52 protein-coding genes (2 of these 52 running past the window's edge) are annotated in these 56,801 nt (G+C 72.7%); 17 read left to right on the top strand and 35 right to left on the bottom strand.

Annotation, left to right across the window (positions count from 1 at the left end; genetic code table 11):
• On the top strand, positions 1–731 hold the end of the coding sequence (locus HEK131_RS09100; RefSeq protein ID WP_244334331.1) for a lipopolysaccharide biosynthesis protein. The gene continues 2,863 nt to the left of window position 1, outside the view; only the last 731 of its 3,594 coding nucleotides appear in the window; its start codon lies beyond the left edge, outside the window; the stop codon is at positions 729–731.
• Between the two features lie 13 nt (positions 732–744).
• On the opposite strand, the gene HEK131_RS09095 is transcribed toward HEK131_RS09100, so the two are convergent.
• Entirely contained in the window at positions 745–2,160 is a 1,416-nt protein-coding gene (locus HEK131_RS09095; protein ID WP_244334330.1) for a GH39 family glycosyl hydrolase, read from the bottom strand.
• A 110-nt stretch (positions 2,161–2,270) separates the two neighbouring features.
• On the opposite strand from HEK131_RS09095, the gene HEK131_RS09090 reads away from it, so the two are divergent.
• On the top strand, positions 2,271–3,380 hold the full coding sequence (locus HEK131_RS09090; protein WP_244334329.1) for a DUF5925 domain-containing protein: 1,110 nt from the start codon (positions 2,271–2,273) through the stop codon (positions 3,378–3,380).
• An 89-nt stretch (positions 3,381–3,469) separates the two neighbouring features.
• The gene (locus tag HEK131_RS09085; protein ID WP_244334328.1) at positions 3,470–4,240 is read left to right on the top strand and encodes a DUF72 domain-containing protein; all 771 of its coding nucleotides are present in this window, start codon (positions 3,470–3,472) and stop codon (positions 4,238–4,240) included.
• Positions 4,241–4,247: 7 nt separating this feature from the next.
• Here the strand turns inward: HEK131_RS09085 and HEK131_RS09080 are convergent, their stop codons facing one another.
• Positions 4,248–4,619, bottom strand: a complete 372-nt coding sequence (locus tag HEK131_RS09080; protein ID WP_244334327.1) for a GntR family transcriptional regulator — start codon at positions 4,617–4,619, stop codon at positions 4,248–4,250.
• 71 nt (positions 4,620–4,690) lie between these two features.
• Between HEK131_RS09080 and HEK131_RS09075 the strand changes: the two genes are divergently transcribed.
• Together HEK131_RS09075 and HEK131_RS09070 are read left to right on the top strand one after the other, a co-directional pair.
• Positions 4,691–5,620 carry a GNAT family N-acetyltransferase gene (locus HEK131_RS09075; protein WP_244334326.1) on the top strand — a complete coding sequence of 310 codons (930 nt, stop codon included), beginning with the start codon at positions 4,691–4,693 and terminating at the stop codon, positions 5,618–5,620.
• The gene (locus HEK131_RS09070) at positions 5,601–6,098 is read left to right on the top strand and encodes a DUF402 domain-containing protein (RefSeq protein WP_244334325.1); all 498 of its coding nucleotides are present in this window, start codon (positions 5,601–5,603) and stop codon (positions 6,096–6,098) included. The genes HEK131_RS09075 and HEK131_RS09070 overlap by 20 nt, the downstream gene beginning before the upstream one ends.
• Positions 6,099–6,101: 3 nt before the next feature.
• Here HEK131_RS09070 and HEK131_RS09065 read toward each other — a convergent pair whose 3' ends face one another.
• Entirely contained in the window at positions 6,102–6,722 is a 621-nt protein-coding gene (locus HEK131_RS09065) for a class I SAM-dependent methyltransferase (protein ID WP_244334324.1), read from the bottom strand.
• Positions 6,723–6,762: 40 nt separating this feature from the next.
• Positions 6,763–7,224, bottom strand: a complete 462-nt coding sequence (locus tag HEK131_RS09060; RefSeq protein WP_244334323.1) for a GNAT family N-acetyltransferase — start codon at positions 7,222–7,224, stop codon at positions 6,763–6,765.
• Positions 7,225–7,441: 217 nt separating this feature from the next.
• Here HEK131_RS09060 and HEK131_RS09055 point away from each other — a divergent pair, with 217 nt between their 5' ends.
• Complete coding sequence (locus HEK131_RS09055) at positions 7,442–8,473, top strand: lytic polysaccharide monooxygenase auxiliary activity family 9 protein (protein WP_244451972.1); 1,032 nt, start codon at positions 7,442–7,444, stop codon at positions 8,471–8,473.
• A 61-nt stretch (positions 8,474–8,534) separates the two neighbouring features.
• On the opposite strand, the gene HEK131_RS09050 is transcribed toward HEK131_RS09055, so the two are convergent.
• The 5 genes from HEK131_RS09050 to HEK131_RS09030 form a co-directional block, all read right to left on the bottom strand.
• The gene (locus HEK131_RS09050) at positions 8,535–9,389 is read right to left on the bottom strand and encodes an esterase/lipase family protein (protein WP_244334322.1); all 855 of its coding nucleotides are present in this window, start codon (positions 9,387–9,389) and stop codon (positions 8,535–8,537) included.
• A gap of 248 nt (positions 9,390–9,637) precedes the next feature.
• Positions 9,638–10,615: a DNA polymerase Y family protein gene (locus HEK131_RS09045; RefSeq protein ID WP_217465446.1), complete on the bottom strand. Its 978-nt coding sequence runs from the start codon at positions 10,613–10,615 to the stop codon at positions 9,638–9,640.
• Positions 10,612–14,046 (bottom strand): DNA polymerase III subunit alpha, encoded by a 3,435-nt coding sequence (locus tag HEK131_RS09040; protein WP_244334321.1) that lies wholly within the window; start codon positions 14,044–14,046, stop codon positions 10,612–10,614. Before HEK131_RS09040 ends, HEK131_RS09045 begins: the two co-directional genes overlap by 4 nt.
• 584 nt (positions 14,047–14,630) lie before the next feature.
• Entirely contained in the window at positions 14,631–15,713 is a 1,083-nt protein-coding gene (locus tag HEK131_RS09035) for a S1 family peptidase (RefSeq protein WP_244334320.1), read from the bottom strand.
• Between the two features lie 382 nt (positions 15,714–16,095).
• On the bottom strand, positions 16,096–16,989 hold the full coding sequence (locus HEK131_RS09030) for a S1 family peptidase (protein ID WP_217465443.1): 894 nt from the start codon (positions 16,987–16,989) through the stop codon (positions 16,096–16,098).
• Between the two features lie 489 nt (positions 16,990–17,478).
• On the opposite strand from HEK131_RS09030, the gene HEK131_RS09025 reads away from it, so the two are divergent.
• Positions 17,479–17,916, top strand: a complete 438-nt coding sequence (locus HEK131_RS09025) for a cell division protein SepF (RefSeq protein WP_161148315.1) — start codon at positions 17,479–17,481, stop codon at positions 17,914–17,916.
• A 36-nt stretch (positions 17,917–17,952) separates the two neighbouring features.
• On the opposite strand, the gene HEK131_RS09020 is transcribed toward HEK131_RS09025, so the two are convergent.
• Complete coding sequence (locus tag HEK131_RS09020) at positions 17,953–19,143, bottom strand: acyl-CoA dehydrogenase family protein (RefSeq protein ID WP_217465442.1); 1,191 nt, start codon at positions 19,141–19,143, stop codon at positions 17,953–17,955.
• Positions 19,144–19,254: 111 nt separating this feature from the next.
• A complete protein-coding gene (locus tag HEK131_RS09015; protein WP_217465441.1) occupies positions 19,255–20,904 on the bottom strand; it encodes an MFS transporter in 1,650 nt (549 codons plus the stop codon).
• Positions 20,905–21,161: 257 nt separating this feature from the next.
• Here HEK131_RS09015 and HEK131_RS09010 point away from each other — a divergent pair, with 257 nt between their 5' ends.
• Both HEK131_RS09010 and HEK131_RS09005 read left to right on the top strand, forming a co-directional pair.
• Positions 21,162–22,328, top strand: a complete 1,167-nt coding sequence (locus tag HEK131_RS09010; RefSeq protein ID WP_244334319.1) for a glycosyltransferase family 39 protein — start codon at positions 21,162–21,164, stop codon at positions 22,326–22,328.
• Between the two features lie 236 nt (positions 22,329–22,564).
• Positions 22,565–23,581, top strand: a complete 1,017-nt coding sequence (locus tag HEK131_RS09005) for a phosphatase PAP2 family protein (RefSeq protein ID WP_244334318.1) — start codon at positions 22,565–22,567, stop codon at positions 23,579–23,581.
• An 8-nt stretch (positions 23,582–23,589) separates the two neighbouring features.
• Here the strand turns inward: HEK131_RS09005 and HEK131_RS09000 are convergent, their stop codons facing one another.
• On the bottom strand, positions 23,590–23,805 hold the full coding sequence (locus HEK131_RS09000; RefSeq protein WP_244334317.1) for an I78 family peptidase inhibitor: 216 nt from the start codon (positions 23,803–23,805) through the stop codon (positions 23,590–23,592).
• A gap of 417 nt (positions 23,806–24,222) precedes the next feature.
• Positions 24,223–24,921 carry a transglycosylase family protein gene (locus HEK131_RS08995; protein WP_244334316.1) on the bottom strand — a complete coding sequence of 233 codons (699 nt, stop codon included), beginning with the start codon at positions 24,919–24,921 and terminating at the stop codon, positions 24,223–24,225.
• 537 nt (positions 24,922–25,458) lie between these two features.
• On the opposite strand from HEK131_RS08995, the gene HEK131_RS08990 reads away from it, so the two are divergent.
• Positions 25,459–26,244, top strand: coding sequence for a hypothetical protein (locus HEK131_RS08990; protein ID WP_217465468.1), 786 nt, complete (start codon positions 25,459–25,461; stop codon positions 26,242–26,244).
• Between the two features lie 137 nt (positions 26,245–26,381).
• Positions 26,382–26,777, top strand: coding sequence for a hypothetical protein (locus tag HEK131_RS08985; protein WP_161149847.1), 396 nt, complete (start codon positions 26,382–26,384; stop codon positions 26,775–26,777).
• Between the two features lie 75 nt (positions 26,778–26,852).
• Here HEK131_RS08985 and der read toward each other — a convergent pair whose 3' ends face one another.
• The 5 genes from der to aroH all read right to left on the bottom strand — a co-directional run bounded on the left by der (position 26,853) and on the right by aroH (position 31,340).
• The gene (gene der, locus HEK131_RS08980; protein WP_244334315.1) at positions 26,853–28,334 is read right to left on the bottom strand and encodes a ribosome biogenesis GTPase Der; all 1,482 of its coding nucleotides are present in this window, start codon (positions 28,332–28,334) and stop codon (positions 26,853–26,855) included.
• A 63-nt stretch (positions 28,335–28,397) separates the two neighbouring features.
• The gene (locus tag HEK131_RS08975) at positions 28,398–29,000 is read right to left on the bottom strand and encodes a lysophospholipid acyltransferase family protein (RefSeq protein ID WP_051720498.1); all 603 of its coding nucleotides are present in this window, start codon (positions 28,998–29,000) and stop codon (positions 28,398–28,400) included.
• A 62-nt stretch (positions 29,001–29,062) separates the two neighbouring features.
• On the bottom strand, positions 29,063–29,758 hold the full coding sequence (gene cmk / locus HEK131_RS08970) for a (d)CMP kinase (protein ID WP_217465435.1): 696 nt from the start codon (positions 29,756–29,758) through the stop codon (positions 29,063–29,065).
• Positions 29,759–29,886: 128 nt separating this feature from the next.
• Positions 29,887–30,981 carry a prephenate dehydrogenase gene (locus tag HEK131_RS08965; protein ID WP_217465434.1) on the bottom strand — a complete coding sequence of 365 codons (1,095 nt, stop codon included), beginning with the start codon at positions 30,979–30,981 and terminating at the stop codon, positions 29,887–29,889.
• Positions 30,978–31,340 (bottom strand): chorismate mutase, encoded by a 363-nt coding sequence (aroH, locus tag HEK131_RS08960; protein ID WP_244334314.1) that lies wholly within the window; start codon positions 31,338–31,340, stop codon positions 30,978–30,980. Before aroH ends, HEK131_RS08965 begins: the two co-directional genes overlap by 4 nt.
• 237 nt (positions 31,341–31,577) lie before the next feature.
• Here aroH and HEK131_RS08955 point away from each other — a divergent pair, with 237 nt between their 5' ends.
• Positions 31,578–32,021: a Rieske (2Fe-2S) protein gene (locus HEK131_RS08955; RefSeq protein WP_217465432.1), complete on the top strand. Its 444-nt coding sequence runs from the start codon at positions 31,578–31,580 to the stop codon at positions 32,019–32,021.
• Positions 32,022–32,043: 22 nt separating this feature from the next.
• On the top strand, positions 32,044–32,730 hold the full coding sequence (locus HEK131_RS08950; RefSeq protein ID WP_244334313.1) for a nucleotidyltransferase domain-containing protein: 687 nt from the start codon (positions 32,044–32,046) through the stop codon (positions 32,728–32,730).
• On the opposite strand, the gene HEK131_RS08945 is transcribed toward HEK131_RS08950, so the two are convergent.
• From HEK131_RS08945 to HEK131_RS08900, 10 genes are all read right to left on the bottom strand, one after another.
• Positions 32,727–33,749 carry an ADP-ribosylglycohydrolase family protein gene (locus tag HEK131_RS08945; protein WP_244334312.1) on the bottom strand — a complete coding sequence of 341 codons (1,023 nt, stop codon included), beginning with the start codon at positions 33,747–33,749 and terminating at the stop codon, positions 32,727–32,729. The two genes, HEK131_RS08950 and HEK131_RS08945, sit on opposite strands and share 4 nt — an antisense overlap.
• 131 nt (positions 33,750–33,880) lie before the next feature.
• Entirely contained in the window at positions 33,881–34,948 is a 1,068-nt protein-coding gene (locus tag HEK131_RS08940) for a pseudouridine synthase (protein WP_217465429.1), read from the bottom strand.
• Between the two features lie 13 nt (positions 34,949–34,961).
• Complete coding sequence (gene scpB, locus HEK131_RS08935) at positions 34,962–35,597, bottom strand: SMC-Scp complex subunit ScpB (protein WP_217465428.1); 636 nt, start codon at positions 35,595–35,597, stop codon at positions 34,962–34,964.
• Positions 35,594–36,520, bottom strand: a complete 927-nt coding sequence (locus HEK131_RS08930) for a segregation and condensation protein A (protein ID WP_244334311.1) — start codon at positions 36,518–36,520, stop codon at positions 35,594–35,596. The genes scpB and HEK131_RS08930 overlap by 4 nt, the downstream gene beginning before the upstream one ends.
• A gap of 39 nt (positions 36,521–36,559) precedes the next feature.
• The gene (locus tag HEK131_RS08925) at positions 36,560–37,105 is read right to left on the bottom strand and encodes a hypothetical protein (protein ID WP_244334310.1); all 546 of its coding nucleotides are present in this window, start codon (positions 37,103–37,105) and stop codon (positions 36,560–36,562) included.
• A complete protein-coding gene (locus HEK131_RS08920) occupies positions 37,090–38,082 on the bottom strand; it encodes a ParA family protein (RefSeq protein ID WP_381072978.1) in 993 nt (330 codons plus the stop codon). The genes HEK131_RS08925 and HEK131_RS08920 overlap by 16 nt, the downstream gene beginning before the upstream one ends.
• 555 nt (positions 38,083–38,637) lie before the next feature.
• Positions 38,638–39,753, bottom strand: coding sequence for an alanine dehydrogenase (gene ald, locus HEK131_RS08915; protein WP_217465467.1), 1,116 nt, complete (start codon positions 39,751–39,753; stop codon positions 38,638–38,640).
• 148 nt (positions 39,754–39,901) lie between these two features.
• Entirely contained in the window at positions 39,902–41,971 is a 2,070-nt protein-coding gene (locus HEK131_RS08910; RefSeq protein WP_244334308.1) for a tetratricopeptide repeat protein, read from the bottom strand.
• A gap of 175 nt (positions 41,972–42,146) precedes the next feature.
• Entirely contained in the window at positions 42,147–42,773 is a 627-nt protein-coding gene (locus tag HEK131_RS08905) for an NUDIX domain-containing protein (protein ID WP_244334307.1), read from the bottom strand.
• Positions 42,774–42,857: 84 nt separating this feature from the next.
• Entirely contained in the window at positions 42,858–44,525 is a 1,668-nt protein-coding gene (locus HEK131_RS08900; RefSeq protein WP_217465466.1) for a CTP synthase, read from the bottom strand.
• 539 nt (positions 44,526–45,064) lie between these two features.
• Between HEK131_RS08900 and HEK131_RS08895 the strand changes: the two genes are divergently transcribed.
• From HEK131_RS08895 to HEK131_RS08885, 3 genes are read left to right on the top strand one after another with little or no spacing between them, the layout of a single operon-like run.
• On the top strand, positions 45,065–46,867 hold the full coding sequence (locus HEK131_RS08895; RefSeq protein ID WP_244451970.1) for a glycoside hydrolase family 15 protein: 1,803 nt from the start codon (positions 45,065–45,067) through the stop codon (positions 46,865–46,867).
• Positions 46,868–46,918: 51 nt separating this feature from the next.
• On the top strand, positions 46,919–48,301 hold the full coding sequence (locus tag HEK131_RS08890; RefSeq protein WP_244334306.1) for an FAD-binding oxidoreductase: 1,383 nt from the start codon (positions 46,919–46,921) through the stop codon (positions 48,299–48,301).
• A gap of 51 nt (positions 48,302–48,352) precedes the next feature.
• A complete protein-coding gene (locus tag HEK131_RS08885; RefSeq protein ID WP_244334305.1) occupies positions 48,353–49,972 on the top strand; it encodes a PucR family transcriptional regulator in 1,620 nt (539 codons plus the stop codon).
• Here HEK131_RS08885 and HEK131_RS08880 read toward each other — a convergent pair.
• The 6 genes from HEK131_RS08880 to HEK131_RS08855 form a co-directional block, all read right to left on the bottom strand.
• Positions 49,969–51,105, bottom strand: a complete 1,137-nt coding sequence (locus HEK131_RS08880) for a glycosyltransferase family 4 protein (RefSeq protein ID WP_244334304.1) — start codon at positions 51,103–51,105, stop codon at positions 49,969–49,971. The genes HEK131_RS08885 and HEK131_RS08880 overlap by 4 nt on opposite strands.
• Positions 51,106–51,389: 284 nt before the next feature.
• Positions 51,390–52,145: a hypothetical protein gene (locus tag HEK131_RS08875; protein WP_244334303.1), complete on the bottom strand. Its 756-nt coding sequence runs from the start codon at positions 52,143–52,145 to the stop codon at positions 51,390–51,392.
• Between the two features lie 9 nt (positions 52,146–52,154).
• Positions 52,155–53,888, bottom strand: coding sequence for a DNA repair protein RecN (gene recN / locus HEK131_RS08870; protein ID WP_244451969.1), 1,734 nt, complete (start codon positions 53,886–53,888; stop codon positions 52,155–52,157).
• A gap of 63 nt (positions 53,889–53,951) precedes the next feature.
• Positions 53,952–54,878: an NAD kinase gene (locus tag HEK131_RS08865; RefSeq protein WP_244334302.1), complete on the bottom strand. Its 927-nt coding sequence runs from the start codon at positions 54,876–54,878 to the stop codon at positions 53,952–53,954.
• Positions 54,875–55,690: a TlyA family RNA methyltransferase gene (locus HEK131_RS08860; RefSeq protein ID WP_244334301.1), complete on the bottom strand. Its 816-nt coding sequence runs from the start codon at positions 55,688–55,690 to the stop codon at positions 54,875–54,877. The genes HEK131_RS08865 and HEK131_RS08860 overlap by 4 nt, the downstream gene beginning before the upstream one ends.
• A 54-nt stretch (positions 55,691–55,744) precedes the next feature.
• Positions 55,745–56,008 carry a hypothetical protein gene (locus HEK131_RS08855; RefSeq protein ID WP_244334300.1) on the bottom strand — a complete coding sequence of 88 codons (264 nt, stop codon included), beginning with the start codon at positions 56,006–56,008 and terminating at the stop codon, positions 55,745–55,747.
• A 42-nt stretch (positions 56,009–56,050) separates the two neighbouring features.
• On the opposite strand from HEK131_RS08855, the gene HEK131_RS08850 reads away from it, so the two are divergent.
• The gene (locus HEK131_RS08850; protein WP_217465417.1) at positions 56,051–56,398 is read left to right on the top strand and encodes a sterol-binding protein; all 348 of its coding nucleotides are present in this window, start codon (positions 56,051–56,053) and stop codon (positions 56,396–56,398) included.
• Here HEK131_RS08850 and HEK131_RS08845 read toward each other — a convergent pair.
• On the bottom strand, positions 56,382–56,801 hold the end of the coding sequence (locus HEK131_RS08845; protein WP_244334299.1) for an ABC transporter ATP-binding protein. It continues 447 nt past the right edge of the window; 420 of the gene's 867 nt are visible here — the last part of the coding sequence; its start codon lies off the right edge, out of view; the stop codon is at positions 56,382–56,384. The genes HEK131_RS08850 and HEK131_RS08845 overlap by 17 nt on opposite strands.

Raw genomic sequence — 56,801 nt, 5'->3', positions numbered from 1 at the left:
GGGTGAGCCTGGCCGCTCCGGCCGCGCTGCTCGCGGGGCTGCTGCTGATCGGCGGTTTCCTGGTGGCCCGCTGGGGCAACGAACCGTTCGAGCGGACCCGGACCGGCGAGGTCGCGGCGATGGACTGGGTGTACGCCCACGACGAGCCGACCGTACGGCTGCTGTGGCTGACCACGGACACGGTGAACGACGTGACTCCGGCCCTGCCCTGGGGGGCGCGGGACATGGAGCGGGTGACCTATGTGCCGACGCTCGCACCGACCGACCCGGTGCTGGTGTCCGGGCTGGTCAAGGCGCTCAAGGACGCGGGCCCGAACTCGTATCTGATCGTCAACGAGAGTCAGGTCCGCTATCTGGAGCTGGACGCGGGCTATCCGGCGGTGTGGGAGTCCCGGCTGACCCGCACGCTGGACACCCGTGCGGAGCTGTCCAAGGTCCTGGTGAACGACGACGCGACCGTGTACGCGCTGCGCGGGGGCACGTCGGCGCCGGTTCCGGCGCCGGACCCCGGTCCGATCGGGCCGCGGATCACCTGGACGCCCTGGTCGGTGGTGGGCGCGCTGGCCGCGGGTGTGCTGATCCTGCTGCTGGCCGCGCGCGAGGTGGTGCGGGTGGCGGTCCGGCCGAGTGTCGGGGGGCTGCGCCGACTGCAGGGCGGTTTCTGGTTCGCACTGCCGCTGCTCGCGGTGGTGCTGGCCTCGCTGGTGCAGCGGTTCCTGACGATGAGCTGAGGGGCGGGGCGGCTCAGCGGTCGAGCCACTTCACCTCGTAGCCGCGCAAGGAGAACCGCCGGCCGTCGACACGTGTGCTGACCTGCCGGTCCCGGGTGTTCACCACCAGCACGGTGTCGCGGCTCGCCAGGACACGGAGGTCGGGCCGGTCGTCGGCGGCGACGGACACCTTCTCGTACCGGGTGCCGGGCGGGAACGCCTTGCCGAAGCGGGAGACGAGGCCGTACATGGGCAGCTCCCGCCCGCCGTCCGTGTCGCCGGTCGGGGTCCACAGGCAGCCGGGGCAGCCGGGGCCGCTCTTCTTCTCCGGGTTCCAGTAGAAGCCGGACTCGGCGCCGCCCTCGGCCATGGCGATCAGTCCGGTGGCGTGCACGGCGATCCGGCGTTCCTCGGACCAGCCCTGGCGGCGGTCCTGGGCGTCGGCGGGCTCCACGTAGTACTCGGCCCACCACAGCGGGAGGCCACCGGTGCGGCTGCGCACCCACTCGCCGACGGCCGTGAACTTGGCGGTGGCGGCGAACGCGTCCGGCAGCAGTTCGTCGTCGTTGGTGTAGCTGGAGCCGTCGACCACCACGAAGTCGGCGCCGGCCTTGTGGGCGTTCCAGTAGTCGAAGGAGTCCAGCACCCGCTGGTCCATGGCGCCCCAGGGGCCGCGGACCCGGTCGGAGGCGTCGGAGGCGCGCGGGTCGACACTGTCCATGGGCAGGTAGGGCCCGCCGACGAGGTTGTCCGGGTCGGCCTTCTTCAGCGCCCGGTACACGAGGTTGTACAGCTCGGTGTAGCCCTCGTGGTCCCAGCGGCCCTTCGACTCGTTCCAGAAGCCCTTGAACTCGTTCCACACGACGAAGTGGCGCACGTCCGGGTAGCGGCGGGCGACGGTGCCGGCCAGGTCGGCGAAGTCCTGGTAGTGCTCCGGGTCGGGCGCCCGCTCCAGCGAGTCCTGGCTCCAGTCGGTGGTGTTGACGCCCTCCCGGCCGCCCTTCATCCAGTCCGGGGCGCAGCACAGGGTGATGACAGGGGTGCCGCCGGAGGCGCGGATGAAGTCGATACGGCGGTCCAGGGCGCCGAAGTCGTAGCGCCCCTTCACCGGTTCGGGGTTGTCTGCGCCCCAGCCCATGACGGCCTGGTCCTGCGGGAGCCCGCCGTCGCCCTTCAGCCGCCGTGCGACCCGGTCGCTTCCGGTGCCCTGGTCGGCGCTGTACTGGGTGTGGGTGAAGCCCCAGCCGACGGAGGGGCGGAGGGGGCCGGACGGAGCGGCGGGCGTGCCGTGCACCTTGTCGCCCTCGCGGGAGGTGCCGTGTATGTCGGCGCCGCGTCCGGGGAGTGTGTTCAGCAGGGTCACCAGCAGGGCGAGGGCGGTCGCGCCCACGCCGAGCAGGGCGGTGATCCGCCACCTCCGGGCCCCCGTGTACCACCGATGACGTCCCATCAGCTCCACAGTAACGGCGGAATCCCGGCGTCGGGCGCGAGTTGGGAACACCTGGGGACAAGCGGCGGAATTGCCGTGCGCGCGGTGCGCCGGTGCCCGATCATGGCGGCATGTCCCTGAACCCGCACGACGCTCTGCCGATCCGGTTGAACGTCGACGACTCCGACTCGCCCTCCGACGTCGTCGACGCGCTGTTCCTGGGCCGTTTCGCCACGGGTGAGCAGCCGTTCGCGCAGGCGGCCAACATCGACCGGGTCCGCTCCGAGGCGACCCTGCTGCCCGAGGGTGCCCGCGTGCTGCGGGTGGCCCGTGACGAGGACCGCAGCGCCACGCTCGCGGAGGGCGACGGCTGGACCCTGCTGGTCTCCCGCTGGAACCGGGGCGCGGACGTCACGGTGACGGCGACCACGGCCGAGCTCGCCGAGGAGGTCCTCGGCCGGGCCACCGACGGCGCGGCCGACGAGCCCGCCCCGCAGCCGGACGACGTCACGATGGGGTTCTGGTACGTCTCGCCCCGGCGTGGCCCGCACCGCACCACCCGCCAGATCGCGGCCGGCACCTGGGAGGAGGTGCGGGCCAACTACACGGGGCCGGTGGCCCAGGCGATGGACCGCCTGATGAAGACGACGCCGGAGGACATCGCGGGCCGGCTCCTGCTGCTGCACGGCCCGCCGGGCACCGGCAAGACCTCCGCGCTGCGCACGCTGGCCCGGTCCTGGCGCGAGTGGTGCCAGGTGGACTGCGTGCTGGACCCGGAGCGGCTCTTCTCCGACGTGGGCTATCTGATGGACATCGCCATCGGCGAGGAGGACGGCACGGGCAAGGGCCGCTGGCGGCTGCTCCTGCTGGAGGACTGCGACGAGCTGATCAGGGGCGAGGCCCGGCACACCGCGGGCCAGGCGCTGTCCCGGCTGCTGAATCTGACCGACGGGCTGCTCGGCCAGGGCCGCAACGTCCTGGTGGGCGTCACCACCAACGAGGACCTGGAGCGGCTGCACCCGGCCGTGGTCCGGCCCGGCCGCTGCCTGGCGCGGATCGAGGTGGGCCCGCTGACCCGGCCGGAGGCGGTGACCTGGCTCGGCGACCAGGCCGCGGAGCACGGGAGCGAGCTGGGCCGGGAGGGGGCGACGCTGGCCGAGCTGTACGCGCTGCGCCGGGGCACGGCCCCCACCTCGGTGCCGGGCGCGCGGGACGGCACGGACGCGGGGCTCTACCTCTAGCGGCGCGGGCCCGCACGCCGGGAAGGGCCGTTCCGGTGGGCGCGGCCCGCCCGCCTGTCCGGCCCGCGCCCGGATGCTTTCATGGATGTATGACCCTGTTCGTCGGTACGTCGGGGTGGCAGTACAAGAGCTGGCGGGGCGTGCTGTACCCGGCGGGGGTGCCGGTGCGGCTGTGGCTGGAGGAGTACGCGAAGCAGTTCGCCACGGTGGAGCTGAACAACGCCTTCTACCGGCTCCCGTCCCGCGAGAACTTCGAGGCGTGGCGGGACCGGCTGCCGGAGGGCTTCGTGGTCGCGGTGAAGGCGAGCCGCTATCTGACCCACATCAAGCGGCTGCGGGACCCGGAGGAACCGGTGCACCGGCTGATGAGCCACGCCGAGGGTCTGGGCGCCGATCTGGGCCCGGTCCTGCTCCAGCTCCCGCCGACCCTGCGCGCGGACCCCCCGCTGCTGGACGCCTGCCTGGCCTGCTTCCCGGCGGAGACCCGGGTCGCGGTCGAACCGCGCCACGACTCCTGGTGGACGCCGCGGACCCGCGAGGTGCTCCAGGCCCGCGCGGCCGCCCTGTGCTGGGCGGACGAGCTGGGCCGCCCGGCCGGCCCGCTGTGGCGGACCGCCGACTGGGGATACGTCCGCTTCCACCGGGGCCGGGCCAAACCCTGGCCGCGCTACGGCACACAGGCGCTGGAGTCCTGGCTGGAGCGCATCACCTCGGCCTGGCCCGAGGGGCAGGACGTGTACGCGTACTTCAACAACGACCCGAGGGGCGCGGCGGTGAAGGACGCGGCGGAGTTCGGGAGCCTGGCCCGGCGGGCCGGGGTCGAGGTGACGCGGACGCCGGAGCCGTGGGCGCGGCGGTGAGTGCCGCTCAGTCGGTGCCGTAGGCCGCCCGCAGCGCGTCGCGGACGGTGGCCAGGGCTTCGTCGTGGTCGAGGCCGAGCCGCCGGGCCCGCTCGGCGTACGCCTGGGCGGCCGTGCTCGCCTCGCGGGTGGCGGCGGGTCCGGCGGCGGCCACGTAGGTGCCGTTGCGGCCTCTGGTCTCGATCACCCCGTCCGCCTCCAGCGCCCGGTACGCCTTGGCGACGGTGTTCACGGCGAGGCCGAGCGACTCGGCGAGGCCGCGCACGGTGGGCAGCCGGTACCCGGCCGGGAGCACGCCCGCCCGCGCCTGCTCGGAGATATGCGCCCGGACCTGCTCGTACGGCGGCGCGCTGTCATCGATGTGGATCTTCAGGCTCACAGGGCCGATTCTCCCGTACGCGGCGGAAAATGAGAGGCACTCCGGCGGGCCCGCCCGTACGGTGCGTGCACATGACCGTACTCGTGCGCGATCTGCGCCCCGAAGTACCGGCCGACACCGAGGGCTTCGCCCTGGTACGACGGCTGGCGCTGCCCTACATCCTGTTCACCCCCGCTTCGGTGCGTCACGTCCTCACCCGCAGCCACCCGGACGCCCGGTTCCGCTCGCTGGTCGCGGAGGAGGACGGCGAGGTGATCGGGACGGCGCAGGTCGCGCTGGCGCACGACAGCACGGAGCCGGGGCAGGCGTACGTCAATGTCCATGTCCGCCCGGACCGCACCGGGCGGGGTGCGGGGCGGCTGCTGGTCGCCGCCGCCGAGGAGTATCTCGGCTCGCTGGGTGCCACGCGGCTGTACTCCTGGGTCGTGGACGAGCCCGCGAACGTGCGGTTCGCCGAACGGCACGGCTACCGGCCCGGCCGCCCGGCCCGCTTCCTCCGTCTCGACATGGCGGGCGGCACCCTCCCGCCGCTGCCGGACACCCCGCCCGGCGTGGAGCTGCGCACGGCCGCCGACTTCGCGGCCGACCCGCGTCCGCTGTTCGAGCTGGACGCGGAGACGGTGGCGGACGAGCCCGGCGAGGTCACGCTCGCCTACTCGGACTACGAGGCGTGGCTGGAGGAGACCTGGGAGCATCCGCTGCTGGACCTCGGACTGACCGTCGTGGCGGTCACCGACGGCCGCCCGGTCGCGTTCAGCGTGGCCTACACCGACGGCGGCTCCCGCTACTTCACCGCCATGACGGGTACCTCCCGCGCCTACCGGGGCCGGGGCCTGGCCAAGCTCGCCAAGCTCCATGCGCTGCACCGGGCCCGCGCGGCCGGCCACACCGAGGCGTTCACCGGGAACGACGCGGGCAACGGCCCGATGATCGCCATCAACAAGTGGCTCGGCTACGAGTTCTGCGCCACGGAGGTGCGGTATGTCCGCGAACTCGGCTGACACGATGGACGAGTTGGAGATCGTTCTCGTCAAGGCGGGCCGTACGAAGATCCGTTACCCGGCGGCCCTGCTCGCGGACGACGGCACCCGTGTGTCGGTGCGCGCCCCCTGGGCGGGCGCGGGCGTGCGCGACTTCGGGTTCGTGCGCTTCGAGCCGGGCGACGTGTTCACCGAGCACTACTGGCGGGACCGCTGGTACGCGGTGAAGGAGGTCCGCGCCCAGGACGGCACCCTGAAGGGCTGGTACTGCGACATCACCCGCCCCGCCGTCCGCTCCGGCGCCGAACTCCTGGTGGAGGACCTCGACCTGGACCTGTGGGTCTCGGGCGACGGCCGGGACGTACTGCGCCTGGACGAGGACGAGTTCGCCGCGAGCGGTCTGACGGAGCGAGACCCCGGGGCAGCGGCCGCCGCCCGGTCCGCCCTGGACGAACTGGAGGCGCTGGCCCGCGCGGACGGTCTCACGGCCCTGCTTTGAGCCTCACACCTCGGCCAGCACCGCGTACCGCTCGTCGGTGACGGGCCTGCCCCACAGCAGCGGATCGTCGGACAGCGGCTCCACGCGTATGCGCCGGGCGAGCGGCGCCAGCAGCCCGGTGACCTTGTCGACGGGCATGCCGACCGGGGAGAGGCTCCCCCAGACACCCTCGACCAGCACGAACCGCCCGCCGGGGCGCAGCAGGGTGCGCCAGTGCCGCAGCACCTCGGCGGGTCCGGGCAGCGTCCACAGCACATGCCGGACGAGGATCACGTCGTACCCGCCCTCCGGCACCGGCGGCACGGCCGCGTCCCCGCACAGCACCCGCGCGTCCCGTCCGGCGAGCTTGGCGCGGGCCCGCTCGACCATGGACGGGGAGGCGTCGACACCCGTCACCCGGTGCCCCTGTTCGGCGGCGAGGAGGGCCAGGCTGCCGGTGCCGCAGCCCAGGTCGAGCAGGTCCGAGGGCTGTTCGGGCAGCCAGCCGCGAAGCCGCTCACCCCACGCCGCCCGGATTTCGGGCGCCCGCAGCCCGTGATCCGGCTCGTCGTCGAAGACGGCGGCCTGGGCGTCCCAGTCCACGTCCGTCCCGGCGGTCCACTCGCCCGTGCTCGCGTCGTCCATGACCACAAGCGTGCCATCCGCCACCGACAATGACCTTCCGTCAGCTACTCAGCGTCTTGCGGTAGTGGAGCCGGTCGTAGGGGCCGTCGACGCGGCGTCCCACCAGCTCGTAGCCGTAGCGGGGGTAGATCTCCTGGTTCTCCCACATCAGCGCGTTGGTGTGGAGCCGGATCTCGGGGAGGCCGAGGGCGCGGGCGTGCGCCTCCACGAAGTGCAGCAGCCGGCGCCCGACGCCCCGGCCGTGGGCGTCGGGGTGGACGGCGATGCTGTCGAGGAAGAGGTGGTCGGGGAAGGCGCTGACCACCACGAGTCCGGCGACCGGCTCCCCGGTGACGAACACGCGGCCCGCCGCGATGTCGGCCATGTGGTCCGCCTCCATGGGCTGGGGCACCACACCGATGCGCGCGATGTAGGGGTGGTAGGCGGCGTCGGTGACCGCGCGCACGGCTGCCAGGTCGGCGGCCGTGGCCGCGCGGACCGCGGGTTCGAGGTGATCGTCCATGCCGGGCACGGTAGCGACCTGAGCCCAGCCTGAGCACCGCCTTAAGCCGACCATAAAGATCGGCTCCAGCGGCTCGGAGCGGGCGGATCCACCGGTCGACGGGGCTAGTTTCTGAGCGTCCCCCCACGGGAGCAGCCCCTTCCGGCAGTCGGCCGGCCGTACGTTCCGAGGAGTTCCGATGCTTTTCGCCACGCCCTCGACACCGCGCGGGCAGCGGATGCCGCGGCTCCGGGCCGCCGCCACCGCGGCCGCGCTCGGCCTGGCCCCGGTCACCCTGGCCGCGCTCGCCGCCGCACCCGCGGCGGCGCACGGTTCGATGGGCGATCCGGTCAGCCGGGTCGCTCAGTGCTTCGCGGAGGGCCCGGAGTCCCCGAGGTCGGCGGCCTGCCAGGCGGCCGTGGCGGCGGGCGGCACCCAGGCGCTGTACGACTGGAACGGCATCCGGATCGGCGACGCGGGCGGCCGCCATCAGCAGCTCATCCCCGACGGCGAACTGTGCAGCGCCGGGAACGAGGAGTTCAAGGGGCTCGACCTGGCCCGCGCCGACTGGCCGGCCACGAAGGCGCACAGCGGCTCGTACACCTTCAAGTACCGGGTGACCGCCCCGCACAAGGGCACCTTCGAGGTCTACGCGACCAAGCCCGGCTACGACCCGGCGAAGCCCCTGGCCTGGTCCGACCTGGACCTGGAGCACCCGGTGGCGAAGGCCACCGACCCGGTCGCCACGGACGGCTTCTACACGTTCTCCGGCACGCTCCCCGACCGTACGGGCAGGCAGCTCCTGTACGCGGTGTGGCAGCGCTCGGACAGCCCGGAGGCGTTCTACTCCTGCTCGGACGTGGACTTCGGCGGGACGACGGCCGGCACGGTCAAGTCCGCGCCCGCCCCCTCGCCGCGCCCCTCCGTCACCTCCGCCGTCTCCCCCGTCTCCCCCGGTTCCGCCGCCCCCGCGCCCTCCGCCTCCGCGCCCTCGGACCGGCAGATCGCGGCCGGCGCCGACCGTTCGACGGTGGAGCACCACGGCCACGGCGACGACGACCCGAGCACCTCGGCGGAGCCGGCCCCCACCGCCACCGAGCCCAACGCATTGCGGCCGGAGGGGACTTCGGTCCCACTGGCGGAGACCGGCGCCCCCGCCGGCACCTCGTACGCGGCCATCGGCGGCGCGGCCGCCCTGGCCCTCGGTTCGGCCGCGCTGTTCCTCTCGGTGCGCCAGCGCGCGACGGGCCGGAACCGCGCCGCACGCTGAACACCCCTCCGATCGCGGGGCCCTGCCGGGCGGCTCAGGCCGGGCAGGGCCCCGAGTCACGTCAGCTGAAGGCCGACGCGCAACTGGTCGCGGTGGCGCGGGACGGGTCGAGCGCGTTGGCCACCTCGTGGTAGGCGATGCGGTCGAAGATGCCGATCGCCACGTGTTCGGACAGGTCGAGCGGGCACAGGTCCTGCAGGAGGACGTTGCGGACGTCGGAGCCGGTCAGGTACTGGGTGCGCCAGGGGGTGACGACCTCGTCGTACTTGGTGGCGATGACGGTGTAGTGCACTCCGGGGACGGTGTCGCCGCCCGCGTTGAGCTTGGTCAGGAAGGCCGAGCCCGTGATCTGGTCGGCGAGGGCGGGCGTGCTGGCCTTGATCAGGTTCTCGGCGCCGGGGAAGTACGGGAGCAGGTTGGTGAGGCCGTTCAGGTCGGTGCCGTGGTTGCTGGGGGCGATCCCGACGAGCGCGTTCACCTTGGCGGCTCCGCCGAGGAACTTCAGGTAGTACCGGGGCATCATGCCGCCCTGGGAGTGGCCGACCAGGTCGGCCTTGGCGGCTCCGGTGGCGGTGAGCACCTTGTCGACGAAGGCGGACAACTGCTCGGCCGACTTGTCGATGGGGCCGAGGCCGTAGAAGACGGGGACGCCGGACAGTTGCCCGTAGTCGAGGGAGAAGACGCAGTAGCCGCGCTCCTTGAGGTACGGCGCGAGCGACACCCAGTTGGTGACGGAGTTGCCGAGGGTGCCGTGGACGAGGACGACGGGACGCGGGTGGGCGGCGGAGGGCTTGCAGGAGTAGTCGTTCCAGCCGCTGCTGGGGGCGGCGTGGGCGGTGGCGGCGGGGACGGTGGCGAGCCCGGCGGCCAGGAGCAGCGCGGCGAGCGGTCTGAGCACTTGTTTCCAGGGCAGCATCGTGTGATCTCCTTGCGGCTCAAGGGAGGTGCACGGCCTAACCCTGTGATCCGGATCACGGGATGCTGTTCACTCGTCAAGTTACGGACGAGTAGTGCAACTGTGAAGTTACGCGTCGGTAAAAAGTTCCATCAGTGCCCAGAAGCCCCCGCACGCTGTGGAATCGTCACCAGGTTGCGCGTAGCCGCCCGATCCCACCGGAAACTCCCACAACACGCGTAACTCGGTTCCCTTGCGCCCCGGTACCGTCAGGCCGCGAGCGACCCCGGCATCACCGCGCGGGGACCGAACTTGGCCCGCGCCAGGTCGGCGACCTCCTCGATCCGGCGGGCCTTCTCGTCCACGGGGTCGAAGGTGAGCTGGTGGGCCGCCTCCCCGGCCGGGGTCAGCCCCTCGGCGCGCAGGGCGAGCGCCCGCACCCGCGCCCGCTGGAGCCCGAGCGCCTCGTACATGCCGTACGCCGCCCTGGTGAGGTCGGCGGAGTGTGCGGTCGGCTCGGCGAGGGTACGCCCGCGCACCGTGGTGGAGCGGTCGGCGTAGCGCACGGTGAGCGTCAGGGAGCGGCAGACCCGCTCCATCTCCCGCAGCCGCGAACCCAGTTCCTCGGCATCCGCCAGCAACGCCCGCCGATGCCGGCCGGGGTCCAGCTCGTCCAGGCCGAAGGAACGCTCGGCCCCCACCGACCGGGAGACGGCGTTCGGAACGACCCGCCCCCGGTCCACGCCGCCTGCCCGCTCCCGCAGCTCACGGGCGGCCTTGGCCCCGATCAGCCGCTGCAACGTGGAGGGCGGCGCGACGGCGACCCGCCCCAGGGTGTCCAGACCGTACTCGCACAGGGTCCGGGCGGTGGCCGCCCCGACCCCGGGCAACGCGACCACGGGCAGCCCGGCGAGGAACTCCGCGACGGCACCGGGCCCCTCGGGAACGGCGCACACCGCCCCCGGCCGGGCCTCCCGCAACGCCATCCGGGCCAGCATCGGCCCCGGTCCGGCGCCGACCGCGCAGTCGACGCCGTACCGGGCCAGAGCCCGTACCCGGATCAACGCGGCCAGTTCCACCGCGTCCCGCCCGAAGTACCGCTCGGCCCCTCGCAGGTCGGCCAGCGCCCCGTCAGGCGGCAGCCCCTCGACCACGGGGGTGAACTCCTCCAGCAGCCCGAGCAGTTCGGGCAGCTCGAGCTCACCCGCGCCCGAGGCCGGGCGGAAACGCACGCAGAGAACGGTCATCCCGCGCTCCCCGGACTCTGATGCCACAACTTCCGCATGGCGGCGGGCCCTTGCTCGGAGACCTCCTGGCCGGCCGGGCGCAGGTCGGCCCAGGGATGCATCTCGTACCCGGTGGCCATCCGGATCCGGCGCCCGCTACCGTCACCCGCCCCGCCCTTCGTCTCGGGAACGGGTTCCGCCAGCCGGGCCGCGACCTTCTCCAGCCCGCCCTCGGCCCGCAGTTCGACGAGTTCGGCGAGGTTCCAGGCGACCGACCCGACCACACTCAGGCTGCGCGACCCCCGCCGCTGCACCACTCCGCGCACCAGCAGCAGCCAGGAGTGGAAGACGGTGTGGGCGCAGGTGTCGTGGGAGTCGTCGAAGAAGGCCAGGTCGACCAGTCCCGTACCGTCGTCCAGGGTGCTGAAGATGACGCGCTTGCCGGACCGGATGGGCGGCGTCTGGGTGGCCGCCTTGGCGCCCGCGACCAGCACGGTCTCCCCGTGCCGGGCCTCCCGCAGCCGCCGGGCCGACACCACACCCAACTCCTCCAGGAAACCCCGGTGGTCGTCCATCAGGTGATGGGAGACGTCCATGGACAACACGCCGAGCTCGGCACTGAGCCGCTCGGCGTCCGACAGGTCGGGCAGCCCGGCGGAAGCGGTCCGCCGCCCACCGCCCAGCGGAAGCTGATCGCCACGCCCGCCCCGCGAGCCCCGGTGCAACTCGGCCAGATGCAACTGCAGATCACGCCGGTTGCCGCCGAAGGCGTCCAACGCCCCGACCTGAGCCAGCCGTTGGGCGAGCGGCCGCCCCGGCCGCCCCCGCTCCCAGAAGTCCAGCAGGGACGCGTACGGCTGCCCCTCGGCGATCCGGGCGCCCTCCGCCTCGCTGATCCCGTGCACATCGGCGAGGGCGAGGCGTATCCCCCACGCCCCCGAACCAGACACCAGTTCGATTCGATGGGCGACCCCGGACACGTTCACGTCCAACGGCAGGACCGGCACCCCGCGCCGCCGCGCGTCCGCCAGCAGCAGCCGCTTGGGATACATCCCCGGATCATGGGTGAGCAGCCCGGCATAAAAAGCGGCCGGGTGATGCGCCTTGAGCCAGGCCGACTGGTAAGTGGGCACGGCAAAAGCGACAGCGTGCGCCTTGCAGAAGCCGTACGACCCGAAAGCCTCGACGATCTCCCAGGTCCGCCGAACGGTCTCCGCGTCGTACCCCTTCGCCTCGGCCCGCTGTGCGAACCACACCCGGACGCGCCCCTGCGTCTCACGGTCGGAGAGCAGCCGCCGCGCCGCGTCGGCCTCCCCGCGCCCGCAACCGGTCATGACCACAAGGATGTCGATGATCTGCTCATGGAAGACCACGACGCCGTACGTGTCCCGCAGCACCGGTTCGAGATCCGGATGCGAATACCGCACAGGCGCCCGCCCGTGCCGGGCCTCGATGAACGGCCGCACCATGTCGGCGGCGACGGGGCCGGGCCGGAACAACGAGATGTCCACGACGAGATCCCCGAAACAGTCCGGCTGGAGCCGCCCCACGAGATCCCGCTGCCCGGGCGATTCGATCTGGAAGCACCCGAGCGTCTCGGTGGACCGGATGAGCCCGTAGGTCTCCGGGTCCCCTTCCGGCAGGGCGTCCAGGTCGACCCGCTCCCCGGAGGCCCGCTCCACCTCGGCGACGGCGTGCGCCATGGCCGACTGCATCCGCACCCCGAGCACATCGAGCTTGAGCAGCCCCAGGTCCTCCACGTCCTCCTTGTCGAACTGCGACATGGGCAGCCCTTCCCCGCTGGTGGGGACCACCGGAGTACGCCGGAGCAGCGAGGCGTCGGACAACAGGACCCCGCAGGGATGCATGGCGATCCCACGCGGCAGGGCGTCCAGCGCCTCCACCAGGTCCCACAGCACCCCGTACCGCTCCTGCTCCCCCGCGAGCGCCTTCAGCTCGGGCAACTCCGCGAGGGCGATCCGGGCGTCGCGGGCCCGGACATGCGGAAAGGCCTTGGCCACCCGGTCGATCTCGGCAGGGTCCATGGACAGGGCGGCGCCCACGTCCCGGATGGCGTGCCGCACCCGATACGTCTCGGGCATGGCGACGGTGGCGACCCGCTCACTCCCGAACCGCCCGATGATCGCCCGGTAGACCTCGAGCCGCCGAGCGGACTCCACATCGATGTCGATGTCGGGCAGCGCGATCCGCTCCCTGGACAAGAAGCGCTCCATGAGCAGCCCGTGCTCCACCGGGTCGGCATGCGCGATCCCCAGCAGATGATTGACGAGGGACCCGGCCCCGGACCCCCGAGCGGCCACCCGGATCCCCATCCCCCGCACATCATCGACGACCTGGGCGACCGTCAGGAAGTAAGAGGCATACCCGTGATGCCCGATGATCTCCAGTTCCCCGTGCATCCGCTCCCAGTAGTCCCGCCGTCCGGAATAGCCGAGACGCACCATCCCCGCGACGGCCCGGGAGGCGAGCGTCCGCTGAGCACCACGCCGCCCGGCCCCCACCAGCCGCCCTTCAGGGAACCGGACACTCCCGATCCCCAGATCGTCCTCAGGGTCGACGACGCACTCCCCCGCGGCGGCGAGAGTCTCCTCGACCAGCCGCAGGGCGACCTCGCGCCGATACCCGGCGGCCTCGACGACCCGCTCGGCGACCCCGAGCATCTCCGCCGCACCCTTCAGCCAGGCTTCACCGGAGTCGAGCCCCTTGCGCGGATCGATGGGAACGAGCCGCCGGGCGGCATCCAGCACATCGGCGACGCGCCCCTGCCCAGGGTCGGCGTAGCGCACGGCGTTACTGAGCACGGGCCGCACCCCCTGCTCCACGGCGAACCCGAGAACACGAGCGGCGAGCCTCAGCGACCCCGGCCCCGTACCCGGCCGCCCGTGCCAGACCACCTCGAGCCGAAGGGCGTCCCCGTAGACCTCCCGCCAGGGTGCCAGCAGCCGGGCAGCCCGGTCGGGGCGCCCGGCGGCCAGGGCCCGCCCCACATCGGAGTCGGCCCCCAACAGCACCAGAAGCCCCTCGCCCCGATGCTCACCCCAGGGCAGCAGCGGCCCGGCGCCCCCACCCGCCCAGGCGGCGGTGACCAGCCGGCAGAGCTCCCCCCACCCCCGAGCCCCGTCCCGGGCGAGAAAGGTCACCCGGGCGGCCGACTCGTCGACGAAGACACCCCCGCGCACGGGAGTCCGCAGCCGCCCGCCACCACCCCCGCCCGAGGCGACCTCGACCCCCAGATCGACCCCGAACAGCGGCCGGACCCCACTCCCCGCACAAGCCTTGGCGAACCGGACGGCCCCGGAAAGGGTGTCCCGATCGGTGAGCGCGAGCACATCCATCCCCCGCTCGGAGGCACGCAGGGCGAGCCGCTCCGGATGCGAGGCTCCATGGCGCAGCGAGAACCCGGAGACGACATGCAGATGCGCGAACGCCACTCCAGCACCTCCCACACCAATCGAACACTCGTTCCAACACCACCATACCCCCACTATCGAACACGCGTACGACAGAAACAATCACCCCTCCCACCTGCAAAAACACCGAAGAACCCGCCCACCACCACACCCACCCCACGGGGCGACACCCCACGCGACCCAGCCGGACAGGCACCCCTTTACCCGCCACCCCCACGACGGCCCATCCGAAGACGACGCCCCCTTGGGCATGGCCACGACGAACCGGTAGGCCGGACACGACGCCCCCTCGGGCACGACCACGACGAACCGTTAGGCCGGACACGACACCCCCCCTTGGGGCACGACCACGACGGACCGGCTGGCCGGACACGGCGGCGAGGGGACGTGCCGGGGGGTGTCCGCCCGCAGCGGCCGGCGAACACCAACCCGCACACATCACAGAAACAGGGCGCCGGACCGAGGACGGACACCCCCCGGCGCGGCCCCGCCCCCGACACAACGGACGACAGACGCACGACGGACGGCAAGACGCACGAGGGACGGCAGACGCACGAGGGCCCCGCCCCTCCCGAAGGAGAAGCGGGGCCCAGCACAAGAACGACTCAGCCGATCTGAGTCCCGGTAGCGGACAGCGCCTCGGTCACAGGCTGGAAGAACGTCTCCCCGCCGGAGGTGCAGTCCCCACTACCCCCGGACGTCAGCCCGACAGCACTGCTCCCCGAGAACAGCGACCCACCACTGTCCCCGGGCTCCGCACACACGTCGGTCTGGATCAGCCCGCTGACCGTGCCCTCGGAGTAGTTCACGGTCGCGTTCAGCCCGGTGACGGTCCCGTCGTGGACCTGGGTGGTGGACCCGCTACGGGTCACCTTCATCCCCACGGTGGCCTCGGCCGCCCCCGTGATCTGCTGAGCAGACCCGTTGTAGAGGTTGACCTCGCTCGGGTGATCGACCCCGCCGGTGTACTTCACCAGCCCGTAGTCGTTACCCGGGAAGCTGGAGTCCTCGTTCTGCCCGATCGTGGCACCGGACGAGTCCGCCCAACTGGAGATCGACGCGGTGCAGTGCCCCGCGGTGAGGAAGTACGGCGCCCCGCCCTTGGTCACGTTGAACCCGAGCGAGCATCGCCCACCCGACCCGGTGATGGCGTCACCACCGGCGACGAAGGGCTTGAACTCCCCCTTGGACCGCTTGAGTTCAGCGGCACCGTCGAGCCCGGAGACGACCTTGCCCAGCTTGGCCCACTGGGCCTGGGACACGGTCTTGTCGGCGGTGACGACGACCTTGTTGGAGACCGGGTCGGTCGCCCACGAGGTACCGGGGATCGTCGCGTCCTTCTTCAGCGTGGACCGCGCGCCGTCGAGCACGGCGAGGGAGTGGGAGACGATTCTGGCCTTGGCGCCGGCCGCCTGGACGGTATCGGCGGCGGAGGCGTTGAGCACGTTGACGACGAGGCTCTTGGCCTGGGCGTCGTAGTAGCTGCCCGCGCTGTCGGAGCCGAGGTCGGCGAGCAGCGTGGAGGCGAGCTTTCCGGCCGCGGGAGCGGACAGGACTCGCGCGTCGGGCGCGGACTTCACGGGTTCGCTGGCGTTCGCAGTCTGGAAGGTGACACCCGCGGCGACCAGTGCGGCAACACCCGCTCCGGCGATCGCGGCCCGCCGTGCGGGTATGCGTCGATGCTTCAACTCACGTCCTCCTGTGGGGGGTCGGCCCGGCAGGTTGTGGGGACCTGACGAACCGGAAGGCTGGTTGACGAGCGCCCACTCTTCCGAACCGCACAGCCGGGACACAAGGTCGACTTCCGGCCGGACTCTCGAACAACCTGCCCAGCTTGACCGAGGACAGTCACCCCAGGGAATTCGCAGTGCAAACACGGAACGCTGCCCGGACACCACCGCACAGCAACGGCATCGGGTGTCCGAAAACGAACCGTCTCAAAGCGAGACGACGGACCCTGCACGACGAAAAGCGGGCCCCCGCACGCGAGTTGCCGCGTGCGGGGGCCCGCCGAACCGACCCGTCAGAGAGGACGGCCCGTCAGAGAACGCCAGGGAACCTCAGCGAACCTCAGGGAAGGGTCACCCCGTAGTAGCTCAGCGCCTCGGTGACCGGCTGGAAGAACGTCGTACCGCCGGAGGAGCAGTTGCCGCTGCCCCCGGAGGTCAGCCCGTAGGCGACGCTCCCGCCGTACAGCGGACCGCCGCTGTCACCGCCCTCGGCGCACACGGTGGTCTGGATGAGCCCGGACACCACGTCGCCGCTGCCGTAGTTGACGGTGGCGTTCAGCGCGGTGACGCGCCCGCTGTGGGTGCCGGTGGTGGACCCGCGCCGGGTCACCGTGGCCCCCACGGCCGGCGTGGCCGCGCTGCTGATCGTCTGGCTGCCGACCGCGCTCGGGTGCGCGATCGAGGAGTTGGTGTAGCGCACCAGCGCGAAGTCGTTGCCGGGGAAGCTGTACCCGACGTTGGTGCCCAGCAGCGTGGTCTTGGCGGAGTTGCTGTACCAGGTGGAGGCGACCTCACCGCAGTGCCCGGCGGTCAGGAAGTAGTACGTGCTGCCGCTGCGCACGTTGAAGCCGAGCGAGCACCGGTAGGAGCCGCCGTAGATGGCGTCGCCGCCGGTGATCAGCTTGTTGAACTTGCCGGGCGTCCGCTTGATGGTGAGCGCGTCGGCGCCGGCCTGCTCCTTGATCTTGGAGATCTCGGCCTGGGACACCGTGCTGTCCACGGTGACGAGGACGCGGTTGGTCTTGCTGTCGACGGCCCAGGCGGTACCGGGGACGTCGGCCTGGCGGACGGAGTCGCTCGCCTTGGTGAGCTGACTGGCGCTGAACGTGTGGACGTCGCTGGCGTGCGCGGTGGGGGCGGCGAACGCTGCCACGGCAAGGAGGCCGGAGACGGCGGCCGTCAACTGGGTGCGTCTGGCGATACGGCCTCGGGGAGTGGTGCGCTTGATCCTCACGTGTCGTTCCCTCCTGGGGAATTCGGGGGCCCGCGTGGGGTCGGGGCCCGTGAGGCGCAGCCAGCGGCAGGTCTGTCCGGACGTGCATGCCCCTGACAAGCGCTGAGGGGGAGTATTCGGCCGAACGACCGGTAGGCACAAGAGTGCCTTTCGGCCGTCACCGCCTCAACGGCGATACAGGTCCCGCACCCTGACGTCCCCTCAAGTCACAAAAGACGACAATCGCCCCATGCGCCCCACCTCGGACGCCCCTCTGTCACCCGGACACACCACACATCACCCGTCCGCCGCGACAAATCATATTTCACTCTCAGTCAGCAGCCGTATGAGTCGGAGCCCTTGGGGCACAAGGGCTCTCGACGGATCGATCGTGCACCAGTACCGTCACAAACCCCCCGCGCGGCGTCTATCCACTTGGCGCGCCGTCCGCATCATGGATGACCATAGGGAAGCGAAGAACGAGAAAGACCGCTGTGAGAGGAGGCGTCCATGGGATCGGTACGCAAGGCGAGTGCGTGGCTCGGCCTCGTCGACGACAACGATGACGAGCGTTACTACGACGACGACTACTCCGAGGGCACGGAGTCCGCAGACGCCTGGGTCACCGACCCGCGGGTGAAGGTGGCGGCGGACACGGCCGAGGACAAGGGCCGCCGGATCGGCACGGTCACCCCGGACAGCTTCCGGGACGCCCGCGCCATCGGCGAACTGTTCCGGGACGGTGTCCCGGTCATCATGAACCTCACGGCGATGGAGGGCGCCGACGCCAAGCGCGTGGTGGACTTCGCGGCCGGACTCACCTTCGGGCTGCGGGGCACGATCGAGCGGGTGGCGACGCGGGTCTTCCTGCTGACGCCCGCCCACACCGAGATCATCAGTGGCGAACCGGCCGGCCGCCGGGAGGACGGCTTCTTCAACCAGAGCTGAGGCGGGGCCGTTCACCGGCCCCGCCCCCCCAGGGGCTCACCGGAAGGCGTCGAGCCCGGTGAGCGCCTTGCCCAGCACGAGCTGGTGCATCTCCACGGTGCCCTCATAGGTGAGCACCGACTCCAGGTTGGTCGCGTGCCGCATCACGGGATACTCCAGGGAGATCCCGTTGGCACCGAGGATCGTCCGCGCCGTACGGCAGATCTCGATGGCCTCGCGGACGTTGTTCAGCTTGCCGAAACTGATCTGCTCGGGCCGCAGCCGCCCGGCGTCCATCCGCCGCCCCAGATGATGGGCGAGCAGAATCCCCTTGTGCAGCTCCACCGCCATGTCGGCGAGCTTGGCCTGGGTGAGCTGGAAGCCCCCGATGGGCCGCCCGAACTGCTCCCGCGTCCGCGCGTACTCCAGGGCGGCCTCGAAGCTGGCGCGGGCGGCGCCCATCGAACCCCAGACGATGCCGTACCGGGCGTGCGAGAGGCAGCCGAGCGGTCCGCGCAGCCCGGTGACCTCCGGCAGCACCGCGTCGGCGGGCAGCCGTACGTCGTCCAGGACGAGTTCGCTGGTGACGGAGGCCCGCAGGGACCACTTGTGCTTGATCTCCGGCGCCGAGAAGCCGGGCAGGTCGGTGGGGACGACGAAGCCCCGGATGCCGTCCTCGGTACGCGCCCAGACCACCGCGACCCCGGCGACCGAGCCGTTGGTGATCCACATCTTGCGCCCGCTGAGCACCCAGTCGTCGCCGTCCCGCTTGGCGAACGTACGCATGCCGGCCGGGTCGGAGCCGTGGTCGGGCTCGGTCAGCCCGAAGCAGCCGATCACCTCGCCGGAGGCCATGCGGGGCAGCCACTCGTTCTTCTGCTCCTCGCTGCCGTACCGGTGGATCGCGTACATGGCGAGGGAGCCCTGCACCGAGACCAGGGACCGGATGCCGGAGTCGGCGGCCTCCAGCTCCAGGCAGGCGAGGCCGTACTGCACGGACGACGCGCCCGCGCAGCCGTACCCGGTCAGGGACATGCCGAGAGCGCCGATCGAGCCGAGTTCGCGGGCCAGCTCCCGGATGCCGGGCAGCTCGCCCTTCTCGTACCAGTCGGCCACGTACGGCAGGACCCGGTCCGCCGCCCAGGAGCGGACGGTGTCGCGGACGGCGAGGTCCTCGGGGTCGAGCAGGTCGTCCAGGCCGAGCGGGTCGGCGGGATCGAACGCGGGCGGCTTCGGGGACGCGGACATGTGAAACACCCTCCGGCACTGTGCGGCTCAGGAAAACTAGCAGCGCTAGTTACGATGCCCGGCCGACGTTACGGCCGACTCCGCCCCACGTCCAGAGCGACAGTGCCGCGGTCAGGCGGACACCGTGGGTTTCCCGGCCGCCCTGGGCGCGGGGAGGTCGCCCTTGGCGAGCGGTACGGGGGTCTGCGTCACCGGTTCCGGCGCCCCGGCGCCCTCCGGCGCGCAGTTCATTACCTTGGGCAGCCGGAGCGCCATCAGCGCGCCGAGCAGCAGCAGACCGGCGCTGACCAGCAGGGTCACGTGCAGCCCGTGCACGAAGGAGTCGCGGGCCGCGTGGCGCAGCGCGGCTCCGGCGGGCCCGCCGAGCCGTGCGGCCACCTCGTAGGCCTCGCCCAGCGAGCGGCCCGCCGCCGAGGAGGCGGAGGCGGGGACGCCGGGCACGGAGCTGAGGGCGGGCGCGTAGGCCGCGTTCATCACGCTGCCGAGCAGGGCGATGCCGATGCCCGCGCCCAACTGGTAGGAGGTCTCGCCGATGGCCGCGGCGCCGCCGGCCCGGTCGGCCGGGGCCTCGCTGAGCATGGACTCGTAGGCCCCGAAGAGGGTCGTCTCCAGGCCGAAGCCGAGCAGGACGAAGCCGGTCAGGAGCAGCGGGGTGTTGTCGTGGCCGCCCATCGCGGTGAGGAGGACGACGGCGACGGCGGTGAGGCAGAACCCGGCGCAGACCATCCGGCGCGGCCCGAGGAGGCGCAGCACCCGCGCGCCCGCGAGGCCCGCCGCCATCGCGGCGACGGTCAGCGGCAGCAGCCGCAGCCCGGTCTGGAGCGGGGACAGCCCCAGGACGAGCTGGAGGTACTGCGCGGCGATCAGCTCCAGGCCGACCAGGGCCAGCATGGCGAGCACGATGCAGCCCACGGAGGTGCTGAACGCGGGCCGCCGGAACATGCCGAGGTCGACCAGGGGGTGGGCGCGGCGGGACTGGCGCCGTACGAAGAGGAAGAGGAGCGCCGCGCCCACCACGAGCGGTACCAGGGTGAGCGGGCCGGTCATGTCCTCGCCGCCGCCGAGCCGCTTGACGCCGAGGACGACGCCGAACAGGCCGCCGGCCGCCATCAGCGCGCCGACGACGTCCCAGGGGCCGTCGCGCTCGCCGCGCGACTCGGGCAGCAGCATCCGGCCGACCGGCAGGCTCACCAGCATCAGCGGGATGTTGACCAGGAAGACGGAGCCCCACCAGAAGTGCTCCAGCAGGAACCCGCCGAGCAGCGGGCCGACGGCCGCGCCGACGGCGGCGACCGCGCTCCAGATGCCGATGGCGAGCGCCCGTTCGCGCCGGTCGGGGAAGACCTGGCGCAGGATGGACAGCGTGGCCGGCATGATCATGGCGCCGCCGACACCGAGCAGCGCGCGGGCCAGGATCAGCGTCTCGCCGTTGTGGGCGAGCGCGGCCAGGGCCGAGGCCAGGCCGAAGAGGGTGTAGCCGAGCAGGAGGACGCGTCTGCGTCCGACCCGGTCGCCCAGCGTGCCGAAGAGGATCAGCAGCGAGGCGCAGACCAGGGGATAGATGTCGACGATCCAGAGCAGTTCCACCGCGCTGGGTCTGAGGTCCTCGGTGACGGCGGGGACCGCCACGTGCAGCACGGTGGCGTCGAGGCCGACGAGCAGCAGGCTGACACAGAGGACGACGAGGACGACCCAGCGGTTGGCACCGGCCCCGGCCGCCCGACGGCACGGCCTGACGGCGGCCGCGGTCGTCCCGGACATACACGTACCTCCAGAAGAATCCTCGCGTGCGGCGGGTCGGCGGGGTGGGGTCTCCACGCCGTACGGCCGGAGAGGAGCGGTGTCTCCGGCCCGCTCGGACCCACGCGGGTGGCTCGTCAGCGTACGCGAGTTCATGCCCTGGTCACGTGGCGGACCTCTCACCGGTGCGCACCGATCGGTGTGGCGTGCGCCACCCTCGCGACCTGCGCTCACCGGCGTGTGACCGGGCGGTCCGCGCGGCCGTCGATAATCGGCGCGTGACCGAAACAGCTACGCGGCCGGCCCCGCCCGCGACCTCCCTCCCCCGCCGGGCCCTGCCCGCGCTCCTGGGGTACGTGGAGGTCCGCGCCCTGGGGCTGGCCGTGCTGGCCGTGTGGAGCGCGGCACGCGGCACGAGCGCGCACAAGCTGCTCTCCGCCCGCTGGGACTCCCTCTGGTACGCGCGGGTCGCCGGGGCGGGCTACGGCCACGAGGTCCGGCTGCCCGACGGTGACGTCCACTCGGACCTGGCGTTCTTCCCGCTGCTGCCCTGGCTGGAGCGGCTGCTGCACGCGGTGACCCCGCTGTCGTACGCGGACGCGGGTCTCGCGGTCTCCGCGCTGGCCTCGCTCGCGGCGGTCGGCGGGATCTTCGCGGTGGCGGACCGGCTGTACGGGGCGCGGGCCGGGGTGTGCGCGGTGCTGCTGTGGGCGGTGCTGCCGGTCGGGATCGTGCAGTCGATGGCGTACAGCGAGTCCCTGTTCACCGCGCTGGCCGCCTGGTCGCTGTTCGCGGTGCTGTCCGGGCGCTGGGTGACGGCGGGGCTGCTGGCCTCGTTCGCCGGTCTCACCCGGCCGGTGGGGGCGGCGGTGGTCGCCGCGGTCTGGGTCGCGGCCATCGCCTCGTCCCGACGAACCGGGAGCACGCCCGGCGCGCCGCGCGCCCCGGCGTGGCGAAGGGTGCTCGGCGCGGCCCTGGCTCCGCTGGGCGCGGCGGCCTATGTGCTGTGGGTGGGCCACCGCACCGGGGACGGCCTGCTCGGCTATCTCGACGTCCAGGCGGGATGGCGCAACGGCTTCGACGGCGGGTACGCCTTCGCGCGCTTCGTCGCCGCCATGCTCACGGCGTTCCCCTCGGCTCTCGCGGGCATCGCCCTGATCCTCGGCGTCGCCCTGCTGCTCCGGCTGTACCTGGCCGGGGTGCGCCAGCGGCAGCCGCTCGCGCTGCTCGTGTACAGCGGGGTCGTGCTGGCGCTGGCCCTGTGCGCGTCGAGCTACTTCGGCTCCAAGCCCCGCCTGCTGCTACCGGCCTTCCCGCTGCTGTTCCCCCTGGCCCGCGCCCTGGCCCGGGCCCGCCCGGCCCGCGCGGCGCTGCTCACCGCGGCGCTCGCGGCCGTCGCGGCCCTCTACGGCGCCCTGTGGCTGAACGGCTCCGGCCCGCCCTGACCGGCCCGCGGGCCGGGTGAGCGCCCGCCGAATACGAGGCCACCTTTCGGTGAACCAATTTAAAAGCGCCATAAAGACACTCCCCGGCTGATCGGGGAAATTGCGGGGGCCGCTTCGGCGATATTGCCGACGCTCAGGAATTCAAGTGGTTCCTGAGAGGTTTCCCACATCACATCGTCATCACAAAGCCCCGGTAACGACCAGGAACACAGCTCACTCGCTGTAACGTCGATTGGGTGCGTACCGAACGAAACCTCACCCGGCGTCTGGACCGGGTGTTCGCCAGGCTGGACCGTGAGCCGGAACGACCGGCCCACATCGATGTGCCGAGGATGTCCCGGCACCGGGTCGTGCTGTTCTCCTCGACCCTGGCCTTCTACCTGGCGATCGTGTGGGCCGTGATCACCACGTCCTGGCTGGTCCGGCTGGACTGGCGGGTCATGTTCTTCCGGCCGTACCAGCAGTGGCCCGAGATCCACGCCTTCCTCGACTACTACGTGGTGCTCGGCCAGCGCGGCCCCACCGCGGTGATGGTCGCGGCCTGGCTCGGCTGGCGCTCCTGGCGGCAGCACACGGTCCGTCCGCTGCTGACCCTGGCCGCCTCGCTGCTGCTGCTGAACATCACGGTCGGCGCCGCCAAGCTCGGCATGGGCCGGCTCGGCCCGCACTACGCCACCGTGATCGGCTCGAACGAGATGGGTCTGGGCGGAGACATATTTCCCAGCGGTCACACCGCCAACGCGGTCGTGACCTGGGGCATCCTGGCCTATCTGGCCTCCACGCCGACGGCGCGCCGCTGGCTGTCGGCGCTCTCCGCCGTCACCTCGCTCGGCGTCGGCCTCACCACCGTCTACCTCGGTACGCACTGGCTGAGCGACGTGCTGCTGGGCTGGGCCGCCGGACTGCTGATCCTGCTGGCGCTGCCGTGGTTCGAGCCGCTGATCTCCAAGGTCGAGGACGCGCTGTTCGCCCTGCGGGACCGCCTGCGCGCCCGTCGGCGGCGTTCCGCACCGGCGCCGTCCGCGCCGCTCGCACCGGTGGCGCTCCAGCCCCTGGGCAAGGTCGCCGAGCCGGCCGCCGCGACGCGGGAGCCGGTCGGGTCCGCGCGCGGTGCCCGGCCCCCGATCCATCTGGCGCCGGGCCCGCACACCACCCGCTCGGAGCGCACCCCGGTCACCCCGGCGGGCAGCCGCCGTCCGCCGCACGCCGCGGACCGGCTCCCGCGCGGCGCCTCCCAGGCCGCGCGCCCCTGACGGCCGGGTCAGCCCTTCCAGACACGGGCGACCCGGCCGTCCCGCACCTCGAAGTTGAGGCGGCCCGTGCGGTACTCCATGGTGATGACCGCGCCGGGCGGCAGCGCCCGCACCGTCTGCCAGCCCTGGCTCCGGGCGCGCCGGTCGGCGTCCTCCGCGGCCAGGCCGACGTAGTTGTCCAGGGTGTCCTGCGGCTCCGGTGGCGGAGCGGGAATCTGTGCCATGCGGCCACGCTAGGCGGCGCGCGGCGACTACGGAAGGCACCCGTTCCGACGGGTCCGGGGTACCGCCCGGTCACACTTCTGTCACAGCTCCCCGCACCGGTGACCCGCGCTCTTCGTCACACGTATGGGGGTTTCCGTTCACCTTCACGGGGTAATCGAACAGAATTTTCCCGCAGGGCCGGTCACGGGCTTCAATTACCGGTCGTAATGCGTCGGATCACACACCGGAACCGGCCAAGAACGGGACCTGACGTTTTTCCCGCGAAATAGGGCGCAGAGGCCTGGGATCTGACGGCGCATAGGAAATTCACGGGTTCCCCGGCGCGTCCCCGCTCACCGGTTCCGCACGAACAGGTATGCGAACGGCCGCCGCCCTCAGGAGGGCGGCGGCCGTGGCCGTCGAGGCGGGGCTACGCGTCAGAGCGCGAGCTGCTGCCCCGGCACGATCAGGTTCGGGTCGGCCCCGATGACCGACCGGTTGGCGGCGTAGACCCGCTGCCAACTCATGCCGTGCCGGGCCGCGATGGTGCTCAGCGTGTCGCCCTCGCGGACGGTGTAGCCGCCCCGGTGGGCACCCCGGTCGGCGTGGGTCGCCGCCGGGCGCTGCGTCGCCTTGGCCGGTGCGGACCGGGCCGGTACGGACTTCTTGCGCACGGTGCCCTTGTCGGTCCCGGTGCCCGCGGCGGACGCGGGTGCGCCGCCGGAGGCTCCGGCGCGGCCGGAGCAGACCGGCCAGGCCCCCCAGCCCTGGGCCTGCTGAACCTTGGTCGCCACGGCGATCTGCGCGCTCCTCGACGCCTGGTCCGCGGTGGGGGCGTAGGCGCCGCCCCCGTAGGCACGCCACGTGCCGGCGGAGAACTGGAGTCCGCCGTAGTAGCCGTTGCCGGTGTTGATGCTCCAGTTGCCGCCGCTCTCGCACTGGGCGATGCGGTCCCAGACTCCGTTGTCCGCCGCCTGGGCCTCTCCGGAGGCGGCCAGCAGCCCCAGCGGGGCGAGCAGCGCGGCCCCGGCGAGGGCGGCCGTCGTGCGGCCCTTGCGGGCGCCGCCGTGACGGTTCGCGTCACGGGCGGTGTCGGCGGCGGCGGTCGAACGGGTGGTATCGGCACACTCGGACATGCAGTTCCCTCTCCACGAACCCGGGCTCCCCCTGGGCGGGGCGCGTCTCGCCGCGTAGGACCGCGGTTCCACGTGCCCGCCCCGTCCACCGGTTCCGGTGCCACGGCCGCTATCGGCCCGGCGCCGGGCGGCGGACCTACCCGAGCGGTGCTAGTTGCACACGGCGAAGGAATCTAAGGAGGACAGGTGCCACATTTCAACAACACCCCGTCGGGGCAGGCCAGTTGGCGGTTACCGCAGGTATCGGCGATTTCCGGCCAACCACTTCATACGGTTATTTCGGGAATTGTCGACCATAGGGTGAGGACGCCTGTGACCCACATCACCCGTTCAAGTTCCTTGACCGTGCACGGAGTTGACGCTCAGTGGCCGATTCGGTGCCGAAAGTGACCCTGCGCGGTGGTCGGTTCGATTCCGTTCCCCCTGGGGCGTGACCCCCACCACAGGACGCCCGTTGTCTTCTGCATGAGCCCGCAACCCTACGGCTCAGCGACCGGGAGCCACCCGGCCGACCGCGCGCATCCCGAGGGAGCCATCGTGCCGCGCATGCTCGACGTCAGTGACGCCGTACGCGCCGAGATCGGCGACGAAGAAGCCGACCGGCTGCTCGCCGGAGAGAACGCTCCGGGCAGTTACGACTGCACGTCCTGCCGCACTCCGGGGGACTCCGGGCAGGAACGCACCAGCACCGTCCTGTTCGTCGGTGACGAGACCGCCGTCCTCGCCTTCGCCCACGCGGGCTGTCTGCCCTCGCAGGTCGTGCAGGTCACCGAGGAGCAGTTGCAGGGCGCCGTCCGCTCCATCGGCGGCGAGGCGGCCCCGGGAGAACAGCCCCGGCAGGCCGCGCCCGAGCCCGCCGTGCTCGGGGTGACCAGCGGACTGGTGCTGATCGAGGGCGAGCTGCACCCGGCGCTCGTGGTCGAGCCGACCGGACCCATCGCCCGCCCCGGCGCCACCGGGGGCGGTGACGACTTCCTGCCGCTCCTGATCGAGCAGGGCTTCATGCCGGTGACCGCGCTGGCCTCCGTCCCGCCGGTGCTGCACGGCTGGTCGGTGCTGCTCGCCGTGGGCCAACTGCACGCGGTGCTCCAGCCGGGGCCGCACGGCAGCCAGCCGGTGGCGTGGTGGCAGGCCCACCAGCCGCTCCAGGTCACGGACAGTTGGCGGGCCGCCGCCAACAAGCACCAGCAGGTGCTGATGTTCGCCGCCCCGGTCGGCTCCATCGGCCGCCAGCCCCGCGAGGACCTGCTGCGCGACGCGCTGGACAAGGCCGCCGCGAACGGCCGTCTGGTCGCGGCCGCGCTGCCGCTCGCCGGCACCTGAGACCGCCTCCCCCGGCCACCGGCCGTGCCGGCCCCCCACCCCCTGGGGCCGGCACGGCCGGTCGTGCTGTCCGGCGCGCCGCCGAAGGCCGCTCACGGGCCCGCATCTCTTTGGGGGGCACCGTCGTTTGGACATACGTGCACCCATACGACACTTCTCCCCGCCGGCCCGCCCTGTCCCCCGTTCCCGTCGCCCGGTCCGGGCAGGAGAACTCCGGCGGACCCTCGTCCACGCCGATCTACGACACGCTGTACGCGGAGTGGGTCAAGACCTTCCGTACGCTGCCCTTCGATCGCAGTGGTGAGGAGAACCTCGATTTCACCGCCTTCGGGAGCCTCCCGCAGAGCACGGGCTCGTACGGCGGGCACCGGCCGGGGTCGTTCAGCAGCTCCTACAGCGCCTACAGCGCGGGCGCGTACAGCGCGCGGCAGCAGTCCCAGTGGCAGCGGATCGGCACGATCGGGCGGGCCCAGCCGGACGGCAACGGCTCGGGACCGGCGGCGCTCCCCCCGGGCCCGCGCCAGGGAAACTGAGCCGCACGCGAAAGGGCGGCCCGTCTCCACCGAGACCGGGCCGCCCTTTCGCGTACTTCGTGTCCGCCGCAGCGGTTACTTCTTCTTCGCGCCGCGCTTCTCGCGCACCCGCACCGAGAGGTGGATCGGGGTGCCCTCGAAGCCGAACTCCTCGCGCAGGCGGCGCTCGATGAAGCGCCGGTAGCCCGCCTCGATGAAGCCGGAGGCGAAGAGGACGAAGCGCGGCGGCTTGGTGCCCGCCTGGGTGCCGAACAGGATGCGCGGCTGCTTGCCGCCCCGCACCGGGTGCGGGTGGGCGGCGACCAGCTCGCCGAGGAAGGCATTCAGCCGGCCGGTGGGGACCCGGCTCTCCCAGCCGTCGAGCGCGGTCTCGATCGCCGGGACCAGCTTCTCCATGTGGCGGCCGGTGCGGGCGGAGACGTTGACGCGCGGGGCCCAGGCGACCTGGCCCAGCTCCGTCTCGATCTCCCGCTCCAGGTAGTAGCGGCGCTCCTCGTCGAGGGTGTCCCACTTGTTGAAGGCGAGCACCACGGCGCGGCCCGCGTCGACGGCCATGGTGACGATGCGCTGGTCCTGCACGGAGATGTTCTCGGAGGCGTCCAGCAGGATGACCGCGACCTCCGCCTTCTCCACGGCGGCGGCCGTGCGCAGGGAGGCGTAGTAGTCGGCGCCCTGCTGGAGGTGGACACGCTTGCGGATGCCCGCGGTGTCGACGAACTTCCAGGTCTTGCCGCCGAGGTCGATCAGCTCGTCGACCGGGTCGCGGGTGGTGCCCGCCATCTCGTTGACGACGACGCGCTCCTCGCCCGCGACCTTGTTCAGCAGCGAGGACTTGCCGACGTTCGGGCGGCCGATCAGCGCGATCCGGCGCGGGCCGCCGACGCCGGTGCCGAAGGTCTGCGCGGGGGCGTCGGGCAGCGCCTCCAGGACGGCGTCCAGCATGTCGCCGGTGCCGCGGCCGTGCAGGGCGGAGACCGGGTGCGGCTCGCCGAGGCCCAAGGCCCACAGGTAGGCCGCGTCGGACTCGCCGGAGAGGCCGTCGACCTTGTTGGCGGCCAGCACGACCGGCTTGCCGGCCTTGCGCAGCAGCCGGACCACGGCCTCGTCGGTGTCGGTGGCGCCGACCTTGGCGTCCACCACGAAGACGACCGCGTCGGCGGCCTCGATCGCGTACTCGGCCTGGGCGGCCACGGAGGCGTCGATGCCGAGGACGTCCTGCTCCCAGCCGCCGGTGTCGACGACCTTGAAACGGCGGCCGGCCCACTCCGCCTCATAGGTGACGCGGTCGCGGGTGACGCCGGGCTTGTCCTCGACGACCGCCTCACGGCGGCCGATGATCCGGTTCACCAGGGTCGACTTGCCGACGTTGGGACGGCCGACGACGGCGAGCACGGGGAGCGGGCCGTGGCCCGCCTCCTCGATGGCGCCCTCGACGTCGTGGATGTCGAAGCCCTCTTCCGCGGCGAGCTGCATGAACTCCGCGTACTCGGCGTCGCCGAGAGCCCCGTGCTCGTGCTCGTGCGCGGCCGAGCCGTCGGGCTGGTTCTGGTCGTTCATGAAGTCCGTACCTCGTCGTCGTTCGTCGTGATCGGTGGATCGGCCCGTTCCGGGCCGGTTCCACTACTCAAGTGTCGCCCAGCGCCCGGTCAGGCGCCTGGCGTTTTCCAGGTGTGCGGTGAGCCGCTTCTGGATGCGCTCGGTCGCCTCGTCCAGCGCCTTGCGCGTGCGCCGCCCGCTTCCGTCGCCCGCTTCGAACGGGTCTCCGAAGACCACGTCGACGCGCGAGCGCAGCGGCGGCAGCGCCTTGACCAGGCGGCCGGGCCGGTCGGCGCTGCCGAGCACGGCCACGGGCACGATCGGTGCCCCGCCGCGCACGGCGAAGTAGGCGAGCCCGGCGCGCAGCGAGGCGAAGTCGCCCTCGCCCCGGGTGCCCTCCGGGAAGATGCCCAGGACCCCGCCCTGCTCCAGCACACCGAGCGCCCTGCCGATGGCGGTGCGGTCGGCGGTGGTGCGGTCGACCTTGAGCTGGCCGATGCCGGTCAGGAAGGGGTCGAGCGGCCCGATGAACGCCTCCTGCTTGATCAGGAAGTGCGTCGGCCGGGGCGCCACGCCCATGACCATCGGGCCGTCGATGTTGTGGGAGTGGTTCACGGCGAGGATCACCGGGCCACTGGCGGGCACCTTCCAGGCACCCAGCACGCGTGGCTTCCACAGGCCGTACATCAGCCCGACGCCGATGCGCCGGCCGATCTCGGCGCCCCGCTCGGAGGGCGGTGCGGGCAGGCTCACTTCCCGGCCCGCTTCTCCTCGACCAGGGTGACGACGCACTCGATGACCTGGGCGAGGGTCAGCTCGGTGGTGTCCACCTCGACCGCGTCGCCGGCCTTGGCGAGCGGGGAGGTCTTGCGGCTGGAGTCGGCCGCGTCCCGCTGGATCAGCGCCTCGCGGGTGGCGGCGACGTCGGAGCCCTTCACCTCGCCGCTGCGGCGGGCCGCGCGAGCCTCCGGGGAGGCGGTGAGGAAGATCTTCAGGTCGGCGTCGGGCAGCACGGTCGTGCCGATGTCACGGCCCTCGACCACGATGCCCTCCTCGGCCCCGGCGGCGATGGAGCGCTGCAGCTCGGTGATCCGGGTGCGCACCTCGGGCACGGCGCTGACCGCGCTGACCTTGGAGGTGACGTCCTGGGTGCGGATCGGGCCGGCCACGTCGAAGCCGTCGACGGTGATGGTGGGGGCCAGCGGGTCGGTGCCGGAGACGATCTCCGCCTTGCCCGCGACGGCGGCGATCGCGGTGGGGTCCGCGAGGTCGATGCCGTTGGTCACCATCCACCAGGTGATGGCCCGGTACTGGGCGCCGGTGTCCAGGTAGCTGAGGCCGAGCTGCGCGGCCACGGCCTTCGACGTGCTCGACTTGCCCGTGCCGGAGGGGCCGTCGATCGCTACGATCACGGGCTTGGCGGTCGGGGCGGCGCCGTTTTCCACGGGAGGGCACCTTCCTGGTGAAGGGTGTCGGTCGGGGTGGCGGGGCGCGAGGGCGCCCCGCACAAGGTTACTGGGTGTGGGTCACTCGTACGGACGCACAGGGGTGGCGGGACCAGCGGGGACCCGCGTCACTGCCTCAGCGCCCAGCCACGCTCGCGCAGCGCCTCGGTGAGGACGGGCGCGGCCCCCGGCTCGACCATGAGCTGGACGAGACCGGCCTGCTGTCCGGCGGCGTGCTCGATGCGGACGTCCTCGATGTTGACCCCGGCCCGTCCGGCGTCGGCGAAGATGCGGGCCAACTGGCCGGGCTGGTCGTCGATGAGGACGGCGACGGTCTCGTAGGCGCGCGGCGCTGTGCCGTGCTTGCCGGGGACGCGGACCTGGCCGGCGTTGCCCCGGCGCAGCACGTCCTCGATGCCGGCGCCGCCGGTGCGCCGCTTGTCCTCGTCGGCGGACTGCAGGGCGCGCAGGGCCCGCACGGTCTCGTCGAGATCGGCGGAGACGTCGGTGAGGAGGTCGGCCACGGGTCCGGGGTTGGCGGAGAGGATGTCGATCCACATCCGGGGGTCGGAGGCCGCGATCCGGGTGACGTCGCGGATGCCCTGCCCGCACAGCCGTACGGCCGACTCCTCGGCGTTCTCCAGCCGGGCGGCGACCATGCTGGAGACCAGGTGCGGCATGTGGGAGACCAGCGCGACGGCGCGGTCGTGGGCGTCGGCGTCCATGACGACCGGGACGGCCCGGCAGTGCGAGACGAGTTCGAGGGCGAGGTTCAGCACCTCGGTGTCGGTGTCGCGGGTGGGGGTGAGCACCCAGGGGCGGCCCTCGAAGAGGTCGGCGGTGGCGGCCAGCGGGCCGGACTTCTCGCGGCCGGACATGGGGTGGGTGCCGAGGTAGCGGGCGAGGACGGCCTCGTCCAGGCCGAGCGCCTCCAGTTCGCGGCGCGGGCCGCCCTTGACGCTGGCCACGTCGAGGTAGCCGTGCGCGAGGTCGCGGCGCATGGCGTCGGCGAGGACGGTGGCGACGTGGGCGGGCGGGGCGGCGACCAGGGCGAGGTCGACCCGGCCCTGCGGCGGCTCGTCGGTGCCGGCGCCGAGGGCGGCGGCGGTGCGGGCCTGCGCGGGGTCGTGGTCGGCGAGGTGGACGGTGACGCCCCGCTGGGTGAGGGCGAGCGCGGCCGAGGTCCCGATGAGCCCGGTGCCGATGACGAGTGCGGTTCTCACTGGGCGATGTCCTTGCGCAGGGCGGCGGCGGAGCCGAGGTAGACGTGGTTGACGGCGCTGCGGGGCCGGTCGGACTCGATGTGCGCGAGCAGCCGGACGACCCTCGGCATGGCGCCGGCGATGTCCAGCTCCTGGGCGCAGATCAGGGGCACGTCGACGATGCCGAGCTTGCGCGCGGCGGCGGCCGGGAAGTCGCTGTGCAGGTCGGGGGTGGCCGTGAACCAGATGCTGATCAGGTCGTCGGCGGTGAGGTCGTTCCGCTCCAGGACGGCGGTCAGCAGGGCTGCGACCTGCTCCTCCATGTGGCCGGACTCGTCCCGCTCCAACTGGACGGCCCCCCGGACCGCTCGTACCGCCACTGCGCTGCTCCTCGCTGACTGCTGCGCCGGCCCGTGCCGGCTTCTGGTGCGTCCAGCCTAGTCAGCGTGGGCGGGCGGGGTGCGCGCCGCCCGCGCCGTGAGACGGGGCGCCCGTTCGGCCGAGGCGGGGTCCGACCCGCTGCCGCCTCCTTCGTCCGGGCCGCGTTCGATGCCAGGATGCCCGGAAGTCTGGCACTTTCTGCCATTTCCAGCCCCTTGGACATACGGAGTGACGACATGAACCAGCCCGCGACACGGCGCACGCTTCTCGCCACAGGGGCCGCCACGCTCGCCGTCTGCTGCGTGGGATGCGGCGACGACGGCGACAGTTCCTCGGCCGCCGCCAGCACCTCCCCCGGCGAGAGCTCCTCGGCCTCCTCCGGCTCCGGCGACGGGCAGGCGCTGGGGAACGTCGGCGAGATCCCGGAGGGCGGCGGCAAGATCTTCACGGCGGAGAAGGTCGTGGTGACACAGCCCGCCAAGGGCGAGTACAAGGCGTTCTCCGCCATCTGCACCCACCAGGGCTGCACGCTGAACAAGGTCGCGGACGGCACGGTCGACTGCCCCTGCCACGGCAGCAGGTTCCGCATCTCCGACGGCTCGGTGGCGCACGGCCCGGCCACCGAGCCGCTGGCCGCCAAGGAGATCATGGTGCACGGAAATTCGATCCACCTGGGCTGACCGCCCGCGTACGCTCCCCCGCATGCGCCCCGCCGACCTGGTCCGTGACCACACCGTCTACGCCTGTGTCATGGGCTCCCGCGCCTTCGGCCTGGCCACGGACACCAGCGACACCGACCGGCGGGGCGTGTATCTGGCCCCGACCCCGCTGTTCTGGCGCTTCGAGAAGCCGCCGACGCATGTCGAGGGGCCGGGCGAGGAGCGGTTCTCCTGGGAGCTGGAACGCTTCTGCGAGCTGGCACTGCGGGCCAACCCGAACATCCTGGAGTGCCTGCACTCCCCGCTGGTGGAGCACCTGGACGACACCGGCCGCGAACTGCTGTCCCTGCGCGGGGCGTTCCTCTCCCGCCAGGTCCACGCCACCTTCACCGGCTACGCCCTCGGCCAGCGCCGCAAGCTGGACGCCGACGTACGCACCACCGGCGCCCCGCGCTGGAAGCACGCGATGCATCTGCTCCGCCTGCTGGCCAGCGCCCGCGACCTGCTCCGCACCGGTGAGCTGCGGCTCGACGTGGGCGAGGGGCGCGAGGCGCTGCTGGCGGTCAAGCGGGGCGAGGTGCCCTGGCCGGAGATCGAGTCACGCATGGCCCGCCTGGCGGAGGAGGCCGACGCGGCGCTGTCGCGTACCCCGCTCCCGGCGGAGCCGGACCAGACTCGGGTGGCGGACTTCCTCTACCGCACGCGCCTTGCCTCGGCCCAGCACGCCTAGGCGTCCCAGAGGGCGCCCAGTTCCATCAGCTCGTCCCGGTGCTCGATCCGGTCGACCCAGTCCGCCGGCCAGGCGTCAGCGCCCAGCCAGGCGCCCGCGAAGGCGCCGGTCAGGCAGGCGATGGAGTCGGAGTCGCCCGACGTGCAGGCGGCCCGGCGCAGCGCCAGGACGGGGTCGCCGGGGAAGAGCAGGAAGCAGAGCAGGCCGGTGGCCAGGGCTTCTTCCGCGATCCAGCCCTCACCGGTGGCCAGGCACGGGTCGGTCTCCGGGGAAGCCGTGCGGACCGCGTTCCGGAGGCGGTCGAGGACGGCCAGGCATTCGTCCCAGCCACGGGCGATGAAGTGTTCGGGGCTGGGGTCCTGGGCGCGGGACCACAGGTCACCGAGCCAGGCGTGGTCGTAGTGGGTGCGGTGGTCGAGGGCGTAGGAGCGCAGCCGCCCGACCAGGCCGGCGGGGTCCGTGCCCTGGGCGAGGAGCCACACGGCGTGCGCGGTGAGGTCGGAGGCGGCCAGGGCGGTGGGGTGGCCGTGGGTGAGGGCGGACTGCAACTGGGCGGCGCCGGAGCGCTGTCCGGCGCTCAGGCCGGGGACCAGGCCGAGGGGGGCGACCCGCATGTCGGCGCCGCAGCCCTTGGAGCCGACCTGGCTCGCGTCCCGCCAGGGCCGCCCGTCGTCCTTCAGCAGCTCGCACGCCGTCAGGCAGGTCCTGCCGGGCGCGCGGTTGTTCTCCGGGGACTCGTACCAGGCCACGAACTCCTCGCGCAGCGGCCTCTCCAGCCGTGCGGGCGAGAGATCACCCCGGCCGGTCGCGGTGCGCAGCGCACGCCCCAGCGCGAGGGTCATCTGCGTGTCGTCGGAGACGAGGGCGCGGTCCGGGAGCTCCATCTCCCGCCAGGGACCGCACTTGGCGAGGATGGAGGGCACGTCGTCGAACTCGGTCGGAAAACCGAGCGCGTCGCCGAGTGCGAGGCCGAGCAGGGAACCGGCGGCTGCGCGCTTTCCCGCGGGTGCGGCGGTCATGGGTACGCCCTTCCGGGCACACCCCGCCCCGGCCCCCGTTGGTCCGGCCGCACGGCCACCCGACTAATCGTCAGGTTGACCATAAAGCCGGACCGTCGCCGACGGCAAGACCTCGCCCCGGGGGCCGGGTCCTAGAGGTCGACTTCCTTCATCAGCATGCCGACCTCGGTGTTGGACAGGCGGCGCAGCCAGCCCGACTTCTGGTCGCCGAGGGTGATCGGGCCGAAGGAGACGCGCACCAGCTTGTCGACGGGGAAGCCCGCCTCGGCCAGCATGCGGCGCACGATGTGCTTGCGGCCCTCGTGCAGGGTCACCTCGACCAGGTAGTTCTTGCCGGTCTGCTCGACCACCCGGAAGTGGTCCGCGCGGGCGTACCCGTCCTCGAGCTCGATGCCGTCCTTCAGGCGCTTGCCGAGGTCGCGCGGGATCGGGCCCACGATGTGCGCGAGGTAGGTCTTCTTGACGCCGTACCTCGGGTGCGTGAGGCGGTGCGCCAGCTCGCCGTGGTTGGTGAGCAGGATGACGCCCTCGGTCTCCGTGTCGAGCCGGCCCACGTGGAAGAGGCGGGTCTCACGGTTGGTGACGTAGTCCCCGAGGCACTGGCGCCCGTCCGGGTCCTCCATCGTGGAGACGACACCGGCGGGCTTGTTCAGCGAGAAGAACTGGTACGACTGGGTCGCGACGGTCAGACCGTCGACCTTGACCTCGTCCTTCTCCGGGTCCACCCGGCGGCCCTGCTCCAGCACGATCTCGCCGTTGATCTCGACGCGGGACTGCTCGATCAGCTCCTCACAGGCACGCCGCGAGCCGTAGCCCGCGCGGGCGAGGACCTTCTGCAGCCGCTCGCCCTCCTGCTCGGCACCGGGGAAGGTCTTGGGCGGCTTCACGTCCTTCTTGCCCTCGTACCGCTCCCGGTTGCGCTCTTCGGCCCGCGTCTCGAACTCACGCGAGCGGCCGGGCGCCGTACGGCCGCGCCCCGCCTGCTGGGACTGCTTGGGGCCGCCCTTGGCGCCGCCGCGCGCCGCGCCGCCACGGCCGGCCTTCGGGCCGTCCTTCGTGGCGCCGGGACCCACGTCGTAGCGGCGCTCCTCCGGGCGGGGCTTGCTGGGGCGGCCCTGCCCCTTGCGGTCGTCCCGGTCGTTGCCCTGGCCGCGGGGGTTACCGCGTCCGCTGTTCCTGCCGCTGCCGCTGCTTCGCATCAAGGTTTCCGTCTTAGTCGTCTGCGTCCTGACCGCCGGGCGCGTCGGGCGCGTCCGGGTCGAACGACGGGACTCCCTCCTGGGTCTCCGCCTCGATCGCCTCCGCCTCGGGGAGGAAGGGCGCGAGTTCCGGAAGCTCGTCCAAGCCGCGCAGGCCCATCCGCTCCAGGAAATAGTTCGTCGTCACGTACAGGATCGCACCTGTTTCGGGTTCCGTGCCCGCCTCGGCGACCAGACCGCGCTGGAGCAGGGTCCGCATCACGCCGTCGCAGTTGACCCCGCGCACCGCGGAGACGCGGCTGCGGCCGACCGGCTGGCGGTAGGCGACGACCGCGAGGGTCTCCAGGGCCGCCTGGGTGAGCCGGGCCGTCTGGCCCTCCAGCGCGAGGCGTTCGACGGCCGCCGCGTAGGCGGCACGGGTGTAGAAACGCCAGCCGCCCGCGACGAACCGCAGCTCGAAGCCCCGACCCTGCGCGGTGTAGTCGTCGGCCAGCTCGCGCAGCGCGGCGGCGACCTGACGCCTCGGCCGCACGAGGATCCTGGCGAGGTGTTCCTCGGTCGCGGGCTCGTCCACGACCATCAGCACGGCCTCCAGGGCGGGCTTGAGGTCGAGGGCGGCGACGCGGTCGTCGGTGGTCTCGTGGTTCACGTCTTCTGCTTCCCGGCCGTCCCGGCCGTCTCTGCGGGCCGGTCGAACTCGTCGGTGACCATCGGGGCGGCCTCGGTCTCCCCGCCGGTCCAGCGGACGAGCAGGGTGCCGAGCGCGGTCTCCTGGTCCAGGGCGACGGCCTTCTCGCGGTACAGCTCCAGCAGGGCGAGGAAGCGGGCGACGACGGTGAGGGTGTCGTCGGTGTCGGCCACGAGAGCGCGGAAGTCGCTCTCACCGGCCTCGCGCAGCCGGGCGACGACGATCCCGGCCTGCTCCTGGACGCTGACCAGCGGGGCGTGGATGTGGTCGACGTACACCTGCGGCCTGGCCTTCGGCTGCATCGCCTTGACCGCGAGCTCGGCGAACCCCTCGGGCCCGATGCTGATGACCACCTCGGGCAGCAGCTCGGCGTGCTCCGGCTCCAGACCGACGGTACGGGGGTACCGGCGGCCCTCGTCCTCCAGCCGCTCGTTGAAGATGTCGGCGATCCGCTTGTAGGCGCGGTACTGGAGCAGCCGGGCGAAGAGCAGGTCCCGCGCCTCCAGCAGGGCGAGGTCGGCCTCGTCCTCGACCTGGGCGGCTGGCAGCAGCCGGGCGGCCTTCAGATCGAGCAGGGTGGCGGCGACGACCAGGAACTCGGTGGTGCGGTCCAGGTCCCAGTCGGGCCCCATGGCCCGGATGTGCGCCATGAACTCGTCGGTGACCCTGGACAGGGCGATCTCGGTGACGTCCAGCTTGTGCTTGGTGATGAGCTGGAGCAGCAGGTCGAAGGGGCCCTCGAAGTTGTCCAGCCGGACCTTGAACACCCCGTCGGGCGCGGCCTGCTCAGGCGGCTCGACGGGAGCCGGGGCCGGAGGTGCGGTGTCCGGGCCCCGGCCCAGCGGGCGTCTCGGGCCAGGGGTGGCGGTGTGGTGCGGGTTCATGGGGGTCGCAGGCTATCGCTCGACCGGCCGGAAGAGCGGCTAGCGCCCCCGCAGCCGCCGTACCAGGATGCTGGCTTCCCCGCGCGACTCCAGGTCGGCGAGGACCACGGCGACCGCCTCACGGACGATCCGGCCGCGGTCGACGGCGAGGCCGTGCTCGCCGCGCAGGACCAGGCGGGCGTGTTCGAGGTCCATCAGTTCCTCGGCCGAGACGTACACGGTGATCTTCTCGTCGTGCCGCTCGCGCCCGCTGGGCCGCCGGGCGGCCGCCCGGCCGCGCTTGCGGGGCTGCTCGTCGGAGCCGTCCTGCTCGGTCTGGCGCCGTGCGGGCCGGATGCGGGACTCGCCGGACCCGTCCGGTTCCGGGCCGGCCGCCGCGGTGTGCTCGGCGCCCTCGCCGTCGCCGCCCTGCGCGGGCACCGACTGCGGCGCGTCCTGCGCCGCGGCCGGGTCGCTCTCCCCCGCCGGTGCGGGCACCCGCGCCTCGCCGCCGGGTCCGCGCCGGGGCGAGGACGGCTGGAGCGCCATCCCTCCTGTCGTACGGAACAGTTCGTCGGCTCCGGGCAGACTCACTCGGCGTGACACCGGGCGAGCACCTCCCTGGCGAGCTGACGGTAGGCGGCGGCGCCGACGGAGTTGGAGGCGTAGGTGGTGATGGGCTCGCCGGCGACCGTGGTCTCCGGGAAGCGGACCGTCCGGCCGATGACCGTGTGGTAGACGTGGTCGTCGAACGCCTCGACCACCCGGGCCAGCACCTCGCGGCTGTGGACCGTGCGCGAGTCGTACATGGTGGCCAGGATGCCGTCGAGCTCCAGCTCCGGGTTGAGCCGCTCCTGGACCTTCTCGATGGTCTCGGTCAGCAGGGCCACACCGCGCAGCGCGAAGAACTCGCACTCCAGCGGGACGATGACCTTGTGCGCGGCGGTGAGCGCGTTGACGGTCAGCAGGCCCAGCGAGGGCTGACAGTCGATCACGATGTAGTCGTAGTCGTCCATCAGCGGCTTCAGGGCGCGCTGGAGCGTGGACTCGCGCGCGACCTCGGAGACCAACTGGACCTCGGCCGCGGACAGGTCGATGTTGGAGGGCAGCAGGTCCATGTTGGGGACCGCCGTCTTCAGCAGGACCTCGTCGGCCGACATGCCCCGCTCCATGAGCAGGTTGTAGACGGTGAGGTCCAGCTCCATCGGGTTGACGCCGAGGCCCACCGACAGCGCGCCCTGCGGATCGAAGTCCACGAGCAGCACGCGCCGGCCGTACTCCGCGAGCGCCGCGCCCAGGTTGATGGTCGACGTGGTCTTGCCCACGCCGCCCTTCTGGTTGCACATGGCGATGATCTTCGCGGGGCCGTGGTCGGTCAGCGGGCCCGGGATCGGGAAGTACGGCAGCGGGCGCCCGGTCGGGCCGACGCGCTCACGACGCTGACGGGCCGCGTCGGGCGCGAGCGTGGCCGCGTACTCCGGATCGGGCTCGTACTCGGCGTCGGGGTCGTAGAAGTGCCCCTCGGGCAGTTCGTCGTAGTCGGCGAAGTGGTTGCGGGGCGCGCCACTTCCGTCGCCGGCCATGGCGTTCACGTGTTGGCCATCCATGCTCTGGTGTGCTCTCCGGGCCGTCTGCGGAACCGGACTCTGGTGGGCTGCGAAGGTGCGCACCGCGACGGAGCCGACGGCCTCGAGTCCCTCGGGACCCTGGCCCTCTCCGCGCAATCCTGGTCGACCACCTCCGGGAGAAAATGTCGACTCATTCACAAGTCGTCTTACCTCCTTGGTGACCAGGAAACTTCTAGACAAGGTCAGCGTGGCACCATGCCGACGGTTGGCGACTCTATGGCGTGTCGGCGGTCCGCAGCAACACAATCCGCCGGACCCGGCTCGATGTGTCGACAATGAAACATCCCGCTGTCAAGGGCGTACAGCCGTCGCACAGCAGGTTTCACCGGTGTGCGAATCGGTCCAAGCGTTACGTTCGAGGCGAGTTGGCCTAGCGTCGCAAAGTGACCATACACACATCCGGCCGGACCTTGTCGGGCAAGGTCCGGCCGGGTTCACGGTGTTGACGATCCGTGTTGACGAATCGTCTTTTCCACGCTGGCGACTTGGGGGTCCGCCGCGCGGAGCGGGTCAGCCGATGAGCGTCTCGATCGGGAGGTGCTCCAGGCCGTGCGCCTCGGCGACCTCCTTGTAGACCACCTTGCCGTCATGGGTGTTGAGACCACGGGCGAGCGCGGCGTCGCGGCGCAGCGCCTCGACCCAGCCGTTGTTGGCCAGCGAGACGATGTACGGCAGCGTCGCGTTGGTGAGCGCGTTGGTGGAGGTGTTGGGCACCGCGCCGGGCATGTTGGCGACGCAGTAGAAGACCGAGTTGTGCACCCGGAAGGTCGGCTCGGCGTGCGTGGTCGGACGGGAGTCCTCGAAGCAGCCGCCCTGGTCGATGGCGATGTCGACAAGGACACTTCCGGGCTTCATCCGCGACACCAGCTCGTTGGTGACCAGCTTCGGGGCCTTGGCACCCGGGATGAGGACGGCGCCGATGACGAGGTCCGCGTCCAGGACGGCCTTCTCCAGCTCGAAGGCGTTGGACATGATCGCCTTGACCTTGCTGCCGAAGATCCGGTCGGCCTCGCGCAGCTTGTTGATGTCACGGTCCAGCAGGGTGACCTCGAAGCCCATGCCGACGGCGATCTGGGTGGCGTTCCAGCCGGAGACACCGCCGCCGATGACGACGGCCTTGGCCGGGGTCACGCCCGGGACGCCGCCCGGCAGCACACCGCGGCCGCCGGCCGGGCGCATCAGGTGGTAGGCGCCGACCTGCGGGGCCAGGCGGCCCGCGACCTCGGACATCGGGGCGAGCAGCGGCAGCGCGCGGTTGGCGAGCTCGACCGTCTCGTAGGCGATGGCCGTGGTGCCGGACTCCAGCAGGGCGTCGGTGCACTCGCGGGAGGCGGCCAGGTGGAGGTAGGTGAAGAGGATCTGGTCCTTGCGCAGGCGGTGGTACTCCTCCGCGACCGGCTCCTTGACCTTGAGCAGCAGGTCGGCGCTGGCCCACACCTCGTCGGCGGTGTCGAGGATGCCGGCGCCGGCGGCGATGTACTCCTCGTCCGTGATCGAGGAGCCGAGACCGGCACCCCGCTCGACGACGACCTGGTGGCCGCCGCGCACCAGCTCGTGCACGCCGGCGGGGGTGATGGCCACCCGGAACTCGTTGTTCTTGACCTCGCGGGGGATGCCGACCTTCACGTCGATCACGGTCCTTGGCTCAGGGGGTATGGGGGGTGCACTGAAAGACATACCCAGGCATGCCTGGGCACACCGGGAGACACCGCAGGAGAACGTGCGGCAGAGCCAGTTTAATGAAGGTGTTCCGCGTGTCTAGCCTTCCATTGCATCAATCTTCATCAGATGCACTGCGGATTTCGCAGGCGTCGACGTCCGGTTGCACCGACTCACCGTTCTCCGTGGGCCCGTTGGCCGCCTCCTCCTCCAGCATGCGCTCAGCCGCCGCCCGGTGCAGGCGGGCGGCCGTTGGGTCGCCGAGCCGGTCCAGGGTGTCGGCGAGCCGCAACTGCAGCGCGGCCTGCAGCCGGGCGTCGTCCGCGCGCCGCGCCCACTCCACCGCCTCCTGGCAGGTGCGCAGGCACTCCTCGGGCCGTCCGGCGTACTCCTGGACGCGGGCCAGCTCGCTCAGGGCGCGCGCGTGGGCGGCGACGTCGCCCTCCTTGCGGTACCCGGCGAGGGCGGCCCGCCAGTTGCGCTGCGCCTCGCCGTAGCGGCCCGCGTAGGTGTGGGCGGTGGCGATCCGGCCGTAGAGCCGGGCGGCCTCGGCGCGCTCGCCGCGGGCGAGGCGCTGGGACAGGGCGCGCCCGAACCAGTCGGCGGCCCGGTCGTGGTCGCCCAGCTCCTGGTGGGCTCCGCCGACGGATTCCATCGCGCGGCCGGTGGCGTACGGGTCGTTCGCCTCGCGTCCGGCGTCCAGCGCGGCGCGGTAGCGGGCCAGCGCGTCCCGGGTGCGGCCGGTCTGCGCGTCCACGTCGCCCAGGTTCAGCAGGGCGGCGGCCTTCTCTCGGGCCAGTCCGCGCCGCTCGGCGACGTCGAGGACCAGGCCGTGGATGCCGTACAGGTCGGGGGCCGCGGCCTGGGTGCCGAAATGCGCGACCATGGCCCGCACCAACTGGGACATCAGGCGCCTGGCCAGCGTGTCCAGCTCACCGTCGGCCACCGCGAGCCGGGCCGCGGCCAGCAGCGCCGGACGCCGCGCCGCGAGCCATTCGGCGGCCGCGCCGGAGCTGGGGAAGCGCACGGCCGGGGGCAGGGCCTGGAGCTTCTCGCGGGCCTGGGGACTGTCGGTCTCGGCACTGGCACGGCAGGACTGCAGCAGCCGTACGTCGCGTTCCAGCAGCCGGGCGCGGGCGAGCTGGAGTTCGGCGGGGCGTTCGTTGCTCTCGGCGAGGGCGCGCAGCAGGGGGTGCAGGCAGCCGGGGATGTCGTACTCGGGCAGCGGTCCGACGACCGGGCGGAGCAGACCGAGGGTCGCCAGTTCCCTGAGCGCGGTGTGGGCGGCCTTGAGCGAGCAGCCGGCGAGTGCGGAGGCGGTCTGCGCGTCGACCGTGCCGGCCGGGGCCTGGGTGAGCAGGCGCAGGGTGCGGGCGGTGGAGGCGGGCAGTCCGTCGTGGACGAGTCCGAGGACGCGGGCGAGGACGGGGCCGTCGTCGGGGTCGGTGTGCAACCGCTTGGCGAGGTCCGAGACGGCCGTCTGGGGGCGGGCCGCGAGCCAGCCGCCGGCCAGGGTGAGGGCGGCGGGCTGGCCCTCGCAGATCTCGGCGAGGTTCTCGGCGGAGCGCGGGTCGACGGTGACGCGGACCGAGCCGGTGTGCCGGGTGAGCAGTTCCACCGCGGACTTGGTGTCCATGCCGCCCAGGGTGCAGGGGCGGACGTCCGAGATGCCGGTGAGGGGGCCTCTGGAGACGGCGACCACCAGGCAGTCGGGGGCGTCCGGGAGGAGGGCGTCGACCTGTTCGGCCCCGGCGGCGTCGTCCAGCAGGAGCAGGGCACGCCGGGAAGCGAGGGCGGCGCGCAGGGCCTCGGTCAGCTCGTCCTCGGCGGCTCCGGCCGGAGCGCGGGTGCCGAGGGCGGCGAGCAGTTCCCGGGCGGTGCGTTCGACGGGTACGGGGGTGCCGTCGGGGTCGCTGAGGCGGGCCCGGAGCACGCCGTCGGGGTAACGCTGCGCGACCTGGCGGACGAACTCCTCGGCGAGCGCGGTCCGGCCGGAGCCGGGGCGCCCGGCGATGAGGAGGACCCGGGCCCTGGGTGCCTTGCGGCCCGCGAGGGTGTCCAGGCCGGTCCGCTCGATGTCGGCCCTGAGCTCTTTCAACTCCCTGGTGCGCCCGAGGAACTGACCCTCCGGGGCCGGCGGCTCCGACAGCCGCGCCTCTTCCTGGTCCACCGCCTGATCCGTCACGGGCCACGCTCCCGTCCCACCGCACGCGCAAAGCCCGCCGGTTCTTCCGGTACGGGCGTTTGCAGAGCCTAGTTCACGCTCTGCGACGTTCCCGGTGGAGCGCGGCGGACACGTCCCCCGATCGGATCAGGCGATGGTCACACCAATGCGGTGCCGCCTCGGGTCCCGGCCGGGCTCAGGAGGCGAAGGGACGCGCGGGCCAGGGCGCGTCGGCCGGGCGCAGGCTGTCCAGACCGTCCCCGGCGCGGGCGGCGACCAGCGAGAGGACGCCCACGACCAGGCAGTTGTTGTGCACGTCCCCGGCGAGCACCAGGCGGACCAGCTCGTCCACGGGCACGCGCGCGTACTCCATGTCGGTCTCCTCGTGCTCCGTGACGAAGCGCTCCCCCTCGGCCTCGGAGAGGTCGCGGGCGAGGAAGATCCGTACGGCCTCGTCGCAGCCGCCGGGCGTGGTGTAGACGTCGGTCAGCACCCGCCAGTCCTCGGCCATGACGTGCGCCTCCTCGTACAGCTCGCGCTGGGCGGCGTGCAGCGGGTTCTCGCCGGGCACGTCGAGCAGACCGGCCGGGATCTCCCAGAGCTTGTGGCGCACGGGGTGGCGGTACTGGTTGATGAGCAGGACCCGGTCCTCCGCGTCCAGGGCGAGGACGGCGACCGAGCCGGGGTGGACCTGGTAGTCACGGCGGACCACCGAGCCGTCGGGCATGACCACGTCGTCCGTGCGGACGGAGGTCTTGTTGCCCGTGAACGGGGTCGCGCTCGCGCGGACCTCCCACTCCTCGGGGGTGTCCTTGATCGTCATGCCCTGTCCTTCCACGTGCGCAAAAGAAAACCGGGGTGCGCACCTTTGAAGGTTCGCACCCCGGTCACCGTAACAACTGGTGTGTTACTTGGAGTTCTTCGGCTTGCCCGCCGTCTTGCGCTCGACGGCGGCCTTCACCAGACCCGCGAACAGCGGGTGCGGCCGGGTCGGCCGCGAGCGCAGTTCGGGGTGCGCCTGGGTGGCGACGAGGTAGGGGTGGACCTCGCGCGGGTACTCCACGTACTCGACGAGCTTGCCGTCGGGCGAGGTGCCCGAGAAGACGATGCCCGCCTTCTTCTCCAGCTCGGCGCGGTAGGAGTTGTTGACCTCGTAGCGGTGGCGGTGCCGCTCCTCGACGTACTCCTTGCCGTCGTAGACCTCGCGGACGATGGAGCCCTCGGCCAGCTTCGCCGGGTACATGCCCAGTCGCATGGTGCCGCCCATGTCGCCCTCGCCGGCGACGATGTCCATCTGCTCGGCCATGGTGGAGATGACCGGGTGGGCGGTGGCCGGGTCGAACTCGGTGGAGTTGGCGTCCGGGATGTCCGCCAGGTTCCGCGCCGCCTCGACCACGATGCACTGCAGGCCCAGGCACAGGCCGAGCAGCGGGATCTTGTTCTCGCGGGCGTAGCGGATGGCGCCGACCTTGCCGAGCACACCGCGGTCGCCGAAGCCGCCGGGGATGCAGATGCCGTCCACGTCACCGAGGGCGGCGGCGGCACCGGCCGGGGTCTTGCAGTCGTCGGAGGTGACCCACTTGATCTTGACGCGGGCCCGGTTGGCGAAGCCGCCGGCGCGCAGCGCCTCGGTCACCGACAGGTAGGCGTCGGGCAGGTCGATGTACTTGCCGACCAGGGCGAGGGTGATCTCGTGGTCCGGCTTGTGCACCCGGTCCAGCAGGTCGTCCCAGGTGGTCCACTCCACGTCCCGGAAGGGGAGGTCGAGCTTGCGGACGACGTAGGCGTCCAGGCCCTCGGCGTGGATGACCTTCGGGATGTCGTAGATGGAGCGGGCGTCGGGGCAGGCCACGACGGCGTCCTCGTCCACGTCGCACATCAGCGAGATCTTGCGCTTGATGGCGGTGGGGACCTCGCGGTCGCAGCGCAGCACGATCGCGTCGGGCTGGATACCGATGTTGCGCAGCGCGGCGACGGAGTGCTGGGTCGGCTTGGTCTTCAGCTCGCCGGAGGGGCCGATGTACGGCAGCAGCGAGATGTGGACGACGAAGACGTTGTCCCGGCCCACCTCGTGGCGGACCTGGCGGACGGTCTCCAGGAACGGCAGCGACTCGATGTCGCCGACGGTCCCGCCGACCTCGGTGATGACGACGTCCACCTCGTCGGTGGCCATGCGCCGGATGCGGTGCTTGATCTCGTTCGTGATGTGCGGGATGACCTGCACGGTGTCGCCCAGGTACTCACCCCGGCGCTCCTTGGCGATGACCGTGGAGTAGACCTGGCCGGTCGTGACGTTGGCCGAGCCGTCGAGGTCGCGGTCGAGGAAGCGCTCGTAGTGGCCGATGTCCAGGTCGGTCTCGGCGCCGTCGTTGGTGACGAACACCTCACCGTGCTGGAAGGGGTTCATCGTGCCCGGGTCGACGTTCAGATACGGGTCGAGCTTCTGCATCACGACGCGCAGGCCGCGAGCCTTGAGCAGCATGCCCAGGCTGGAGGCGGTGAGGCCCTTGCCGAGCGAGGAGGCAACACCCCCGGTGACGAAGATGTGCTTGGTCGTCGTAGATTTCGGCGGCATGGCCAAGAGGGGGCTCCCGTGGTCGCTGTCTGTGATGCGGTGCGGCCGCCGGTCCGGAGGATCAGGTGTTCCTCGCGGTGGCGTCGTCGCTGCGGTTCGGGGGTTTTGGGGCCCACCGGTCCACGGGCTACCAGGGTATCAGCGCCTGGAGGAGTCGGCGTCCGACCACGCTCCGCAACCGGCCGGCGGGGCTCGCGTGACCAGGTCCGGTGCGCGCGGGCGACCGTCACGGAGTTCTCACCCCGCGCTCACTCGTTCGGCCCACACGGGTTGCCCGGAGCGGCGCGCAGATCATCTACGTGCGTCGTATCCTGCTCGGACACTCGCTGCCGAGCCCGGCCGGGATGACGGCACACCCCCGCCTTTAGCATCCGGAACATCGAGAGCGCGGCAGTTCGTTGAGCAAGGACCGCCGTTTTGCCTCAGGGCTCGGCGGGCTGCTTTGCTTCACCGCTCAACGTATGACAACCACCCCTTGACCGCACCAAGCGACTGCCCCCTCGCGCGGGGGTGACGTGGCCGTTCGACTGGAGTTGCACGTGGCCGGGCGCATCGAAGATTACGCACTCATCGGAGACATGCAGACCGCCGCCCTGGTCTGCCGGGACGGCACGGTGGACTGGCTGTGCCTGCCCCGCTTCGACTCGCACGCCATCTTCGCCGGCCTGCTCGGCACCGAGGAGCACGGCTTCTGGCGGCTCGGCCCGGCGTACGCGGCGGACTCACCGCCGCCGGCGGCGGTGCGGCGCAGCTACCGGGGCGACTCGCTGATCCTGGAGTCGGAGTGGGACACCCCGCGCGGCACCGTACGGGTGACGGATTTCATGCCCCCGCGTGACGGCGCCCCGCAGCTCATCCGGATCGTGGAGGGCATCAGCGGGCGGGTGCCGATGCGCTCGGAGCTGCGGATGCGGTTCTCCTACGGCCGCGTGGTGCCGTGGGTGCACAAGTACGACAACCGCACGGTCGCCGTCGCCGGTCCCGACTCGGTGTGGTTCGACACCGACGCCGACACCTACGGCAAGGACCTGACGACGTACTCCGACTTCACCGTAGCCCCCGGTGACCGGGTGGCCTTCACCATCTCCTGGCAGCCCTCGCACAAGGAGGCGCCGCCGCTGCCCGAGCCGGAGCAGGCGCTCCAGGCGACGGAGGAGTTCTGGCGCGAGTGGGTCGAGCAGTGCACGTACCACGGCCCCTACCGCGAGGCAGTGATCCGTTCGCTGATCACGCTGAAGGCGCTGACCTACGCCCCCACGGGCGGCATCGTCGCCGCGCCCACCACCTCCCTGCCGGAGGACATCGGGGGCGTGCGGAACTGGGACTACCGCTACACCTGGCTGCGGGACGCGGCGATCACCCTGTCCTCGCTGCTGCGCACCGGCTACCGCGACGAGGCCCGCGCCTGGCGCGAGTGGCTGCTGCGCGCGGTGGCGGGCGATCCGGAGAACCTCCAGATCATGTACGGCATCGCCGGTGAGCGTGAGCTGGGCGAGGCGGAGCTGGACTGGCTGCCGGGCTACGAGAACTCCCGCCCGGTCCGCGTCGGCAACGGCGCGGCCGACCAGCTCCAGCTCGACGTGTACGGCGAGGTCATCGAGGCCCTGCACCTGGGCCACATGACCGGGCTCGCGCGCAACGACTACGCCTCGGTGCTCCAGCTCAAGCTGATCCGCTACCTCGAGGACCACTGGCAGGAGCCGGACGAGGGCATCTGGGAGGTGCGCGGGCCGCGCCGGCAGTTCGTGCACTCCAAGGTGATGGCCTGGGTGGCCGTGGACCGCACGATCAAGCTGATCGAGTCCGGGGACGCGGAGGGCCCGCTGGAGCGCTGGAAGGAACTGCGCGACGACATCCACCGCGAGGTCTGCGAGAAGGGCTACGACCCGGAGCGCAACACCTTCACCCAGTACTACGGCTCCAAGGAGCTGGACGCCTCCCTGCTGCTGATCCCGCAGATGGGCTTCCTGCCGCCGGACGACAAGCGGGTCATCGGCACCATCGAGGCGATCCAGCGGGAGCTGTCCACGTCCGACGGGTTCATCCTGCGCTACCCGACCGACGGCGAGGACGCGGGCGTCGACGGCCTGCCCGGTGACGAGGGCGCCTTCCTGGCCTGCTCGTTCTGGATGGCGGACGACCTGGCGATGATCGGCCGGGTGGACGAGGCCCGCAAGCTGTTCGAGAAGCTCCTCGGCCTGCGCAACGACCTCGGCCTGCTCGCCGAGGAGTGGGACCCGCGCCTCAAGCGCCAGGTGGGCAACTTCCCGCAGGCGTTCAGCCACGTCCCGCTGATCGACACGGCGTTGCGCCTGACGGCGTCGGGGGCGTACGGAGGCTGACCCCGGCCTAGGCTGGGAAGCGGACCACTCCCGATGCGGAAGGGGGCGGCCATGGCTTCCCTCTCCAAGGCCGGTGCGGCGCTCGCCGCGTTGCGCGAGGAGCTGACCGGCGAGGTGTTCGTGCCGGGCGACGCGGGATACGACGAGGCCCGTACCGTCTTCAACGCCATGATCGACCGGCGGCCGGCGGTGATCGCGCGGTGCGCGGACGTCGCCGACGTGGTCCGGACGGTCAGGTTCGCCCGTGACCTGGATCTGCCCGTCGCCGTGCGCGGCGGCGGGCACAGCGTGGCGGGCAACGCCCTGGGCGACGGCGCGGTGGTGGTCGACCTGCGCCGGATGCACGGGGTGGAGGTCGACCCCGAGGCCCGTTCGGTGCGGGTCGGGGGCGGGGCCACGATGAGCCATCTCGACCTGGCCTGCGCGCCGTACGGTCTGGCGACCACCGGGGGCCGGGTCTCCACCACCGGGGTCGGCGGGTTCGTCCTCGGCGGCGGCACCGGCTGGCTGGACCGCGCCTTCGGGCTCGCCGTGGACAATCTGCTGGGCGCGGAGCTGGTGACGGCCGACGCCGAGCAGGTGCGGGCGACCCCCGAGGAGCACCCCGAGCTGTTCTGGGCGCTGCACGGCGGGGGCGGCAACTTCGGGGTGGCCACCACGCTCACCCTGCGCCTGCACGAGCTGCCCGAGTTCGCGGTCGCCCTGCTGCTGTATCCGCCGGAACACGGCCCCGAGGTGGTGCGTGCCTTCCGCGAGGTCGTCGACGCCGGACCCGACCGGCTGGGCGGGGCCCTGCTGTACATCACCGGCCCGCCCGAGGAGTTCGTCCCCGAGGAACTGGTGGGCAGGCTGGTGTGCGGGGCGCTGGTGACGTACGCGGGCGGGGTCGCGGCGCTGCGCGAGCTGATCGGGCCGCTGCTGGCGCTGCCGGCCGCGGGTGAGCTGGTCGCGGAGCTGCCGTACGCGGACGTGCAGCGGATGATCGACGACCCGCCGGGGCTGCGGAACTACTGGTCGGCCGAGTACCTGACCGGCCTGCCGGACGATCTGGTGGACGTGTACTGCTCTCTCGGGGAGCGGATGCCGGTGCCGACCGGGACCCAGCACATCCTGTTCCCGCAGGGCGGCGCCCTCGCGTCCGGGCCGCACGACTACCCGATCCCCTACCGGGACGCCCCCTGGTCGGCGCACCCCTTCGCCATCTGGGAGGACCCGGCCGACGACGAGCGCGCCATCGACTGGGTCCGTGAGGTCCGTTCCGGGGTCGAGCCGTGGAGCACGGGCGACGTGTATCTCAACTTCATCGGCGACGAGGGCGCCGAGCGGGTCGGCGCGGGCCTGGGCGTCGGGAACATGCTGCGGCTGGAGAAGGTGAAGCGGGCCTGGGACCCCGACAACGTCTTCCGCTTCAACCACAACATCCGGCCGCTGTAGCCCAGCGGCGCGACTGTTCCGTACGAGGTCGAGGCGGGTAGCGTCCGGCGCATGGGCACAGAGGGTGGCGGGATCACGGTGCGGCGGGCGCTGGAGCTGCCCGGACTGCGCGGCGGGCTCCCGGAGGTCCTGGCGGGCGAGGACCGGCTGGAGCGTGCGGTGCGCTGGGTGCACGCGGGCGAGGTCCCGCACATCGCCTCGCTGCTCAAGGGCGGCGAGCTGCTGCTGACCACCGGGTACGGCCTGGGTACGCGCCCGGCCGAGCAGCGGGCGTTCGTGCGCACGCTGGCGGAGCGGGACATCGCCGCGCTGGTGGTGGAGCTGGGGCCGCGCTTCTCCCGGCTGCCCGCTGCCCTGGTGGACACGGCGCGGGCGACGGGGCTGCCGCTGGTGCAGTTGCACCGCGAGGTGCCGTTCGTGGCGGTCACCGAGGAGATCCACACCGAGATCGTCAACGGCCACTACGCGCTGCTCCAGCGGGCCGAGGACGTGCACCGGCGCTGCACGGAGGCGCTGCTCGGCGGGGGCGGGGTTCCGCAACTGCTGGCGATCCTGGCGGACTTCTGCGCCAACCCGGTCTTCCTGGAGACGGCGGACGGCCGGCTGCTGTACGCGGCCGGGCGGGGGCCGAAGGGTGCGGACCCCTTGCAGGTGTGGGAGGGGCTGCGCGGTCAGCTCCGGGCGGAGCCGCCCCCGTCGGGCACGCTGCTGGTGGACGTGCCGGGCGGTGGCGCGGGGGCGGGCGGGGTCCGGGCGCGGCTGGTGCTGCTGCCGGTCGGCGCGCCGGTGGAGCCGGTGCACCGGATCGCCGCCGAGCGGGCGGCGGGGACCGTGGCGGTGGTGCTGATGCAGGCCCGGCAGGAGGAGGAGCTGGCGGCGCGCGGCCGGGGCGACTTCCTGACCGATCTGGCCGAGGGGCGGGTGCGGGCCGGGGACGCTCCGGCTCAGGCCCGCGTGCTGGGGTTCCGGCCCGGTGAGGGGCCGCTGCTGCCGGTGGTGATGCGGGTGGGGGACGCGCTGTCCCCGGCGGGGGGCTGGGCCGTGCTGGCGCGGGCGGTCGGGGAGGAGCTGGCGTCGGTGGGGGTGCCGGTGCTGCCGGGGGTGCGGCCGGTGGAGGGCCGGGTGCCGGTGCTGGTGGGGCTGCGCTCGGAGGCGGACCGGGCTCCGGTCGCGGACCGGGTGGCGGCCGCGCTGCGGGCGGGCGCGGAGCGGGCCGGGATGGTCCGGCCCGGTTCCCGGCCGCCGGTCGTGGTGGTGGGGCTCGCGGGCAACTGGGCCGCCGCCTCGGCGGGGCTGCGGCACGCTGCGGAGACGGCGACGGCCGCGCAGGGTCTGACCGACCGGCCCTGGTACGACGCCCGCCGCCTCGACATCGACCTGCTGCTGTGGCGGCTGCGCGACCATCCGGACCTGGCGGCGTTCGTGGACCGGGCGATCGGTCCGCTGCGCGAGCACGACCGGCGCGCGAAGCCGCCGCTGCTCCCCACGCTGGAGACCTATCTCGCCCATGCGGGCCGCAAGGCGGAGACCGCCCGTGAACTCCATCTCAACCGCCAGACCCTCTACAACCGCCTGGCCCGTATGGCCGAGTTGCTGAACGCCGACCTCGACGACCCGCAGACGGTACTGGCGTTGAGCCTGGCCCTCAGGGCCCGGCGGCACGTGGACTAGAGCAGCGCCATCGGCTGGGTCAACTCGTCGTAGATGCTGAGCACTTGGGCGATCGTCTCGTCCTCGGTCGGCCAGCCGGCCGCCTGTCGGGCGCCGCGCCCGGTGAGCCGCTCGCGCCGCTCGGGGTCGGCGAGGAGGCGGGTGACGGTGTCGGCGAGGGCGTCCGGGTCGCCGTAGGGGACGAGCTCGGCGCCGTCGCCGACCAGGTCAGGGACTCCGCCGACCGCGGTGGCGACCAGGGGGACGCGGGCGTGCAGGGCCTCCTGGGCGAAGAGGGGGCGGGACTCCCAGCGGCTGGTGAGCAGGGCCAGGTCGGCGGCCGCGAGCAGGTTGGGCACGTCGTCGCGCACACCGAGCAGTCGTACGGGCAACTCCTCGTCGGTGATGCGTTGTTGCAGCTCGGTGCGGAGCGGGCCCTCGCCCGCGATCAGGGTCAGCGGCTGCGGGTCGAGGCCGCGCCAGGTGCGGGCGGCGTCGAGCAGGACGTCGTAGCCGCGGTGCCGGTCGAGGGAGCCGACCGCGAGGAGCAAGGGGCGGTCGGTGGCACCGAGTTCGGCGCGGAGCTTGGCCGACGGCCGGTCCGGGTCCTCGGGTTCGGCGGCCCGGGGGCGGCCGGGGAGAGCCATGGCGCCGAGCCGGGCGTCCCGCGCGCCGGTGCGGCGGGCCCGGTCCACCAGGGCCGAGCTGGTGCCGAGGACCACGGCGGCCGTCCGCGCCACGCGCCGCTCCAGCAGCCGCAGCAGATGCGCCCGCGCGCCCTCGGCGTGTGCCCGGTCGTGCCAGGTGACGACGAGCGGGGTGGTGCGTCCGCCGAGGGCCAGCGCGGCACGGAAGGAGGCGTGCAGCCCGTGCGCGTGCACCAGGTCGGCCTCCGCGCAGGCCGCCCGGAGCTGGGCCACGGCGGCCGGGTCGCTGCTGCGGGGCACCGGCACATGATCGGCGCCGGTGCCCCGGAAGTCGTAGGCGTGGTCGGCCTCGGCCGGGGCACACACGGTGACCCTCACCCCCCGTGCGACCAGCCCCTCGGCCAGCGACCGCACATGGGCGCTGCTCCCGGCGTTGCCGCCGCCGAGCACCTGCACGGTGCGCAGCGAGGACTGGCCGTGCGGGGAGTTGCTGCTCACGGGGCTCACGAAGGCCGGGGCTCCTGGTTCGGGGCGGTGGGTCGGTCACGGGAAGACGTACAGAAGGTAGCGAACGGCGATACGGCGGAAGCGGGGTACGACGGGCCGCGCGGGCCGCCGCCCGGAGGCGGCACACCGTCAAGCATGCCAGTACGTACGGCTGTTCCGGGAAATCCCGGCGGACCCACGAGGCCGCGCGCGGTGGCAATGCGCCGGCGCATCTCACCCGTACGAGTGAGAGCGGCCGTGGGCCCGGCGGAGCCGGTCCGCGCACGTACCGTGAGGTCAGCGGCTCACAGGTCCCGTGCCCAGGCGGTGACCCGGTCCCCGTACACGGTGGCGGCGACCACGGCGGCGGCGTGGACGACCAGACCTGCGCGCCGGTTGGCCAGCGCGGCGGCGGCGCCGAGCGCCGCGCCCAGGGCGTGCGCGCCGGTGTCACCGAGCATGGCCCGCTCCCCCAGGTCCTCCGGGAGCACGGCCGCGGCCCCGCCCGCCGCGACGGCGGCCAGCGCACCGCCCGGCCCGCTCCTGAGGAGGCCCGGTGCCGCGAGCGCGAGCACGGCTCCCGCCGCGCGGCCGGGGCGTACGTCGAGCAGGTTGACGGTGTGCGCGGCGCCCGCGATGACGACGCCCGCGAGGAGCCGGTCGAGCGGGCGCTCCTTCAGCAGGGCCCCGGCGGCCAGCGCGGCGGCGGAGATGCCGAACAACTTCACCGCGCCGGAGGTGACTTCGCCCTCGCGCAGGGCGCCGAGGTGGGCGCGCAGGCCCCGGCGGGGATCATCGGCCCCGGCGACGTCGTCGTACGCCCCGCAGGCCCCGGCCGCCAGCACGGCGAGCCCGGCCGCCGGGTGGACCCGTGCGGCGGCGAGCGCGGTGGCGGCGGCGCTCGCGGGCCCGGCGTACAGCTCGACGGTGCGGCCGGCGTGGTTCTTCCGCTCCCAGCGGGCCCGGCCACCGGGCGCGCGGTCGCGGAGCGCCGCCGTCAGCCCGCAGGTCAGCAGGGCCGAGGTGGACAGGGCGGCGGCGCGGCCGGTGCGTATGGTCATCCGGCCAGCCTAGTGAGGAGAGGTCCGGTCCTCCGCGCGGGCCGTGGCGAGGAGTTCCTCGGCGTGGGCGCGGGCCGCCTCGGAGTCCTCCTGGCCGGCCAGCATGCGGGAGAGTTCGCGGACGCGGTCCTCGCCCTCCAGGACCTTCACCCCGGACCGGGTGACCGAGCCGTCGTTGGTCTTCTCCACCAGCAACTGCCGGTCGGCGAACGCGGCGACCTGCGGAAGGTGGGTGACCACGACGACCTGCGCGGTCCGGGCGAGCTTCGCCAGTCGCCGCCCGATCTCCACGGCCGCCTTGCCGCCGACCCCGGCGTCGACCTCGTCGAAGAGGTACGTCGGCACCGGGTCGGTCCCCGCGAACACCACCTCCACGGCGAGCATCACGCGGGACAGCTCACCGCCGGAGGCGCCCTTGGCGATGGGCCGGGGCGGGGCGCCGGGGTGCGGGGCGAGCAGCAGCTCGACCTCGTCGACGCCGGTGGGCCCGTAGGCGACCGTACGGCCGCCGGACTCGACGCCCTCGGGGTCCTCGGTCTGCCGGATGTCGAAGGAGACGCGCGCGTGCGGCATCGCCAGCGAGGCCAGTTCGGCGGTGACGGCGGCGGCGAACCGCTCGGCGGCCTCCGTGCGGGCCTTGGTCAGCGCCTCGGCGAGCGCGCCCAGCTCGATGCCCAGGGCGTCGCGTTCGGCGGTCAGTCCACCGATCCGCTCGTCGTCGCCGTCCAGCTCGGTCAGCCGCGCGGCACCCTGCTCGCCCCAGGCCAGCACGGCGCCGATGTCCTCGCCGTACTTGCGGGTCAGCGCGGTCAGGGCGGCCCGGCGCTCCTCCACGGCGGACAGCCGCAGCGGGTCGGCGTCCAGGTCGTCGGCGTATCCCGCCAGCTCACCGGCGACGTCCGTGAGGAGGATGCCGATCTCGCCGATCCGGTCGGTGAGCGCGGCCAGCGCCGGGTCGTGGGCGCGGACCGCCTCCAGCGCCCGGTGGGCGCCGGCGACCAGGGTGGCCGCGTCGATGCCCTCGGGGTCCTCGGGGTTGCCCGCGAGGGCGGCGTGCGCCGCGGTGGCCGCGGCGGCCAGCGCCTCGGCGTGTCCGAGCCGCTCCGCCTCCTCGGCGAGTTCGGTGTCCTCCCCGGCGCGCGGCTCCACGGCGGCGATCTCGTCCAGGCCGTAGCGCAGCAGGTCGGCTTCCTGGGCGCGCTCGCGGGCGCGGGTGACGATCTCGTCCAGCTCGACGGCGACCGCCCGCAGCCGCCGGTACGCCTCGGTGTACGCGGCCAGCGGGCCGGAGACCGCTTCGCCCGCGTACCGGTCCAGGGCCTGCCGCTGCCGGGACAGCTTGAGCAGGCCCTGCTGGTCGGTCTGCCCGTGCACGGCCACCAGTTCGTCGGCCAGCTCGGCGAGCAGTCCCACGGGCACGCTGCGCCCGCCGAGGTGGGCACGGGAGCGGCCTTCGGCGGAGACGGTACGGCTGATCAGCAGGGCGCCGTCGTCCAGCTCGGCCCCGGCCTCCTCGGCGCGCGCGACGGCGGAGGCGCCGGCGGCCAGGGCGATCCGCCCCTCCACCACCGCCTTGCCCGCGCCGATCCGCACGAGCGCCGGGTCGGCGCGCCCGCCGAGCAGCAGCCCCAGGCTGGTGACCACCATGGTCTTGCCCGCGCCCGTCTCACCGGTGACCGCGGTGAACCCCGGCGACAGCTCGACCACGGCGTCGTCGATGACCCCGAGCGACCGTATCCGCATCTCCTCCAACACGGAACAGACCTTACGAGGTCCGGAGCGCGGAGCGCACACGGGCCGCCCCTGTCACTCCGAGGAGTGGTCCCGGGCGCCGCGCCAGCCGGTGGTCGGCAGGGCGAACTTCGCCACCAGCCGGTCGGTGAAGGAGGCGTGGTGCAGCCGGGCGAGCCGGACCGGCACCGCGCCGCGCCGCACCTCGACCCGCGCGCCGGGCGGCAGCTCGATGGTGCGGCGTCCGTCGCACCACAGCACGCCCGGCGGGACGTGCGGGAGCACCTCGACCGCGAGGACCGAGTCGGGGGAGGTGACCAGCGGCTTGGCGAACAGGGCGTGCGCGCTGATCGGCACCATGAGCAGCGCCTCCACCTCGGGCCACACCACCGGTCCCCCGGCGGAGAACGCGTAGGCGGTGGAGCCGGTGGGCGTGGAGAGCACGATGCCGTCGCAGCCGAAGGCGGTGACCGGGCGGCCGTCGATCTCCAGCACCACTTCGAGCATCTTCTCGGCGGACACCTTCTGCACGGCCGCCTCGTTCAGCGCCCAGTCGGTGTGCACGATGTCGCCGTTGCGGTGCACGACCACGTCGATGGTCATGCGCTCCTCGACCTCGTAGGAGCGGGCCACCACCCGGTCCACCACGCGGTCCAGGTCGTCCCGCTCGGCCTCGGCGAGGAAGCCGACGCTGCCGAGGTTGACGCCGAGCATCGGCACCCCGGAGGCGCGGGCGAACTCGGCGCCGCGCAGCAGGGTGCCGTCACCGCCGAGGACGATGAGAAGTTCGCACCCGTCGAGTGACTGCGGAGTCGCCTCCTTGACGAGTTCGACCCCTTCCGACTCTCCCGGCAGCGGCAGGTCGCGCGCCTCCTCCTCCAGCACCCGCACCCCGATGCCGGACCTCAGCAGTCCCTTGACCACGAGTTCCGCGCTGCGGATCGCCGCCGGACGCCCGGTGTGGGCGAGCAGGAAAACAGTACGCGCTCGGTTATGTGTCAACTCGGCCCCTCCGCCACTGCACGACTCACCTCGGCCGGGTCCAGCTCGGGGGCTCCGGCCCGCAGCCAGAGAAAGTACTCGACGTTGCCGGACGGGCCCGGCAGCGGGCTCGCGGTGACTCCTCGCACCCCGAGACCCAGCTCCCACGCCTTTTCGGCCACCCCGCGCACGGCGTCCGCCCGCAGTTGCGGACTCCGTACGACACCCCCGCTGCCCAGCCGTTCCTTACCCACCTCGAACTGCGGTTTGACCATCATCACCAGATCGGCGTCCGGCGTCACGCACCTCTTGAGCGCGGGCAGCACCAGACCCAGCGGGATGAAGGACAGATCGCCCACCACCAGGTCCACCGGCTCCCCGTCGATCCCGTCGAGCGTCAGCTCGCGTACGTTCGTACGGTCCTTGACGACGACCCGTTCATCGTTCCGCAGAGACCAGGCGAGTTGTCCGTATCCGACGTCCACGGCGACGACCCGGGCGGCGCCCGAGCGCAGCAGGACGTCGGTGAAGCCGCCGGTGGAGGCGCCGGCGTCCAGCGCGCGGCGGCCCTCGACCACGAGTCCCTGGGGGACGAACGCGGCGAGTGCCCCGGCGAGCTTGTGGCCGCCCCGGGAGACGTAGTCGGGGTCGGTGTCGTCGCTCAGGACCACGATCGCGGCGGCGGTCTCCACCTGGGTGGCCGGCTTGGTCGCCACGGTCTTGCCGACGGTGACGCGTCCGGCGGCGATCAACTGGCTGGCGTGCTCGCGCGAGCGCGCCAGCTTCCGGCGGACCAGTTCCGCGTCCAGACGGCGGCGTGCGACTCCTGCCACGTTCGGTTCAGCTCCTGCTCAGTGCTTCGGTGCGAGGCGGTGGGGCCGGGGGCCTCACCGGGGGGCGGGTGCCGGATGGTCCGGGCTGGCGTCGAGCGCGCCGAGCGCGTCGCGCAGCCCCCGGTGTACATCCTCGTACACGCCGAGGTGTCCGTCGGTGGGCAGGTGGTCGGCGTCGGCCAGCCGGGCCAGGCGGGCGTCCACCCCGGCGTCCCCGGTGGGGGTGCGGGGGACGGCCAGGGGCGCCGGTGCCGTCGGGTCGATCCCGGGCCCGGTCGTCGGGTTGACGGCCTCGGCCTCGGACACGGACTCGCTCATGCCCAGACGCTACCGCGAACCGCTGCGGTACCGTCGTGCGCGATGGCCACGATCGAGGAGTGCCGTACGGCACTGGAGAAGCTTTCGGACAGCATGAGCGGCGCCGAGGGCGACGTCGGCGCGGCCGCCGCGCTGGACCGCTCGGTGAGCTGCCATGTCACCGACCTGGACGTCACCTTCGCCGGGCGCATGCGGGGCGGCCGGATCGAGGTGGCCGAGACCCTGCCGGGCCCGCCGAGGGAGCGGGCCCAGATCCGGCTGGCGCTGACCGGGGACGACCTGGTGGCCCTGGTGGACGGCGAGCTGAACTTCGCCGGCGCCTGGGGCTCGGGCCGCATCCGGCTGGAGGCGGGCCTGATGGACCTGTTCCGGCTCAGGAAGCTGCTGTGACCTTCGCCGTCCGCGCCTTGCGGGCGGCGGGTACGACCAGCGGGGTCCCGGTCTCGGGGTCGTCGATGACCTGGCAGCGCAGCCCGAAGACCCGCTCGACCAGCTCGGCGGTGACGATGTCGTTGGGCGCGCCCTCGGCGACCACCTCGCCGTCGCGCAGGGCGATGAGGTGGGTGGCGTAGCGCGCGGCGTGGTTGAGGTCGTGCAGGACGGCGACGAGGGTGCGGCCCTGGGTCTCGTGCAGCTCGGCGCACAGGTCGAGGACGTCGATCTGGTGCTGGATGTCGAGGTAGGTCGTCGGCTCGTCCAGGAGCAGCAGCGGGGTCTGCTGAGCGAGCGCCATGGCGATCCAGACGCGCTGGCGCTGGCCGCCGGAGAGTTCGTCCACGTACCGCTCGGCGAG

The sequence above is a fragment of the Streptomyces seoulensis genome (assembly GCF_022846655.1).
Taxonomy (GTDB): Bacteria; Actinomycetota; Actinomycetes; order Streptomycetales; family Streptomycetaceae; genus Streptomyces.
Note: the sequence above shows the minus strand (reverse complement) of the source record. Positions and strands in the feature narration are given on the sequence as shown.

Excerpts from the sequence above, each read along its gene's own strand:
- HEK131_RS09095 (WP_244334330.1), bottom strand. The coding sequence starts at position 2,160 with ATGGGACGTCATCGGTGGTACACGGGGGCCCGGAGGTGGCGGATCACC.
- HEK131_RS09090 (WP_244334329.1), top strand. The coding sequence starts at position 2,271 with ATGTCCCTGAACCCGCACGACGCTCTGCCGATCCGGTTGAACGTCGAC.
- HEK131_RS09085 (WP_244334328.1), top strand. The coding sequence starts at position 3,470 with ATGACCCTGTTCGTCGGTACGTCGGGGTGGCAGTACAAGAGCTGGCGG.
- HEK131_RS09075 (WP_244334326.1), top strand. The coding sequence starts at position 4,691 with ATGACCGTACTCGTGCGCGATCTGCGCCCCGAAGTACCGGCCGACACC.
- HEK131_RS09070 (WP_244334325.1), top strand. The coding sequence starts at position 5,601 with ATGTCCGCGAACTCGGCTGACACGATGGACGAGTTGGAGATCGTTCTC.
- HEK131_RS09065 (WP_244334324.1), bottom strand. The coding sequence starts at position 6,722 with ATGGACGACGCGAGCACGGGCGAGTGGACCGCCGGGACGGACGTGGAC.
- HEK131_RS09060 (WP_244334323.1), bottom strand. The coding sequence starts at position 7,224 with ATGGACGATCACCTCGAACCCGCGGTCCGCGCGGCCACGGCCGCCGAC.
- HEK131_RS09055 (WP_244451972.1), top strand. The coding sequence starts at position 7,442 with ATGCCGCGGCTCCGGGCCGCCGCCACCGCGGCCGCGCTCGGCCTGGCC.
- HEK131_RS09050 (WP_244334322.1), bottom strand. The coding sequence starts at position 9,389 with ATGCTGCCCTGGAAACAAGTGCTCAGACCGCTCGCCGCGCTGCTCCTG.
- HEK131_RS09045 (WP_217465446.1), bottom strand. The coding sequence starts at position 10,615 with ATGACCGTTCTCTGCGTGCGTTTCCGCCCGGCCTCGGGCGCGGGTGAG.
- HEK131_RS09025 (WP_161148315.1), top strand. The coding sequence starts at position 17,479 with ATGGGATCGGTACGCAAGGCGAGTGCGTGGCTCGGCCTCGTCGACGAC.
- HEK131_RS09020 (WP_217465442.1), bottom strand. The coding sequence starts at position 19,143 with ATGTCCGCGTCCCCGAAGCCGCCCGCGTTCGATCCCGCCGACCCGCTC.
- HEK131_RS09015 (WP_217465441.1), bottom strand. The coding sequence starts at position 20,904 with ATGTCCGGGACGACCGCGGCCGCCGTCAGGCCGTGCCGTCGGGCGGCC.
- HEK131_RS09000 (WP_244334317.1), bottom strand. The coding sequence starts at position 23,805 with ATGGCACAGATTCCCGCTCCGCCACCGGAGCCGCAGGACACCCTGGAC.
- HEK131_RS08995 (WP_244334316.1), bottom strand. The coding sequence starts at position 24,921 with ATGTCCGAGTGTGCCGATACCACCCGTTCGACCGCCGCCGCCGACACC.
- der (WP_244334315.1), bottom strand. The coding sequence starts at position 28,334 with ATGAACGACCAGAACCAGCCCGACGGCTCGGCCGCGCACGAGCACGAG.
- HEK131_RS08975 (WP_051720498.1), bottom strand. The coding sequence starts at position 29,000 with ATGTACGGCCTGTGGAAGCCACGCGTGCTGGGTGCCTGGAAGGTGCCC.
- HEK131_RS08955 (WP_217465432.1), top strand. The coding sequence starts at position 31,578 with ATGAACCAGCCCGCGACACGGCGCACGCTTCTCGCCACAGGGGCCGCC.
- HEK131_RS08950 (WP_244334313.1), top strand. The coding sequence starts at position 32,044 with ATGCGCCCCGCCGACCTGGTCCGTGACCACACCGTCTACGCCTGTGTC.
- HEK131_RS08945 (WP_244334312.1), bottom strand. The coding sequence starts at position 33,749 with ATGACCGCCGCACCCGCGGGAAAGCGCGCAGCCGCCGGTTCCCTGCTC.
- HEK131_RS08940 (WP_217465429.1), bottom strand. The coding sequence starts at position 34,948 with ATGCGAAGCAGCGGCAGCGGCAGGAACAGCGGACGCGGTAACCCCCGC.
- HEK131_RS08930 (WP_244334311.1), bottom strand. The coding sequence starts at position 36,520 with ATGAACCCGCACCACACCGCCACCCCTGGCCCGAGACGCCCGCTGGGC.
- HEK131_RS08920 (WP_381072978.1), bottom strand. The coding sequence starts at position 38,082 with ATGGCCGGCGACGGAAGTGGCGCGCCCCGCAACCACTTCGCCGACTAC.
- HEK131_RS08905 (WP_244334307.1), bottom strand. The coding sequence starts at position 42,773 with ATGACGATCAAGGACACCCCCGAGGAGTGGGAGGTCCGCGCGAGCGCG.
- HEK131_RS08900 (WP_217465466.1), bottom strand. The coding sequence starts at position 44,525 with ATGCCGCCGAAATCTACGACGACCAAGCACATCTTCGTCACCGGGGGT.
- HEK131_RS08890 (WP_244334306.1), top strand. The coding sequence starts at position 46,919 with ATGGCTTCCCTCTCCAAGGCCGGTGCGGCGCTCGCCGCGTTGCGCGAG.
- HEK131_RS08885 (WP_244334305.1), top strand. The coding sequence starts at position 48,353 with ATGGGCACAGAGGGTGGCGGGATCACGGTGCGGCGGGCGCTGGAGCTG.
- HEK131_RS08875 (WP_244334303.1), bottom strand. The coding sequence starts at position 52,145 with ATGACCATACGCACCGGCCGCGCCGCCGCCCTGTCCACCTCGGCCCTG.
- recN (WP_244451969.1), bottom strand. The coding sequence starts at position 53,888 with ATGCGGATACGGTCGCTCGGGGTCATCGACGACGCCGTGGTCGAGCTG.
- HEK131_RS08855 (WP_244334300.1), bottom strand. The coding sequence starts at position 56,008 with ATGAGCGAGTCCGTGTCCGAGGCCGAGGCCGTCAACCCGACGACCGGG.
- HEK131_RS08850 (WP_217465417.1), top strand. The coding sequence starts at position 56,051 with ATGGCCACGATCGAGGAGTGCCGTACGGCACTGGAGAAGCTTTCGGAC.